This window comes from Starkeya sp. ORNL1 (assembly GCF_012971745.1).
In the GTDB taxonomy this organism is placed as follows: domain Bacteria; phylum Pseudomonadota; class Alphaproteobacteria; order Rhizobiales; family Xanthobacteraceae; genus Ancylobacter.
In genome coordinates this window covers 4755383-4813053 of the sequence record NZ_CP048834.1, presented here as the reverse complement: position 1 = coordinate 4813053, position 57671 = coordinate 4755383, and the positions used below count along the sequence as shown (strand labels likewise).

The 57671-nt window shown below is 66.9% G+C and carries 48 protein-coding genes (1 of these 48 cut by a window edge); 25 read left to right on the top strand and 23 right to left on the bottom strand.

Annotated features, from left to right (window positions below; genetic code table 11):
• Together G3545_RS22735 and G3545_RS22730 are read left to right on the top strand one after the other, a co-directional pair.
• A protein-coding gene (locus tag G3545_RS22735) for a lipopolysaccharide biosynthesis protein (RefSeq protein WP_206151328.1) crosses the window boundary here: on the top strand, window positions 1-534 show its 3' end. It extends 861 nt beyond the left edge of the window; 534 of the gene's 1395 nt are visible here — the last part of the coding sequence; the start codon falls outside the window, past its left edge; its stop codon occupies window positions 532-534.
• Window positions 535-541: 7 nt separating this feature from the next.
• Window positions 542-1687, top strand: coding sequence for a GNAT family N-acetyltransferase (locus G3545_RS22730; protein ID WP_170015966.1), 1146 nt, complete (start codon window positions 542-544; stop codon window positions 1685-1687).
• A 128-nt stretch (window positions 1688-1815) separates the two neighbouring features.
• On the opposite strand, the gene G3545_RS22725 is transcribed toward G3545_RS22730, so the two are convergent.
• The 5 genes from G3545_RS22725 to G3545_RS22705 form a co-directional block, all read right to left on the bottom strand.
• Window positions 1816-2433 (bottom strand): CAP domain-containing protein, encoded by a 618-nt coding sequence (locus tag G3545_RS22725; protein WP_170015964.1) that lies wholly within the window; start codon window positions 2431-2433, stop codon window positions 1816-1818.
• An 80-nt stretch (window positions 2434-2513) separates the two neighbouring features.
• Window positions 2514-5153 carry a DUF3772 domain-containing protein gene (locus tag G3545_RS22720; RefSeq protein ID WP_246702533.1) on the bottom strand — a complete coding sequence of 880 codons (2640 nt, stop codon included), beginning with the start codon at window positions 5151-5153 and terminating at the stop codon, window positions 2514-2516.
• A 146-nt stretch (window positions 5154-5299) separates the two neighbouring features.
• Entirely contained in the window at window positions 5300-5938 is a 639-nt protein-coding gene (locus G3545_RS29520; RefSeq protein WP_206151326.1) for a hypothetical protein, read from the bottom strand.
• Window positions 5939-6044: 106 nt separating this feature from the next.
• Entirely contained in the window at window positions 6045-6653 is a 609-nt protein-coding gene (locus G3545_RS22710) for a GNAT family N-acetyltransferase (RefSeq protein ID WP_170015962.1), read from the bottom strand.
• A gap of 310 nt (window positions 6654-6963) precedes the next feature.
• Window positions 6964-7677, bottom strand: a complete 714-nt coding sequence (locus G3545_RS22705) for a serine protease (RefSeq protein WP_246702532.1) — start codon at window positions 7675-7677, stop codon at window positions 6964-6966.
• Window positions 7678-8067: 390 nt separating this feature from the next.
• Here G3545_RS22705 and zapE point away from each other — a divergent pair, with 390 nt between their 5' ends.
• From zapE to odhB, 5 genes are all read left to right on the top strand, one after another.
• The gene (gene zapE / locus G3545_RS22700) at window positions 8068-9282 is read left to right on the top strand and encodes a cell division protein ZapE (RefSeq protein ID WP_170015958.1); all 1215 of its coding nucleotides are present in this window, start codon (window positions 8068-8070) and stop codon (window positions 9280-9282) included.
• A gap of 139 nt (window positions 9283-9421) precedes the next feature.
• Entirely contained in the window at window positions 9422-10141 is a 720-nt protein-coding gene (locus tag G3545_RS22695; protein ID WP_170015956.1) for a DUF1003 domain-containing protein, read from the top strand.
• Between the two features lie 194 nt (window positions 10142-10335).
• Window positions 10336-11301: a malate dehydrogenase gene (gene mdh / locus G3545_RS22690; protein WP_170015954.1), complete on the top strand. Its 966-nt coding sequence runs from the start codon at window positions 10336-10338 to the stop codon at window positions 11299-11301.
• 379 nt (window positions 11302-11680) lie between these two features.
• Entirely contained in the window at window positions 11681-14647 is a 2967-nt protein-coding gene (locus tag G3545_RS22685; protein ID WP_170015951.1) for a 2-oxoglutarate dehydrogenase E1 component, read from the top strand.
• 46 nt (window positions 14648-14693) lie between these two features.
• Entirely contained in the window at window positions 14694-15953 is a 1260-nt protein-coding gene (odhB, locus tag G3545_RS22680) for a 2-oxoglutarate dehydrogenase complex dihydrolipoyllysine-residue succinyltransferase (protein ID WP_170015948.1), read from the top strand.
• A gap of 172 nt (window positions 15954-16125) precedes the next feature.
• Here the strand turns inward: odhB and G3545_RS22675 are convergent, their stop codons facing one another.
• Entirely contained in the window at window positions 16126-17793 is a 1668-nt protein-coding gene (locus G3545_RS22675) for an L-lactate permease (RefSeq protein ID WP_170015946.1), read from the bottom strand.
• A 289-nt stretch (window positions 17794-18082) separates the two neighbouring features.
• Between G3545_RS22675 and lpdA the strand changes: the two genes are divergently transcribed.
• Entirely contained in the window at window positions 18083-19483 is a 1401-nt protein-coding gene (gene lpdA, locus G3545_RS22670) for a dihydrolipoyl dehydrogenase (protein WP_170015944.1), read from the top strand.
• A gap of 90 nt (window positions 19484-19573) precedes the next feature.
• Here the strand turns inward: lpdA and G3545_RS29935 are convergent, their stop codons facing one another.
• From G3545_RS29935 to G3545_RS22660, 3 genes are all read right to left on the bottom strand, one after another.
• A complete protein-coding gene (locus G3545_RS29935) occupies window positions 19574-19702 on the bottom strand; it encodes a hypothetical protein (RefSeq protein WP_281411687.1) in 129 nt (42 codons plus the stop codon).
• 111 nt (window positions 19703-19813) lie between these two features.
• On the bottom strand, window positions 19814-20251 hold the full coding sequence (locus G3545_RS22665) for a VOC family protein (protein WP_246702531.1): 438 nt from the start codon (window positions 20249-20251) through the stop codon (window positions 19814-19816).
• A complete protein-coding gene (locus G3545_RS22660; protein WP_170015942.1) occupies window positions 20248-21237 on the bottom strand; it encodes a tyrosine recombinase XerC in 990 nt (329 codons plus the stop codon). Before G3545_RS22660 ends, G3545_RS22665 begins: the two co-directional genes overlap by 4 nt.
• 200 nt (window positions 21238-21437) lie before the next feature.
• On the opposite strand from G3545_RS22660, the gene G3545_RS22655 reads away from it, so the two are divergent.
• Window positions 21438-23639 (top strand): primosomal protein N', encoded by a 2202-nt coding sequence (locus G3545_RS22655; protein WP_170015940.1) that lies wholly within the window; start codon window positions 21438-21440, stop codon window positions 23637-23639.
• A 153-nt stretch (window positions 23640-23792) separates the two neighbouring features.
• On the opposite strand, the gene G3545_RS22650 is transcribed toward G3545_RS22655, so the two are convergent.
• Entirely contained in the window at window positions 23793-24311 is a 519-nt protein-coding gene (locus tag G3545_RS22650; protein WP_170015938.1) for a hypothetical protein, read from the bottom strand.
• Window positions 24312-24620: 309 nt separating this feature from the next.
• Here G3545_RS22650 and G3545_RS22645 point away from each other — a divergent pair, with 309 nt between their 5' ends.
• Together G3545_RS22645 and G3545_RS22640 are read left to right on the top strand one after the other, a co-directional pair.
• Window positions 24621-24914 carry a hypothetical protein gene (locus tag G3545_RS22645; RefSeq protein WP_170015936.1) on the top strand — a complete coding sequence of 98 codons (294 nt, stop codon included), beginning with the start codon at window positions 24621-24623 and terminating at the stop codon, window positions 24912-24914.
• Window positions 24915-25084: 170 nt separating this feature from the next.
• Window positions 25085-26029 (top strand): AEC family transporter, encoded by a 945-nt coding sequence (locus G3545_RS22640; protein WP_170015934.1) that lies wholly within the window; start codon window positions 25085-25087, stop codon window positions 26027-26029.
• A 125-nt stretch (window positions 26030-26154) separates the two neighbouring features.
• On the opposite strand, the gene G3545_RS22635 is transcribed toward G3545_RS22640, so the two are convergent.
• The 6 genes from G3545_RS22635 to sdhC form a co-directional block, all read right to left on the bottom strand.
• On the bottom strand, window positions 26155-27396 hold the full coding sequence (locus G3545_RS22635) for a glycerophosphodiester phosphodiesterase family protein (RefSeq protein WP_170015932.1): 1242 nt from the start codon (window positions 27394-27396) through the stop codon (window positions 26155-26157).
• A gap of 97 nt (window positions 27397-27493) precedes the next feature.
• Entirely contained in the window at window positions 27494-28354 is an 861-nt protein-coding gene (gene gluQRS / locus G3545_RS22630) for a tRNA glutamyl-Q(34) synthetase GluQRS (RefSeq protein ID WP_170015930.1), read from the bottom strand.
• A gap of 176 nt (window positions 28355-28530) precedes the next feature.
• Complete coding sequence (locus G3545_RS22625; protein WP_170015928.1) at window positions 28531-29313, bottom strand: succinate dehydrogenase iron-sulfur subunit; 783 nt, start codon at window positions 29311-29313, stop codon at window positions 28531-28533.
• 21 nt (window positions 29314-29334) lie between these two features.
• On the bottom strand, window positions 29335-31158 hold the full coding sequence (sdhA, locus tag G3545_RS22620) for a succinate dehydrogenase flavoprotein subunit (protein ID WP_170015926.1): 1824 nt from the start codon (window positions 31156-31158) through the stop codon (window positions 29335-29337).
• Between the two features lie 4 nt (window positions 31159-31162).
• Window positions 31163-31561 carry a succinate dehydrogenase, hydrophobic membrane anchor protein gene (gene sdhD, locus G3545_RS22615; RefSeq protein ID WP_170015924.1) on the bottom strand — a complete coding sequence of 133 codons (399 nt, stop codon included), beginning with the start codon at window positions 31559-31561 and terminating at the stop codon, window positions 31163-31165.
• A 3-nt stretch (window positions 31562-31564) separates the two neighbouring features.
• The gene (gene sdhC, locus G3545_RS22610) at window positions 31565-31957 is read right to left on the bottom strand and encodes a succinate dehydrogenase, cytochrome b556 subunit (RefSeq protein WP_170015922.1); all 393 of its coding nucleotides are present in this window, start codon (window positions 31955-31957) and stop codon (window positions 31565-31567) included.
• 309 nt (window positions 31958-32266) lie between these two features.
• Between sdhC and G3545_RS22605 the strand changes: the two genes are divergently transcribed.
• The 5 genes from G3545_RS22605 (at window position 32267) to G3545_RS22585 (ending at window position 37753) form a co-directional block, all read left to right on the top strand.
• A complete protein-coding gene (locus tag G3545_RS22605; RefSeq protein ID WP_246702530.1) occupies window positions 32267-33325 on the top strand; it encodes a PHB depolymerase family esterase in 1059 nt (352 codons plus the stop codon).
• Window positions 33326-33587: 262 nt separating this feature from the next.
• Window positions 33588-35582, top strand: a complete 1995-nt coding sequence (locus G3545_RS22600; RefSeq protein WP_246702529.1) for a M23 family metallopeptidase — start codon at window positions 33588-33590, stop codon at window positions 35580-35582.
• A gap of 31 nt (window positions 35583-35613) precedes the next feature.
• Window positions 35614-36264, top strand: a complete 651-nt coding sequence (locus G3545_RS22595; protein ID WP_246702528.1) for a DNA-3-methyladenine glycosylase 2 family protein — start codon at window positions 35614-35616, stop codon at window positions 36262-36264.
• A gap of 161 nt (window positions 36265-36425) precedes the next feature.
• Window positions 36426-37085, top strand: coding sequence for a dienelactone hydrolase family protein (locus G3545_RS22590; RefSeq protein ID WP_170015914.1), 660 nt, complete (start codon window positions 36426-36428; stop codon window positions 37083-37085).
• Window positions 37086-37195: 110 nt separating this feature from the next.
• Window positions 37196-37753, top strand: a complete 558-nt coding sequence (locus tag G3545_RS22585; protein ID WP_170015912.1) for an HNH endonuclease — start codon at window positions 37196-37198, stop codon at window positions 37751-37753.
• Here G3545_RS22585 and G3545_RS22580 read toward each other — a convergent pair.
• On the bottom strand, window positions 37726-38259 hold the full coding sequence (locus G3545_RS22580) for a disulfide bond formation protein B (RefSeq protein ID WP_170015910.1): 534 nt from the start codon (window positions 38257-38259) through the stop codon (window positions 37726-37728). The genes G3545_RS22585 and G3545_RS22580 overlap by 28 nt on opposite strands.
• Before the next feature lie 95 nt (window positions 38260-38354).
• Between G3545_RS22580 and G3545_RS22575 the strand changes: the two genes are divergently transcribed.
• Window positions 38355-39359, top strand: a complete 1005-nt coding sequence (locus tag G3545_RS22575; protein WP_170015908.1) for an esterase-like activity of phytase family protein — start codon at window positions 38355-38357, stop codon at window positions 39357-39359.
• Window positions 39360-39365: 6 nt separating this feature from the next.
• On the opposite strand, the gene G3545_RS22570 is transcribed toward G3545_RS22575, so the two are convergent.
• Both G3545_RS22570 and rpmB read right to left on the bottom strand, forming a co-directional pair.
• Window positions 39366-39926, bottom strand: a complete 561-nt coding sequence (locus G3545_RS22570) for a queuosine precursor transporter (protein WP_246702931.1) — start codon at window positions 39924-39926, stop codon at window positions 39366-39368.
• A gap of 104 nt (window positions 39927-40030) precedes the next feature.
• Window positions 40031-40318, bottom strand: coding sequence for a 50S ribosomal protein L28 (gene rpmB / locus G3545_RS22565; protein WP_170015904.1), 288 nt, complete (start codon window positions 40316-40318; stop codon window positions 40031-40033).
• Between the two features lie 247 nt (window positions 40319-40565).
• On the opposite strand from rpmB, the gene G3545_RS22560 reads away from it, so the two are divergent.
• From G3545_RS22560 to G3545_RS22535, 6 genes are all read left to right on the top strand, one after another.
• Window positions 40566-41411 (top strand): DUF3108 domain-containing protein, encoded by an 846-nt coding sequence (locus G3545_RS22560; RefSeq protein WP_170015902.1) that lies wholly within the window; start codon window positions 40566-40568, stop codon window positions 41409-41411.
• A 278-nt stretch (window positions 41412-41689) separates the two neighbouring features.
• Window positions 41690-45175, top strand: coding sequence for a helicase-related protein (locus G3545_RS22555; RefSeq protein WP_170015900.1), 3486 nt, complete (start codon window positions 41690-41692; stop codon window positions 45173-45175).
• A gap of 12 nt (window positions 45176-45187) precedes the next feature.
• Window positions 45188-45454, top strand: coding sequence for a S4 domain-containing protein (locus tag G3545_RS22550; protein WP_170018231.1), 267 nt, complete (start codon window positions 45188-45190; stop codon window positions 45452-45454).
• Between the two features lie 103 nt (window positions 45455-45557).
• Complete coding sequence (gene fdxA, locus G3545_RS22545) at window positions 45558-45893, top strand: ferredoxin FdxA (RefSeq protein WP_170015898.1); 336 nt, start codon at window positions 45558-45560, stop codon at window positions 45891-45893.
• Between the two features lie 385 nt (window positions 45894-46278).
• A complete protein-coding gene (locus tag G3545_RS22540) occupies window positions 46279-46866 on the top strand; it encodes a CarD family transcriptional regulator (protein WP_170015895.1) in 588 nt (195 codons plus the stop codon).
• A 185-nt stretch (window positions 46867-47051) separates the two neighbouring features.
• Entirely contained in the window at window positions 47052-47924 is an 873-nt protein-coding gene (locus G3545_RS22535; protein WP_170015893.1) for an RNA polymerase factor sigma-32, read from the top strand.
• 138 nt (window positions 47925-48062) lie between these two features.
• Here the strand turns inward: G3545_RS22535 and G3545_RS22530 are convergent, their stop codons facing one another.
• Both G3545_RS22530 and G3545_RS22525 read right to left on the bottom strand, forming a co-directional pair.
• On the bottom strand, window positions 48063-49541 hold the full coding sequence (locus G3545_RS22530; protein WP_170015891.1) for a M48 family metalloprotease: 1479 nt from the start codon (window positions 49539-49541) through the stop codon (window positions 48063-48065).
• Between the two features lie 33 nt (window positions 49542-49574).
• Window positions 49575-50318, bottom strand: coding sequence for a thermonuclease family protein (locus G3545_RS22525; RefSeq protein ID WP_170015889.1), 744 nt, complete (start codon window positions 50316-50318; stop codon window positions 49575-49577).
• Between the two features lie 197 nt (window positions 50319-50515).
• Between G3545_RS22525 and G3545_RS22520 the strand changes: the two genes are divergently transcribed.
• Window positions 50516-52123: an alpha-amylase family glycosyl hydrolase gene (locus G3545_RS22520; protein ID WP_246702527.1), complete on the top strand. Its 1608-nt coding sequence runs from the start codon at window positions 50516-50518 to the stop codon at window positions 52121-52123.
• Between the two features lie 116 nt (window positions 52124-52239).
• Window positions 52240-53274 (top strand): DNA topoisomerase IB, encoded by a 1035-nt coding sequence (locus tag G3545_RS22515; protein WP_170015887.1) that lies wholly within the window; start codon window positions 52240-52242, stop codon window positions 53272-53274.
• A gap of 18 nt (window positions 53275-53292) precedes the next feature.
• Here the strand turns inward: G3545_RS22515 and G3545_RS22510 are convergent, their stop codons facing one another.
• Both G3545_RS22510 and G3545_RS22505 read right to left on the bottom strand, forming a co-directional pair.
• Window positions 53293-55857, bottom strand: a complete 2565-nt coding sequence (locus G3545_RS22510) for an HWE histidine kinase domain-containing protein (protein WP_170015885.1) — start codon at window positions 55855-55857, stop codon at window positions 53293-53295.
• A gap of 384 nt (window positions 55858-56241) precedes the next feature.
• Window positions 56242-57402 carry a YcaO-like family protein gene (locus G3545_RS22505; protein WP_170015882.1) on the bottom strand — a complete coding sequence of 387 codons (1161 nt, stop codon included), beginning with the start codon at window positions 57400-57402 and terminating at the stop codon, window positions 56242-56244.
• Window positions 57403-57671: the final 269 nt, after the last annotated feature.

The following is a 57671-nucleotide window of genomic DNA, read 5'->3' as shown; positions in this document are numbered from 1 at the left end:
GTCTATTATGCCGCCACCAAGACGCTGGCGCCGGTCGCCTTCATCTATTTCTCGGTGGCGGCTGCGGTGACGCACAAATTCACCGCGTTCCATGTCGCCGGCGAGCGCGACAAGCTCGAACGCTTCCTGTCCGACACCATCCACTGGACCTTCTGGCCCTCGCTCATCGCTGCCATCGGCCTGTTGCTCGTCGGCCGCTTCATCCTCTCGATGTTCGGCGCCGGCTTCGAGGAAGGCTATCCGCTGATGTTCGTGCTGAGCATCGGCCTGTTGGTGCGGGCTGCTGTCGGGCCGGTGGAACGGCTGCTGATCATGGTCGGCGAGCAGACCGCCTGCGCGGTGATCTATGCCATCGCCTTCATTATCAATTTCGCGCTCTGCTTGCTGCTGATCCCGCATTTCGGGCTGATGGGTGCCGCCTGGGCGCCGACCATCGCCTATGTGGTCGAATCCATCATGCTGTTCGTCGTCACCAAGCGACGGCTCGGCCTGCACGTCTTCGTGCTGCGCCGGCCCAAACCGGCGCTGGATTGACACCGTCATGGCGGAGCCCGTCACGACGACATGGCTGACGGGAGAGCAACTGGCGGATCGCGCCGGGGAGTGGCGTGCGCTCGCTGAGAATGCCGTGGAGCCGAATGTCTTCGCCGGCCCGGAATGCTTCATCCCGGCGCTGCGCCATCTTGATGGCGAGCGCACGAGCTTCCTCGTTGCCGAGTGCGATGGTGGCCTCGCCGGCATATTGCCGCTGCGCTTCTCCCGCGCCCGCTGGGGCGTGCCACTGGCGTGCGCCATCCACCAACTGCCCTACGCCCCGCACGGCACGCCGCTGATCGCGCGGAGCAATGCCACAAGCATTGTCACGGCGTTGCTGGATGCATTGCTCAAGCATCGCTTGAGCCCAACCAGCCTTTTGCTGCAGCACATGCCTGCCGCCGGCCCGCTCGCCGAGGCGTGGGAGGAGGCGCTGGCGGCGAGCGGGCGCACCGCGTTACGCTTCGCGCCCTTCGAGCGGCCGGCGATGCGCAAGAACGGGACCGACTATCTCGCCGCGCGCATGTCGAAGCACCGCCGCCGCCGGCTCGAACAGCAACGCCGCAAGCTGCATGAACACGCCGGTGAGACGCGGGTCACGGTGGCCGCGGAGCCGGCTATGATCTTGGCCGGGCTGGAGCGCTTCTTCGCGCTGGAGGCTTCCGGCTGGAAGGGAAGACGCGGCACCGCGGCTGGACAGGAAGCGGCGCGCGCCGCCTTCTTCCGTGAGAACACCATGGCACTTGCGGAGCGTGGCGAGGCCCGCATCGTCGAGATCATGCGCGGCGCGGCGCCTATCGCCGCAGCGCTGCTGTTCATCGCGCAGGATCGCGCCTGGTTCTTCAAGACCGCCTATGACGAGACGCTGGCGCGTTATTCGCCCGGCGTGTTGCTGGATGTGGCCGTCACCGAGGCGCTCGATCGCGACCCGCGCATCGCGCTCGGCGACAGTCTCATGGTGACGGCGGACGTGGGATTCCAGGCGCTCTGGCAGGATCGCCTGCCAATGGCCGACTGGCTGGTCGAAGTGGAACGCGGAAGCTCAAGGCGCTTCGCGCTCTCGGCACGATTGGAGGCGCTGCGGCGCGGCGCTCGCGCCAGCGCCAAGCAGGCCGTCGCCTATGTCAGGACCAAGCGCGGCCTGAAGGCCTAAAGGCGTCATCCCGGCCGCAGCCCGCAGGGCGGAGAGCCGGGATGACGTCCCGATAGAAGAGCGTTTTCGCGATCCCGGATGCGGCCTCGTGGCCGTTCCGGCATGACACGAGAAAAAGAGCAGCGTGGCTATTGGCCCACCGGCATGCCGTTGATGGTGACGCTGGTCTGGCCCGGCGCCAGCGCGGGACCGCCGGCCGGGGCCGGCGCATCGGCGCTGACCTTCGGATCCGGCACGCCGAGCACCAGCGCCCAATAGACCTTGTACTTGCTGTTCGGCGACGGCGCCGCGGCGATGCCCATCTGGGTCATGCCGGGCGCCAGCATGTTCTTGTTGTGCGAGGGCGAATCCCGCCAGCCGGAGAACGCCTCGGCCAGCGTGTGATAGCCGGCGCCGACATTCTCCACCGCGCGCAGCCCGTCGAATCCGGCGGCCTTCAGGCGCGCCGTGAGCGTGCGCCCGCCAACGGTGTGCGAGAGCGAATCCGCCGCCGCCATCGCCTTGGCCTGGCGCTGCGCCACTTGCGTCAGCACCGGATCGACCGACACCGTCGAGAGCCCCTTGCCCTTGCGATAATCCGACAGCATCGCCGCCGCGGCTGCGGGATCGACCGAGCCGCCCTTGGAGAGATTGTCGTAGAAGGACGGGTTCTTGCCCGCCTCGACCGTATCGGTGGTGCCGCAGCCGGCCAGCAGCAGGGCAGCGAACAGGACGGCGGCGTAGCATCGTGTATCGGGCGCGCGCATGAAGGGCTCGTCTGGAGGGAAGCGGAGGTGCAGCCTATAGATCGACGGTGAGCGGGACAACACGGGCGCGTGAAACGCGTTCAGGCCGGTTCTCCCGCCGGCGGTGCCGCATCGATGTGCTTGCCGCGATAGATCGCCCAGGGCGTGAAGGGGATGCCGATATTGGCGGCCTTCAATCGGTCGAACACCGCGTAATGCAGATCGCTCTTCACGGTGAGCGCGTAATCGACATTGGCCACCACGCAGCGCAATTCGAACTGCAGCGCGGCGTCGCCGAACTTCATCAGGAACACCCGCGGCGGCGGGCTGCGCAGCACCTGCGGATGGTCGCAGGCACAATCGACCAGCAGGTCGCGCACCTGCTCGGGATCGGCGTCGTAGTGCACATTGACGCTCACGATCACCCGGCCCGTGGTGTTGGCGTGGGTGAAGTTCTTCACCATGCCGGTGATGAGGTCGGAATTCGGGATCAGCACCATGGCGCGATCGAACGTCTCGATCTCGGTGGCGCGCACGCTGATGCGCCGCACATAGCCCTCCTCGCCCTTGACGAGGATCATGTCGCCGACCCGGATCGGCCGCTCGGCCAGCAGGATCAGCCCCGAGACGAAGTTCGAGACGATGGATTGCAGGCCGAAACCGATACCGACCGAGAGCGCACCGGCGACGAGGGCGACATTCTCGAGATTGAGCCCGAGTTGGCCCATGGCAGCAGCAATGACAGCGATGGAGCAGACATAGCCGATGATGGTCGAGATCGAATTCTGCAGGCTGGGATCGAGACGTGTGCGCGGCAGGATCGAGGCTCCCACCCAGCGCTGGATGGTACGGGCGACGACGATCCCGATGATGAGGAAGACGATCGCACTGATGATGTCGGCAAGCGTGACCGTCGAGTTGCCGATGGTGAAGCCGAAGGTGATGCGGCTGACGAGATCGCGCAGGTCCGCCGTCGAAGCGCCCCAGGTTCCGATCACCAGGAACAGCATGAGCAGAACGGCCAGCACCTTGAGCAGGCCGGCCACCAGCACCGCGAGCAGTTCAAGCGTGTTCTTGCCGACGCCCAGTGTCTTCGCGATGTGCCGCGCCCGCGGACCGCTGGCGACATGGTCGATGAAGAACGCGTTGTTCAGTGCGATCAGCACATAGAGCGCGCCTGCCATGACCACCGCGGTCAAGGTGCGGGTCGACAGGAAGCTGGCAAAGCTCACATAGCCGGCGACCAGCGCCGCCAGCGTGCCAACCACCATCAGCCAGATCGGCAAGCGCAGCCACGGCACCGAGCCGGATGCCGCAGCATCGCTCGAAGCCCCGTCCATCGCACCGACGGCGGATCCGGGCACGCCCTCCTTCTCCTCATCGTCGGCGCCCGCGCCGAGCACGCGAATGGCGCGCACGGCGATGAGCACCAGCAGCAGCGACAGCAGCGCGCTGGTCGCCACAGTGAGTTGGACCGGGACCACCAACGCCCGATGCAGTGCCTGGAGAAAGGCGGCGATCGCCAGGACCCACACGCTGGTGACGATGTGGCGATAAAGCACGCGCGCCGTCTCGTCGGAGAGCACCTGCGTGCTGTCGCCACCGGTCGAGAAACCACCGACCCCGACGACGCGACGGCGGGGCGCTCCCGGTGCCAGCGCGGCAAGCGGCAGCGCCCGACCGACAGCAAGGACGATGATGGCGATCAACATGCCCTGCCAGATCTCGTCGATGCGCGGCGGGATAAGATCGAACGCCTTGGCCAGTGTCATCGCCGCAAAGGCGGCGAGCGGTGCGGTGGCCGAACCGACAAGGGCAAGCAGAGTCGACAACCACGCCGCCCGCAGCCGCGACACCGGCTCATCCGGAGGCTCCTGATCGAAGTGCCGCAACGGGCGCAGCAGCACGTTCGCAAGTGCCAATACAAGCGCGATAATGGCGACCATGCCGATGATGACGGCCAGTTGCCCCGGCCACGCCATGCGCGAAGAAGCATAGGCCTGCCAGTCGCCGAGCAGATACGAGATACCCCGCAGCTCCACCGGAATGGCGGCGGCGGCCGACACCCAGAGGCCAGGATCGAGCACGCTGTAGGCACGCGCGAACAGCGTGTCCGTAAACAGCTCCCGCCGCTTGCTGGTGATGCGGTCGGAAATCTGGTCGGTGCGCACTTTCAGGAGCTTGGCCTGCTTGATCAGCCCGTCGAGCTCGGTGGCGCGCGCGTTGAGCTGGTCGCGCTCCTGCGTGACCGAGGCCTCTTCCGGCGGCGCGTCGGCAGCCGGCTTCGCGCCGATCTCCTTGATCCTGTGCTGGAGGTCGGCGAGCCGCGGATCGAGCAGCGCAATCGCCGCGTCGAGATCGGTACGGACCGGCTCGAGCCGAGCACGCAGCTCGTCGAGATCGGTGGAGCGCAGGGTCTCACGCTGCAATCCGCCCTCGACGCCGTCGACGATGGCGCGCTGGCCTTCCAGCTTGTCGCGCACCGCCTGCTGATCGGCGGCGACCGGCGTCTGCGCGGCAAGCGGGCCAGCAGCCACCACCGACACGATAAGCGCGGCGAGCAGGATGAGGAGAGGGGCGAGGAAGCGCAAACGCCGCAGCATGCCGAACGCCGCAGTGGCATCCGGGCGCATCGGCGATGGGGAGGAAGCTCGGCCCGACCGGACCGGCATGCGGGCCAATTCGGCCCGATCAAGCAGCGTCATCATCAACGAATTCCAGATGCCGGCAAAGGCAGGCATCCTGTCTCCGTTCCGAACGCGGCCATGTCAAGGCGACGCCCCAAAGCGACGCCGATGCATTGCGCCTACCGTCGAGGCGGCACTCACACAAAACAGCACTCACACCTGCGCGCCCCGTCGGGACGGAGCGCGCAGCGGTGGATGAGCTATTTCTTCTTGCCGGCGCCCTTGGCAGGCTTGGCAGGCTTGGCAGCCTTGGCTTCCGCCTTTGGCTTGGCTTCCTTTGCGGCAGGCTTCGGCGCCTTCTCAGACGTCTTGGCCGGCGCCTTGGCAGCCGTCTTGGCAGCAGCCTTGGCAGGCTTAGCCGCGGCCGGTGCCTTCGCCGGAGCGGGCGCCTTGGCCGCAGCCGGGGCCTTCGCCGCAGCAGCCTTGGCCGGCTTCGCGGCGGCAGGCTTTGCTGCAGGTTTGGCCGCAGCAGGCTTAGCCACAGCAGGCTTGGCCGCCTTGGGAGCCTTCGCCGGCTTGGCAGCCGCTTCGGTCCCCTTCTTGTCGGCGACCTGCGTCAGGGCAGAAGCCGCCAATTTCCTGATGTCGTCCGGGGAGACGCTGGACGGATCCCTCATCGCCTTTGCAGCAATCTTCGCGACCGCTGCACTCGTGGTTTCACTTTTCGCCATCACAGCCTCCGAATCAAAGCAAACGGCGAGGCATTTAACATCGCGAATCAACGGAAATGCCAAGAAAAAATAGATACTGCCGTCGAAAAGCTTGGGACGGTTAAGTCTTCGTATGAGTTGTGCGGCGCGGCAGAGGCCTTCCACGGCATCGGACGCGGTCGCAATCAACCTATTAACGCATTGATATATAAAGGTTTATAAGTAATCGCAGGATACCGCGACGCGACAATCCGGCGGCCCGGTGCGGGAGCCTCGCGCCTCCACGACAGCTCCGTCATTTTTCACTCGGACGCGGCAAAAACAGCCGACGCGGCATCGTCGAAGCGGCGCGCGCTGCTGCACCGACGCCACGCGCGGCCTCCCGCGCCCAGGTGAAGGGCGTCGCCGCCCTTGGCTGCAAGCTGCCGATCACCTCGTCAGCATCGTTCGTCAGTTGCACATCGCGCTCGATCGCCATGCGCTTCATGCGCCCGTTACTGGCGAGGAACATGAGCTGCAGATCCTCGAAGCCGTGCGCCCGCGCATAGGCGATGATGCGGTCCATCAGGCTGGAACCGATGCCGCGCCCCTGCCACGGGCGCTCGACGCTGAACGCGATCTCGGCGCCGCGCGGGCGCCCCGCACGAACCGGGAGCGGGTGCAGTTCGGCGACGCCGCGCAGTTCGCCATCGGCAAAATATCCGAGCACGACGGCACGCTCGTCGGCAACGCGCGCAGCGTGACGGCGCACGGCGGAGTCTGTGACATAGCCCGCAAAGCGCATGAAGCGGCTGAGCGGATCGAGCCGCAGCAGATGGGCGGCGTAATCCGCATTCTCGCTCGGCAGCAGGAGACGAATGCTCTCCTCCGCGGGCAGCGCGAACTCATCCCGGTCCTGTTCCATCTGCGTCATCGGTGGCCCAACATCCACGCCGCTTTGTTGCGACGCAACATAACTGGGTTCTCAACGTTCCCCAGGCAAGTTTTGCCAAGCGCATGGGACGCATGCGGAAAGCAGGATACAGCAGTCTCGACGATGACGCGCGCCCCGAGAGGCTGACGACTTAATCCGTTGAAGGCGCCACCTTTCCACCCTCATCCCCGGACTTGATCCGGGGATCGAGACTTCGACCGGATGCATGAGGATGGGCTGGATCCCCGTATCAAGTCCGGGGATGAGGGCCGATTGGAGTTTTCGGTCAGGCCTCGCGGGCTCAGCGGCTGGCGCTGAGCGGCTGGGTGCGCGCGGCGGTCTCGTTGATGGCCTTGCGCAGCGCGCCCTCGGCAGTCACGCCGAAATTATAGTGGGTCATCGAGAACGGCCCGGGTGTGCCGGGATGCGCCGAGCGGAAGCCGACATAGACGCCGGCGAAGGCGCCATTCTCGGTGAGCAAGGCGGCGCCCGATGTGCCGCCCTCGGCATCGCAGTCGATCGCGATCTCGCGCACGCCGCTGGGGCTGCCACCCGTCACCTTGCGAGCCGTGCACATTTCGAGCGAGTGGTTCTCCACCCCGCCCGAGCGGGCCGCCGCGGCGAGCACGATGGTGGACGGCACCGCGATCGGGCCGGCGAGCGGATAGGGCCGCACCCCGGCCACCGGACGCTCCAGCGGTGCCACCGCCCAGTCGCGGACGGCCGGATTGGCATAGGGCTCGGTCGCGCCGCAGATCACCTGCTGGGTGAGGATCGCCATCACCTGATGGCGGCCGCCGACCACGATGTCGAAAGTGCAGCTGCCGGCCCCGCCGCGGGACTGGCCGCCGGGCTCGAACAGCACGTGGGATGCCGTCACCAGCACGCCGGACGAGCCGACCAGCTGGCCGGTGCCGACCGCGCCGCCGCAGCGTACGACGCCGGTGGCACCATAGCGCGCGGCCACCACGGTCGGCGGCAGATGATGGAAAGCGGCATACTCGCTGGGGCTCAATCGGTCGTCCCGGTCGATCAGGATCGCCGACGGCGAGAGCGAGGAAGAGGTGCCAGCCCGGGGCCGCGATTGCGACTGTGACTGCGGATCGAAAGCCAACGCCGGAAGGGCCGTCGACGCCAGAACAAGGCCTACGCAGAGCGCACGGCGGGAGCCGCCCGCAACAAGCCGATTGGACGACGTCATCATGCCACGCCCGGTTGAGGAGAAAAGAACGTTGCGGGGGCAAAATGTCGCCGTCAAGTCCGGAAAGCGGCAGCGAGGTGATCACTTCAGCGTCACGACCGCGCGGACCCTGCGGAGCCTATATCAGCGCGCTCAGGTGTCGACACGCTTGCGAGAGCGCCTCGCCGACGCTAAGCGTGCACCGCAATATGGAGGCAGGCCGTTATGGAGCTTGTGGCGGAAGCCGGCGGCTCGGTGCTCGCTGCGCGCTATGTCGCGCGCATGGCAGCCGGCGACATCGTGCCCGATCCGGGGCAGGCCAAGGTGGTGGCTGCGCTTTCGCAGCTGGAGCAGCGCCTCGCCATTCGCCGTCTCGCCCGCAAGACCTCGGCGCTCGGCTGGCTGTTCGCCCGCCGCGACGACGCCATCCCGAAAGTCCGCGGCCTCTACATCCACGGCGCGGTCGGCCGCGGCAAGACCATGCTGGTCGACCTGTTCTTTGAATCCGTAGCGGTGAGGAAGCGCAAGCGCCGCGCCCATTTCCACGAATTCATGGCCGACGTGCACCAGCGCATCTTCACCGTGCGCAACGACATGAAGCAGGGCCGCATCAAGGATGGCGACCCCATCGCCATCGTCGCGAACGCCCTGAACGAGCAGGCCTGGCTGCTGTGCTTCGACGAGTTCCACGTCACCGACATCGCCGACGCCATGATCCTCGGCCGGCTGTTCGAAAAGCTGTTCGAGCTCGGCGTCGTGGTGGTCGCGACTTCGAACGTGGCGCCGGAGGACCTCTATAAAGGCGGCCTCAACCGCGCGCTGTTCCTGCCCTTCATCGCCATGCTGGAAAAGCACATGGAGGTGGTGCGGATCGAGTCCCCGACCGACTACCGCATGGAGAAGCTCGACGGCGTGCGCAGCTGGTACGTGCCGAACGGCCACGAGGACCAGGCCGATATCGACCGCACCGTCGACAAGGTCTGGCGCCGCGTCGCCGGGCAGGATGGCGGCGCGCCGACTAGCATCGAATCCGGCGGCCGGCGGATCCGCGTGCCGCTGGCCGGCGCCGGCGCCGCGCGCTTCTCCTTTGCCGACCTCTGCGAGGCCCCGCTCGGTGCCTCGGACTATCTGCGCCTCGCCCGCAGCTTCCACACGCTGGTCATCGAGCACATACCGGTGATGGAGCAGGACCGGCGCAACGAGGCGAAGCGCTTCATCACTTTGATCGACGAGCTCTACGACAAGGGCGTGAAGCTGGTGGCTTCCGCCGCCGAGGAGCCGGAGCGCCTCTATATCGGCACAGAAGGGGCAGAAGCCTTCGAGTGGGCGCGCACCGTCTCGCGCCTGCACGACATGCGTTCGAGTGACTATATCGCTCGGCCGCACGGACGCGGCGACAGCGAGGCGAGCGGCGATACCACCGGGCTGGTCGAGACCTGACCGCCCAGAGCCCTTTCCGTTCGGATGGAACCATCCGAACGACAAGAAAGTGCTCTAGATTCAAAACACTGGAGCATGTTCTCGTCGCAAAAGTCATTCACTTTTGCGGAACATGCTCTAGCCGGGCAAGGTGAAGGCGATGAAGCAAGGCCCCAATTCCAAGCGCGAACACGTCCACGTCTGCGCGCTCACCGGCCGGCAGGTCACCGATCATGACGGCATGCGGCTCGACATGGTGCGCCCCGGGCTCGCCAGGAGCATTCGTGCCGCCCATCCCGGCATTGCCGACGACGCCTTCATCTCGCGCGAAGCGCTGGCGCAGGAGCGCGCCCGCTATATGACCGAGACGCTCCAGGCCGAACGCGGCGACCTGACCCAGATCGAGCGCGACGTCATCGAGAGCCTCGCCGCCAATGCGACCATCTCGGAGAATGTCGAGGCGGAGATCGACGAACGCCGCAGCTTCGGCGAGCGCGCCTCCGACCTGATCGCCAGCTTCGGCGGCAGCTGGACCTTCATCATCTCCTTCATGGTCTTCATCCTCATCTGGATGGCGCTGAACGTCTGGGTCGCCGCCGCCGGCAACTTCGACCCCTACCCTTTCATCCTCCTGAACCTGGTGCTGTCATGCGTCGCTGCGCTCCAGGCGCCGGTCATCATGATGAGCCAGAAGCGGCAGGAGGCGAAGGATCGGCTGCGCTCGGAGAACGACTACAAGGTCAATCTCAAGGCCGAACTGGAGATCCGTCATCTCCATGAGAAGATCGATCATATACTTACACGGCAATGGGAGCGGCTGGCGGAAATCCAGTCGATCCAGATCGAGCTGATGGAAGATCTGGCACGCCGCCGGAGCTGAAATCGGCTGGGCCCGCGAATGGTATTTCGTATACCAATACATTCACGGAAAGTCGCAGTCTCAATCGCTTAGCATTGCCTGTCTTTGCTTGAACCATCTGGCGAGACGGGCTATCGGAAGCCGGCGCGGCGGTCCGCCGCACCTCTCCCAGCCAGCCCGGAACGCAAGCCCGGAACGAAGGATCAGGAACACTCATGGCTCGAGCAAAGATTGCACTGATCGGAGCCGGTCAGATCGGCGGCACCCTCGCCCTGCTCGCGGGTCTGAAGGAACTCGGCGACGTCGTGCTGTTCGACGTGGTGGAAGGCGTGCCGCAGGGCAAGAGCCTGGACATCGCCGAAGCCTCCCCCGTGCTCGGCTTCGATGCCAAGTTCGCCGGTACCAACAGCTATGAGTCGATCGAAGGCGCCGACGTCGTCATCGTCACCGCCGGCGTGCCGCGCAAGCCCGGCATGAGCCGCTCCGACCTGCTCGGCATCAATCTCAAGGTCATGGAACAGGTCGGCGCCGGCATCCGCAAATATGCGCCGGACGCCTTCGTGATCTGCATCACCAATCCGCTCGACGCCATGGTCTGGGCGCTGCAGAAGGCCTCCGGCCTGCCCACCCAGAAGGTGGTCGGCATGGCCGGCGTGCTGGATTCGGCGCGCTTCCGCTATTTCCTCGCCGACGAGTTCGACGTCTCGGTCGAGGACGTGATCGCCTTCGTGCTCGGCGGCCATGGCGACGACATGGTGCCGCTGGTGTCTTATTCCGGCGTCGCCGGCATCCCGCTGCCCGACCTCATCAAGATGAAGTGGACCACGCAGGAGCGCGTCGACGCCATCGTCGAGCGCACCCGCAAGGGCGGCGGCGAGATCGTCAACCTGCTCAAGACCGGTTCGGCCTTCTATGCCCCGGCCGCCTCGGCGATCGAGATGGCGACCTCCTATCTGCGCGACAAGAAGCGCCTGCTGCCGGCAGCCGCGCATTTGTCGGGCGAATATGGCGTGAAGGATCTCTATCTCGGCGTGCCGGTGATCATCGGCGCCAAGGGGGTCGAGCGTATCGTCGAGATCGAGCTCGACAAGTCCGAGCGCGTGATGCTCGACAAGTCGATCGCCTCGGTCCAGGAGCTGGTCTCCGAGTGTCAGAAGATCGCGCCCGACCTCGGCGCGTGAGGGGAGGCGTGGAGCGCGCGGATTAACGAAGCGGAAACCTTGCCGGCAATGCAGTGCCGGTAACGGTTGAGCCATTGATCCGCACGAGCCAAGGATATCGGCCCTTCCGGCGCCTGCGCCGGAAGGCAAGGCGCTGTGGAGTGCGACAGTACCGTTCCGGTGGTGCCGTTCTTGCTTCGTAGCGGAACGATCGACATTTCTGCAATTCTGCGCCGCGTTCTCGCGGCTTTCATGAAGTGAACACGAGACCTAGATAGACGCTGGTACGAGCTTCGCCCCAACCTCGGGGTGCCGGACCGTCGGCTGCATCCGCCCCGCAGCCGGCGACGGCTCGGAAGCGCCTCCACCGGACCGGGAAGCGGTCCTTAGGGAGCACGATATGTCGCGCGCGGACGTGAACGAGACTTTCCTGAACACCTCCTTCCTCTACGGCGCCAATGCCGCCTGGATCGAAGACCTCTATGCCCGCTACGAGATCGATCCATCGTCGGTCGACGCGGAATGGCAGGCCTTCTTCGGTGCGCTGAAGGACAACGCCGCCGACGTCACCAAGAGCGCCCGCGGCGCCTCCTGGAAGAATGAAGGCTGGCCGATCCATGCCAATGGCGAGCTGGTCTCGGCCATGGACGGGCACTGGATCGAGGTCGAGAAGGCGCTCAAGGACAAGGTCCAGGCCAAGGCACAGAAGACCGGCGTCGAGATCTCTTCCGCCGACGTGCAGCAGGCGACGCGCGATTCCGTCAAGGCGCTGATGATGATCCGCGCCTACCGCATGCGCGGCCATTTCCACGCCAAGCTCGACCCGCTCGGTCTCGAGCCGGTGCGCTCGGCGCCCGAGCTCGACCCCGTCTCCTATGGCTTCCGCGAAGCCGACCTCGACCGGCCGATCTTCATCGACCATGTGCTCGGGCTGGAATTTGCTACCGTCCGGCAGATGGTGGCGATCCTGCGCCGCACCTATTGCGAGACGCTCGGCGTCGAGTTCATGCACATCTCCGCACCCGAGGAGAAGGCCTGGATCCAGGAGCGCATCGAGGGGCCGGACAAGGAGATCTCCTTCACCCGCGAGGGCAAGCGCGCCATCCTCAACAAGCTGGTTGAGGCCGAGGGCTTCGAGAAGTTCCTCGATGTCCGCTACACCGGCACCAAGCGCTTCGGCCTCGACGGCGGCGAGAGCCTGATCCCCGCGCTCGAGCAGATCATCAAGCGCGGCGGCAATCTCGGCGTGCAGGAGATCGTGCTGGGCATGGCCCATCGCGGCCGCCTCAATGTGCTGACCCAGGTGATGGGCAAGCCGCACCGCGCCATCTTCCACGAGTTCAAGGGCGGCTCCTGGGCGCCCGACGAAGTCGAGGGCTCCGGCGACGTGAAGTACCATCTCGGTGCTTCCTCGGACCGCGAGTTCGACGGCAACCAGGTGCATCTGTCGCTCACGGCCAACCCGTCGCACCTCGAGATCGTCAATCCCGTGGTGCTCGGCAAGGTGCGCGCCAAGCAGGACCTCATCGGCGACATCGACCGCACCCAGGTGATGCCGCTGCTGCTGCACGGCGACGCCGCCTTCGCCGGCCAGGGCGTGGTGGCGGAATGCTTCGGCCTGTCCGGGCTGAAGGGCCATCGCACCGGCGGCTCGCTGCATTTCATCATCAACAACCAGATCGGCTTCACCACCAACCCGCGCTTCTCGCGCTCCTCGCCGTATCCGTCGGACGTCGCCAAGATCATCGAGGCGCCGATCTTCCACGTGAACGGCGACGACCCCGAGGCGGTGACATTCGCGGCGAAGATCGCCACCGAGTTCCGCCAGCGCTTCCGTAAGCCGGTCGTCATCGACATGTTCTGCTACCGGCGCTTCGGCCACAATGAGGGCGACGAGCCGGCCTTCACCCAGCCGCTGATGTACAAGATCATCCGGCAGCATCCGTCGACGCTGGAGATCTATTCGAAGAAGCTGCAGGACGAAGGCGTCGTCGATGCCGCCGAGTTCGAGCAGATGAAGGCCGACTGGCGCGCCAAGCTCGACGCCGAGTACGAGTCCGGCCAGGCCTACAAGCCGAACAAGGCGGACTGGCTCGATGGCCGCTGGGCCGGCCTGAAGACCGCCGAGGACGAGGACGATCCGCGCCGCCGCGGCGACACCGGCGTCGATCTCGGTATGCTGCGCGACATCGGCAAGAAGATCACCACCCCGCCGGAGGGCTTCCACCTCCACCGCACCATCCAGCGCTTCCTCGACGCCCGCGCCAAGTCGATCGAGGACGGCGCCGGCATCGACTGGTCGACCGGCGAGGCTTTGGCCTATTGCTCGCTGCTGCTGGAAGGCCACCCGGTGCGCCTCTCCGGCCAGGATTCCGAGCGCGGCACCTTCACCCAGCGCCATTCGGTGCTGACCGACCAGGAAACCGAGGAGCGCTTCACCCCCTTCAACTATCTGAAGGAGGGCCAGGCGCGCTACGAGGTCATCAATTCGATGCTCTCGGAAGAGGCCGTGCTCGGCTTCGAGTATGGCTATTCGCTCTCCGAGCCGAATGCGCTGACGCTGTGGGAGGCCCAGTTCGGCGACTTCGCCAACGGCGCGCAGGTCATCTTCGACCAGTTCCTGTCGTCCGGCGAACGCAAGTGGCTGCGCATGTCCGGCCTCGTCTGCCTGCTGCCGCACGGCTATGAGGGCCAGGGGCCGGAGCACTCTTCCGCGCGCCTCGAGCGCTTCCTGCAGATGTGCGCCGAAGACAATATGCAGGTCGCCAACTGCTCGACCCCGGCGAACCTGTTCCACATCCTTCGCCGGCAATTGAAGCGTGACTTCCGCAAGCCGCTGATCCTGATGACGCCGAAGAGCCTGCTGCGCCACAAGCGCGCCGTCTCGACGCTGGCTGAGATGGGTCCCGGCACCTCGTTCCATCGCCTGCTTTGGGACGATGCCGAGAAGCGCAATGGCGAGCGCGCCGCCGAGGCGATCACGCTCAAGCCCGACGCCGAGATCCGCCGCGTCGTGCTGTGCACCGGCAAGGTCTATTACGACCTGTTCGAGGAGCGCGAGCGTCGCGGCACCGACGACATCTATCTGATGCGCGTCGAGCAGCTCTTCCCCTTCCCGCTGAAATCGATGGTGCAGGAGCTCTCGCGCTTCAAGCAGGCCGAGATCGTCTGGTGCCAGGAAGAGCCGAAGAACCAGGGTGCCTGGGCCTTCATCCAGCCCTATCTCGAATGGGTGCTGGAACAGACCGGTTCGCCCACGCCGCGTCCGCGCTATGCCGGTCGCCCGGCCTCTGCGGCGACCGCGACGGGTCTCATGTCCAAGCATCTGGCGCAGCTCAAGGCGTTCCTCCAGGACGCCCTCGGATAAATACTGTACGGGGCGCCCGGCGCCCGCAAAATGAGGACGGAAGAGCATGGGCACCGAGATCCGCGTTCCGACGCTGGGCGAATCGGTCACGGAAGCGACCATCGGCAAATGGTTCAAGAAGGCGGGCGACAGCGTCACCGCCGACGAGCCGATCGTCGAACTCGAGACCGACAAGGTCACGATCGAGGTGCCGGCACCCGCCGCCGGCGTGCTCTCCGAAATCCTGGTGAAGGACGGCGAGACGGTGGGCGTCGGTGCGCTGCTCGGCTCGATCGGCGAAGGCGGCGCGGCAGCCAAGGCTGCGCCGGCTGCCGCCGCTCCGGCACCCGCCAAGACTGAAGCACCGAAGGCTGAAGCTCCCAAGGCCGAGGCTCTCAAGCCCGCACCCGCCGCGCCGGCCGGCGCCAACGGCCCGGCGGTGGCCAAGCTCGCCGCCGAGAGCGGTGTCGATCCCGCGACGCTTGCCGGCTCCGGCAAGGAAGGCCGCGTCACCAAGGGCGACATGCTCGCGGCTATCGCCGCCGGTGTGACCGCGCCCGCTCCGGCGGCCCAGGCGCCTGCGCCGGCTCCGGTGGTCGCCCGCGCGCCGTCGAGCGTCGAGGACGTCCCGCGCGAAGAGCGCGTGAAGATGACCAAGCTGCGCCAGACCATCGCCCGCCGCCTGAAGGACGCGCAGAACAGCGCCGCCATGCTGACGACGTTCAACGACGTCGACATGAGCGCGGTGATGAATCTGCGCGCGCAGTACAAGGACGTGTTCGAGAAGAAGCATGGCGTGAAGCTGGGCTTCATGGGCTTCTTCACCAAGGCGGTCATCCAGGCGCTGAAGGATGTGCCGGAGGTGAATGCCGAGATCGACGGGCAGGACCTCGTCTACAAGAACTATTACCACATCGGCATCGCGGTCGGCACCGACAAGGGCCTGGTGGTTCCTGTAGTGCGTGACGCCGACCAGCTCTCCATTGCCGGCGTGGAGAAGGCCATTGCCGGCCTCGGCCGCAAGGCGCGCGACGGCAAGCTCGGCATCGAGGACCTGCAGGGCGGCACCTTCACCATCACCAATGGCGGCATCTACGGCTCGCTGATGTCGACGCCGATCCTCAACGCCCCGCAGTCCGGCATTCTCGGCATGCACCGCATCGAGGAGCGCCCGGTCGTGGTGAAGGGCCAGATCTTGGCGCGGCCGATGATGTACCTCGCGCTGAGCTACGACCACCGCATCGTCGACGGCAAGGGCGCCGTCACCTTCCTCGTGCGGGTGAAGGAAGCGCTGGAAGATCCGACCCGGCTGGTGCTGGATCTCTGATCCGAAGCCTCCTTCGAGCAACATCCAATTCCAAACCACCGTCATCCCCGGCCTTGTGCCGGGGATCTCGATTCAAGGGCGGTGCATCCTGAATCGAGATGGCCGGCACAAGGCCGGCCATGACGTCGCGCTGATGAAGCCGCCGCGGTCACCCGACCGCGGCGGCTTTGTCTTACGGGTGGATGACCATCAGCGTGAAGGGATGGACATAGGCCTGCAGCATCACCAGCCCGCCGACCAGCGAGGCCAGCACGATGGAGTGCCAGAACACGAAGCGCAGGATGGTGCCTTCATGGCCGAACCAGTTGGTGGCGGTGGAGGCAACAACGATCGATTGGGCGTCGATCATCTTGCCCATCACGCCACCGGACGAGTTCGCCGCGCCCATCAGGATGGGCGACAGGCCGAGCTGCTCGGAGGTGATCTTCTGCAGGCCGCCGAACAGCACGTTGGAGGCGGTGTCCGAACCGGTCAGCGCCACGCCGAGCCAGCCGAGCAGCGTGCCGAAGAAGGGGTAGAGCACACCGGTCGCGGCGAAGGCGAGGCCGAGCGTGGCATCGAGGCCGGAAAAGCGGGTCAGCGTGCCGATGGCGAGCATCGCCGCGATGGTGAGCAGCGAATAGCGCAGGATCCAGATGGTCTTGCCGTATTCCTGGATCAGTCGCCACGGCGAGAAGCGGATCACCGCGCCATAGATCAACGCCGCCAGCAGCATGGCGGTGCCGGTGTAGGACAGGTAGGTGAAGGCGAACACCGCGCTCTCGGTCGCCGGCTTGGCCACCACCGGCGGCACCTTCTGCACCATGTTATGCAGGCCGTCGACGACATAGTTCCAGGTGAAGATCGGGTTCACCAGGGCCTTAAACCAGCCCGAGCCCCAGATCAGCAGCATGACGCAGACGATGATCCAGGGCAGCATCGCGCTCCACACCTGCTCGCGCTCCGGCATGACCGCCGGCTCGGTGGAGACCGGGGGCATGGTGGCGGCGGATTCATCACGGGTACGCAGCGCCGGCGAGAGCCAGAGCGTCTTGGGCTGCCACACCCGGAGGAAGCCGATCAGTGCCGCCATCGAGATCAGCGAGGCGCCGATATCGACGATCCACGGATTGATGAAGTTCGAGATGACATATTGCGGGATCGCGAAGCTGAGCGCGCAGACCAGGATGGCCGGCCACACCGCCAGCATGCCGCGCCACCCGGCGAAGGCGCACACCACCCAGAATGGCACGATCAACGAGAAGAACGGCAATTGCCGCCCGACCATGGCGCCGAGCAGATAGGGATCGAGCCCGGTAACGCTGGCGAGCCCGGCGATCGGGGTGCCCAGCGCGCCATAGGCGACCGGCGCGGTATTGGCGATGAGCGAGAGCCCCGAGGCGGCGAGCGGCGAGAAGCCGAGCCCCATCAATATGGCACCGGTGACCGCCACCGGCGTGCCGAATCCGGAGGCGCCCTCGAAGAAGGCGCCGAACGAAAAGGCGATCAAGAGCAGTTGCAACCGCCGGTCGGGGGTCACCCCGCCAATGGCCTGCTCGAGAATCTTGAATCGCCCCGTCGCCACGGTGAGTCGATAGAGGAAGATGACGTTGAGGACGATCCATCCGATCGGGAACATGCCGGTCACGATGCCCAGCACAGCGGCACGGATGGCGAGACCTGCCGGCATGGTGAACACCACCACCGAGACCAGGATAGCAATGATGAGGGCGATGACCGCCGCCAGATGCGCCTTGACCTTGCCTGAGGCGATCAATACGAGAAGCGTTACCACCGGTATTGCTGCAGCAATGGTCGATAATACCATGCTGTCGAACGGATTATAGATCTGACTCCACATTGCGGTTCCTTCCCTTTGGTAATCTATATTGTTGGTGTTTACTTAAGGGTGACCGGCATTTACCAAGTTGCAACGTAGACCAAAGTCGATAAACCTTACGCTGCGTCAGTCAGAGCAAAAATCAGGGTTGTGCCAGGGGTGAAATCGCCGCCCTGCCCCGCGCTCTACGCGCGTGACTCTGCGTGACCCGCCATGTAGGTTTCGCGCCGCAATCCGGCCTTCCCGCCCCACCTCGCCGCGCGTACCGCCTTTGAGATCGCGTCGCGCGGGAAACTCACGAGAAATGAGCATGTCCTACGATCTGATCGTCATCGGAACCGGTCCGGGCGGTTATGTGTGCGCCATCCGTGCGGCGCAGCTCGGGCTCAAGGTTGCGGTGATTGAGAAGCGCGCGACCTTTGGCGGCACATGCCTGAACATCGGCTGCATCCCCTCCAAGTCGCTGCTGCACGCCACCGAGCTGTTCGAGGAAGCCGCGCATTCCTTTGCCGGCATGGGGATCGGCGTCGATGCGCCGAAGCTCGATCTCAAGGCGATGATGGCGTTCAAGGACAAGGGCGTCGAAGGCAATACCAAGGGCGTCGAGTTCCTCATCAAGAAGAACAAGATCGATCCGTATCGCGGCACCGGCACCATCACCGCGCCCGGCAAGGTCGTGGTCACTGCTGATGATGGCACCAAGCAGGCGCTGGAGACCAAGGCGATCGTCATCGCCACTGGATCCGACGTGGCGAAGCTGCCCGGCATCGATATCGATGAGACCCGCGTGGTCTCTTCCACCGGCGCGCTGACGCTTGAGAAAGTGCCCGGCAAGCTGCTGGTGGTCGGCGCCGGCGTGATCGGGCTGGAGCTCGGCAGCGTGTGGCGCCGCCTCGGCGCCGAGGTGACGGTGGTCGAGTTCCTCGACCGCATATTGCCCGGCATGGACCTCGATGTTGCGAAGTCGTTCCAGCGCATCCTGCAGAAGCAGGGCTTCGCCTTCAAGCTGAGCTCCAAGGTCACCGGTGTCGACACCTCCGGCGCGACGCTGAAGGTCTCGGTCGAGCCCGCCGCCGGCGGTGCCACGGAGACGCTGGAAGCCGACGTGGTGCTGGTCGCCATCGGCCGCGTGCCCTTCACCGAGGGGCTGGGGCTGGAGGCACTCGGCGTTGAGAAGGACAAGCGCGGCCGCGTCGTTACCGATGTGCACTACCGCACCAATGTGCCCGGCGTGTTCGCCATCGGCGACGCCATTGCCGGACCGATGCTGGCACACAAGGCCGAGGACGAAGGCATCGCCATCGCCGAGCTGCTGGCGGGCCAGGCCGGCCATGTGAATTATGGCGTGATCCCCTCGGTGGTCTACACCTCGCCGGAAGTGGCGCAGGTCGGGCAGACCGAGGAGGAACTGAAGGCCGAAGGCATCGCCTACAAGGTCGGCAAGTTCCCCTTCCTCGCCAATGGCCGCGCCAAGGCCAACAACCAGACCGAGGGCTTCGTGAAGGTGCTGGCGGATGCCACTACCGACAAGGTGCTCGGCGTCCACATCGTCGGCGTCGAGGCCGGCGAGATGATCCACGAGGCGGCGGTGCTGATGGAGTTCGGCGGCTCGTCCGAGGATCTCGCCCGCACCTGCCACGCCCACCCGACCCGCTCGGAAGCGGTGAAGGAAGCCGCCATGGCGGTGGAGAAGCGCGCCATCCACATGTGACGCGCCGTCCTATCGGCAAGAAACAGAACGGCCCGGCACTCGGTGCCGGGCCGCTTCATTTGTGGGTCCAATCGAAAGAGAGGGGAGTGGTCAGGTCCCCTTGGTGTCCGTCGTCGTGGTCGGCGTCGAGGAGGCGTGGCCGGGGCAATCGGCAAACGCGGCGCTGCCGACGGCGACGGTCAAGGACAGTGCGCAGAGGGCAGTGACGAAACGCTTCATGGGTTTGTCTCCTGTCTGACATCGAGCAGTCGCCAGCTTGACCGCGCCACTTCCGCTTGGGAAGCCCAAAGGCCACGCAAATGACCTTGCGGCAGGCAAACACTACCGATCTCACGCAGCCGTGTAGGTCGCCGCCTCGATCCGCCAGCCGTCCGTATCGATCAGGAAGGCGGCATAATACCCTTTGCCATAATGCGGTCGCGGCCCCGGCGCGCCATTGTCCCGTCCGCCATGCGCGAGGCCGGCTTCATGGAAGCGGTGCACGGCTTCGACATCCGGCGCTGCAAAGCAGACATGGAAGCCCGGCGGGCAGATGATCGTCGCGCCGGCGCGCTGCTCCACCCAGAACGGCGCCGCGCCCGGCACGCCTTCCGGCGCCGGGATCTCGCCCGGCGGACCCCAGCAGGCCGAAGGGCCACCCGGCTCATTGAATTCCAGCACGCGCACCAGCCCGAGCGGCGCCAGCACCGCATCATAGAAGCGGATGGCGCGGCCGATATCGACGACGCCGATCGACATATGCTCGATGACCGGACGGACGGCCTTCACAGGCGCGCCCGCGGATGCGCCGAGCGCCACGCCGCCATCAAGGCCGCGGAATCCACCGCGGCATAGATCTGCGTCGTCGCCAGCGAGGCATGGCCGAGCAATTCCTGGATCGAGCGCAGGTCGCCGCCGCGCGCCAAGAGATGCGTCGCGAAGGAGTGGCGCAGCGCGTGCGGCGTCGCGCTGTCCGGCAGGCCGAGCGCGCCGCGCATGCGCTCGACCGCCGCCTGCACGATGCGCGGCGAGAGCGGACCGCCCTTGGTGCCGCGGAACAGGGGGCCGTCCGGCGGCAGGTTCCATGGGCTGAGCCGCACATAGTCCGCCACCGCCTCGGCAACGGTGCGCAGCACCGGCACCATGCGGGTCTTGCCGCCCTTCCCCGTCACCACGATCTGGTCGCCGGCGCCCGGCGCCGGCATCTCGCGCATCTTCAATCCGAGCGCCTCGGAGATGCGCAGGCCCGAGCCGTACAGCAGCGCGATCACCGCGGCGTCGCGCGCCAGCACCCAGGGCTCGCGATCCTCGCCCGCCCGCGTCGCCGGATCGGCGAGCGCGCGGGCGTCCTGCACCGAGACCGGGCGCGGCAGGGTCTTGGCCAGCTTCGGCGCCCGGACGGCAGCAAGCGCGCCGACCTTGCCGATCCCCTCGCGCTCGAGGTGCTTGCCGAAGGAGCGGGCGGCGGCGAGGAAGCGCACCAGCGTGCGCGGCTCGATGCCGTCCGCGCGGCGTGCCGCGATCACGGCGCGGACATCGCGCGGATGCAGGCCGGCGAGCGCGGCGAGGTTCGGGGGCCCGCCGAGATGCTGGGTGAGCAGCAGCAGGAAAGTGGTGAGGTCGCGCGCATAGGCGTCGCGGGTCTTGGGCGAGAGCCGCCGCTCATGGGCAAGCTGCGCCAGCCAGCCCTCAATCGCGACGCCGACCTCCGGCACGGCGACGGCGATGAGCGCCTTCTCCGCCCGTGCGGCCTTCTCGGCATCGGTGCTCGCCATTCGCGGTCTCCTTGACAGGGCTGCTATCCTGCCCGCCGATCCTTAAATTTCACCAACCTTCATTGTCATCCCGGAACCGCCGCAGGCGGTATGCGGGATCGCGCAAACATCGGAGAGCAATCCTGGCTCTACGCTGCGCTTCGGCCGGGATGACGATATGAAGGGCACCGAAGTTCGAAGCGAGGCTACCGATTCCCGACATGGAGCTTTTTTCCCCGAGCGAGCGTCAAAGGGACCGCATCGTCGATGTGCTGCTGCCTCTCGCCATCGGCTCGGCCTATTCCTACCGCGTGCCGGAAGCGCTGGAACTGGCGATCGGCGATATCGTCGTGGTGCCGCTCGGCACCAGGCTGATGCTAGGCTGCGTCTGGCCGTCCAATGACGACACGCGCGCCGTCGACCCGGCGAAGCTGAAGGCCATCGTGCGCAAATACGAGGTGGTGCCGCTGCGCCCCGACCTCGTCGCGCTGATCAAATGGATCGCCGACTACACCGTCACCCCGCCCGGCATGGTGCTGCGCCTGGCGCTGCGCCATGACGAGAGCCCCCATGTCGGGCGCGAGCGCACCGGCGTCCGTCTTACCGATAAACGCCCCGAGCGCCTGACCGCCGCGCGCACCCGGCTGATCGAGGCGCTGGCCGATGGGCTCATCCGCGCCAAGGCGGAAGCGGCGCGCGAGGCCGGCGTCTCCGCATCGGTGATCGACGGGCTGGTCGATGACGGCGTGCTGAAAACCGTCGTGCTGCCGCCGGAGCCGGCCGCCGAGACGCCGGACCCGAACCATGCCAGGCCCGACCTTTCACCCGCTCAGGAGCAGGCGGCGGCCGAACTTGTCGCCGCGGTCGAGGCGCGCGCCTTCAAGGTGCATCTGCTCGACGGCGTCACCGGCTCCGGCAAGACCGAGGCCTATTTCGAGGCGGTGTCCGCTGCGATCCGCGCCGGGCGGCAGACGCTGATCCTGATGCCGGAGATCGCGCTGACGCAGGCCTTTCTCGACCGCTTCGCCAAGCGCTTCGGTGTACGCCCGGCGCAATGGCACTCGGCGGTGTCCTCGCCGCGGCGCGGCCGCACCTTTCGCGGCGTGGCGGCGGGCGAAGTCAGCGTCGTCGCCGGCGCCCGCTCGGCGCTGTTCCTGCCCTTCGCCGACCTCGGCCTCGTCATCGTCGATGAGGAGCACGACCCCGCCTACAAGCAGGAAGATGGCGTGCACTATCATGCCCGCGACATGGCGGTGGTGCGGGCGCGGCTCAATGCCTGTCCGGTCATCCTGGCCTCGGCGACGCCCTCGATCGAGACCGAAGTGAATGCCCGGCGCGGCCGCTATGCCCGGCTGCATCTGCCGGAGCGCTTCAGCGGCACGCGGGTGCCGCGGCTGGAGCCGATCGATCTGCGCCGCGAGGGCCCGCCCAAGGGCAAATGGATCGCCCCGCGTCTCGCCGAGGAAATGGGCCGCACCGTCGAGGCCGGCGGCCAGGCGCTGCTGTTCCTCAACCGCCGCGGCTATGCCCCGCTCACCCTGTGCCGCGCCTGCGGCCATCGCATCAAGTGCCCGTCCTGCTCGTCCTGGCTGGTGGAGCACCGCTTCCGCCGCCGGCTCGAATGCCACCAGTGCGGCTATGCCATGCCGGTGCCGGCCGAATGCCCGCATTGCCACGCGCCGGACAGCATGGTGCCGTGCGGCCCGGGCGTGGAGCGCCTTCAGGAGGAGGTGGCGGCGCTGATGCCGGGCGCGCGCACGCAAGTGCTGTCGTCCGATCTCGCCGGCGGCGTCGAGCGGCTGCGCGCCGAACTCGATGCGGTGGCGCGCGGCGAGGTGGATGTCGTCATCGGCACCCAGTTGGTCGCCAAGGGGCACAATTTCCCCGGCCTGGCGCTGGTCGGCGCGGTCGATGCCGATGTCGGATTAGGTTACGGAGACCCCCGCGCGGCGGAGCGCACCTTCCAGCTGCTGCACCAGGTTGCCGGCCGCGCCGGGCGGGCTCATATCGAAGGCCGCGCCTTGCTGCAGACCTATATGCCCGAGCATCCGGTGATGCAGGCGCTGGTCGCCGGCGACCGCGACGCCTTCTATGACCGTGAGATCGCCGCCCGCGAGGAGGCGCTGCTGCCGCCCTTCGGCCGCTTCGCCGCGCTGGTCGTCTCCGGCACCGACGCCCACGCCGTGCAGTCCCACGCGCGTGCGCTGGCGGCTGCCTCGCCGCGTGCGGAAGATGTGCGGGTGCTCGGCCCGGCCGAGGCGCCGCTCGCACTGGTGCGCGGCCGCCACCGCTGGCGGCTGCTGGCACGCACCCCACGCGGCTTCGACCTCTCGGCCTATGTCCGGCAATGGATGGAAAGCGCGCCGAGGGCGCGCGGCAACCTGCGGGTCGACATCGATATCGACCCGCAGAGCTTTCTGTAGACCTCGACCCCATAACGACCGTCATCCCCGGCCTTGTGCCGGGGATGACGATTCCTGACAGTGCATCAGAGGCCGAGATGGCCGGGACAAGCCCGGCCATGACAGCTTGGAGAGCTTACGCCCCAGGCCGGGATGACGTCGTCAAACGGGACGTCACTCCTTCGCGCAGATCAGCACCATCAGCGGTGCCCGGGCGGCGTCGGCCGGCTTCGGCGTGAAGTGCACTTCGCGCTCGTTGACAATGGTCGCTTCGCCCTCGTGCGGGGTGAGATAGGCGTTCACCACCACCTGGTCCGGCTCGCAGCCCATGTGGCAGCCTTCCGGCGAGAAGCATTCGCGCTTGGTGTAGACGCGCACGGTGCCGGGCGCGTCGGCCTTCTCGCCGGCCTCACCCTTCTCGCCAGCCTTGCCCGCCTCACCGGCCGGACCAGCGGCGCCGGCAGCACCCGCAACACCAGCCGGACCCGCGGGGCCTGCCGGACCGGCGACGCCGGCCTCGCCCTTGGGGCCGGCAGGACCGGCCGGGCCAGCGGGGCCGGCAGGACCAGCGGGGCCCGCCGGACCGGCGGCACCCTGCGCGCCGGCGGGACCAGCGGGGCCGGGCGTGGGTTGGCCGCACGAGGCGACGAACAGTGCGGAAGCGAGGACAAGGCTGACGGAAAGCAATTTCATCGGTTTCTTCCCCGGAGCTGAATGGAGCGGATAATTCTTCAATCACCTTCTTGGCCGCTCAGGCGGAACGGAGCGTGCCGTCCGGCGAACCTATCGTCAATGGAAATACCGTCGCTCCAATACATTCACACGACCATTGACGATGGATGTGCGCCGGGCTTATGTGACAGCGTCATGGAACGTGGGAACGCGCACAGCGCGGGCTTCATCATTCGGCGAATTCGCCGCCCGGCCGATCAGTTCGGCCGGGACGATTGAACGCACGCCTGCAGAACGTATTTGCTCTCTCCGCTTTCCGGAATTTCCGCCATGACTGCTGGTCTCCCCCGTCATCGCCTCGTCGTCGAGGCCGATGCCCATCCCAATCTGATGCTCCGCCTGCTGGAGCCCTTCGCCATCCATGAGGTGCTGCCGACCCGCGTGCGCATCGATGGGCCGGCCGACGGCGAGATGAACCCCGCCGCGCTCGGCCATCTGCGCGCCGAGATCGCCTTCACCGCTTCCACCGAGCTTGCCGAGCGGCTATGGGCCCGCATCGACGTGATGGTGCCGGTGCGCACCTCGCATCTGGTATCGACGGCTTCGGCCGGGGCCGCGGCGTAATAACCACGTCATCCTGAGGTGCGAGCGCATGCGAGCCTCGAAGGATATTGAAGCAGAAGACGTTGCACGGGACGGGCATCCTTCGAGGCTCGGGCCTTGCCCGAGCACCTCAGGATGACGTTGTTCCAGTCCGTGCCCTGAGTTCTTGGTAATCTCGTCAAGGAGACAAGATGCTTGCCCAACTCGGCGCCATCGCCCTCATCGTGGCGCCGGTGTTCGGTCTCATCGGTCTCGGCTTCATCGCCAGCGTCTCGGGGCACCTGCGCGAGCGCGCCGCCGACGGCCTGTCCGAGTATGTGTTCGGGCTCGCCGTTCCGGTGCTGATCTTCAAGACGCTGGCCGAGGCGGCGCTGCCCGAAGGCGGCCAGCCCTGGGGCTACTGGATCGCCTATTTCGCCGGCGCCTTCATCGTGTTCGCGCTCGGCATGCTGGCCGCGCAGCGCATCTTCCACCGCACCCACACCGAGGCGGTGATGCACGGCTTCGCCTCCGGCCAGGCCAACACCGTGTTCGTCGGCGTGCCACTGATCCTGCAGGCCTTCGGGCCGGAGGGCGCGGTGCCGCTGTTCCTGCTGATCGCGGTGCATCTGCCGGTGATGATGGTGGTGGCCACCGTCGCCGCCGAGGGTGCCGGCAAGGGCCTCTCCGGCGCCGGCCTGAAGAAGCTCGGCCGCTCGCTGGCCTTCAATCCGATCCTCATCGGCATCTATGCCGGCGGCATCGCCAAGCTCACCGGCTATGTGCCAGGTGGCTTTCTGAAGCAGATCTTCGACATGCTGGCGGCCTCCGCCGTGCCCTGCGCGCTGGTCTCGCTCGGCCTCGCGCTGCACCGCTACCCGATGCGCGGCGACTTCGCGCCGGCCGCCCTCATCACCACGCTGAAGCTGGTGGTGCATCCCGCGCTGGTGTTCGCGCTGGTACAGGTTTTGCCCATGCCGAAAGTGTGGGCCGACGTCGCAGTGGTGTTCGCCGCCATGCCAAGCGGCATCAACGCTTACTTGCTCGCGCAGCGCTACAAGGTCGGGGTCGCGGCCTCCGCCGGCGCGGTGTCGCTCTCCACCGTGGTGAGCCTGTTCACGGTGACGGTGTGGTTTCTGGTGCTGGGGGTAGGTTAGCCATTCCGCCAGTCGTCATCCCGGACGGCCGTAAGGCCGATCCGGGATCGCGCAATCATCGGAGAGCGATCCCGGCTCTACGCTAAGCTTCGGCCGGGATGACACCTAGTGGCAAGACCTCAGCCTCACTTCAACCCGGCGCAGTTCGCGTAGAAGGTCGTCGTCGCCGGCCAGTCGGAGAACACGCCGATCACGCCGACCTGCTTGGCCAGCACATCGAGCAGCACCAGCATGTCGCCGTCGCGCTTGGTGATGTCCTTGATCGACTGGTAATAATAGCCGCCGCCGTCCTTCAGCGGGCCGGAGCGCTCCAGCGACCACGAGATCAGCCCGAGACCGGCCTTCTTCGCCTCCTCGGCATAGACCGAGGGAACGATGCTGCCGTCCTTGCCGACGCTGACCAGCATCCACAGCGGCGGGGCGAGGATCTTCACGCCCTGGTCCGCCAGTTCCTTCATGCCCGGCTTCCAGCTCTCAGGCTTGGTGATGTCGAAGCCCTTGTCGGTCTCGTCGCGATCGTCGAGGAACACCGCCTGCTTGCCGAACTCCGGATCAGCCTTGATCCAGTAGAGTATGTCCTCGAGCTCGAAGGACTGCGGAAAGACGTCCTTCGCCGCGACGCCAGCGGCCTTGTAGTCGTCGATCATCTGCTGGGCGTAGCGCTCCTGGGTGTAGTCGCCCTGGAACGGCATGGCCACTTCGGGCTTCTTCAGCTCGGGGGTGAATTTCAGCCCCAGCGACTTCACCAGCGCGATGAACTCCTTGTGCGTCACCAGCGTGGCATTGTCGACATAGAGGTCGGTGCGCCAGCGCGGCGTGCTGTTCATGTAGTCCTTGACGTTGGTGGCGTCGGGGTTGCCGGCGTCCATCTTCGGGCGCAGCGACTTGAACTCGGCGAGCGTCAGGTCGCTGGTGCAGCACTTGGCGCTGGCCTTGCGGCCGGTGACGGGATCGGCCGGTTCGAAGCCCTTGCTGCACTTCGCCGCCAGTTCCGGGCGGGCGAGGATGTCGGTGGTGGTGTGCAGGTCGCACTGGGCGTGGCGGCACACCAGCTCGCGGTCCTTGGTGAAGGCGACGTCGCATTCCAGCACGCCGGCACCCATGCGCGCGGCGGCGATGTAGCCTTCGCGGGTGTGCTCGGGGAATTGCAGCGGAGCGCCGCGATGCGAGATCGAGAATTGCTTGGTGTAGAACGGCTTGCCTTCACACTGCTTGAGCGCGTCCTTGAGCGGGCCGTCCTTCATGGTGTCGACGAGATAGAAGGGGCGGACCCCGACCTGGGCCAGCGGGCGATTGTCCTGCGCCGAAGCGCCGGAAGAGATGAGGGTCGAGACGGCAAAAGCGAGGAGGAGTATGCGAGACGTCATGGCGGGCTCCGTCTTCCTGAGGGTGACGTGGGCGAGCCATGGCTAGCGCCGGGCAGTGACAGCGGTGTTACGCAAGGCCAGGCAGTTGCAAAGCCGGCTACGCGCCATCCAGCGCCAACCGCCGCGCCTCCGCCGGCGTCATCCCCTGCGCGCGCAGCGCCACAAGACTGGGCGAACCAAGGCTTTTCGAGAGCTTGCGGCCCTCGGCGTCGAGCACCAGCCCATGGTGACGATAGATCGGCGCCGGGAGGCCGAGCAGATGCTGCAGCAGCCGGTGCACCGAGGTCGATGGCTTGAGGTCCACGCCGCGAATCACATGGGTGATGCCCTGCAGCGCATCGTCGACCACGACGGCGAGGTGGTAGCTGGTCGGCACCTCCTTGCGGGCGATGACGACATCGCCCCACGCCGCGGGATCGGCGGGGATCATGCCCTCGCCTTCCTCGTGCCAGAAGAGCTTCTGGCCCGCCCGCGCCAGCGCCGCGCGCATGTCGAGCCGCAATGCGTAGGGCTCACCGGCGAGGCGGCGACGTTCGCGCTCAGCGTCGACCATTGAGGTGCGTGCGAACGGGAACAGCGGCGCGCCGTCCGGATCGCGCGGCCAATCGGGGCGTGCCTCCACTGCGCGGCGGATCTCCGCCCGGCTCTCGAAGCTCGGATAGACGAGGCCTTTTCCCTCCAGCCTGTCCAGCGCCGCGGCATAGTCAGCCATATGCCCGGACTGCCGGCGCACCGGCCGCTCCCAGTCGAGGCCGAGCCAGGAGAGATCCTCGAAGATCGCCGCCTCGAATTCCGGGCGACAGCGGGTGGCGTCGATGTCCTCGATGCGGATGAGGAAGCGCCCGCCGGCAGCGCGGGCGGCCTCGAAATTGAGGATCGCGGAGCGCGCATGGCCGAGATGCAGCGGCCCGTTCGGGGTCGGCGCGAAGCGGAAGGTGGGGGTTGGGGCGTCGGGCATCGCCCGAAGTCTTACGTCATCCTGGCCGGACGAGGCGAGAGGCGCTTGGCTTGAGCATCCTTCGAGGCTCGCTGCACTCGCACCTCAGGATGACGTGGTTCTTGAAAGCAACCTCATCCTGAGGTGCCCGGCAAAGCCGGGCCTCGAAGGATGCAGAAGCAGAACAACAGCGCCGCTCAGAACTGCCGCGCCACCATCATCTTCTTGATCTCGGCGATCGCCTTGGCCGGGTTCAGGCCCTTGGGGCATGCCTTGGAGCAGTTCATGATGGTGTGGCAGCGATAGAGCCGGAACGGGTCTTCGAGATTGTCCAGCCGCTCGCCGGTCGCCTCGTCGCGGCTGTCGATCAGCCAGCGATAGGCCTGCAGCAACACCGCGGGGCCGAGATAGCGGTCGCCATTCCACCAATAGCTCGGGCACGAGGTCGAGCAGCAGGCGCAGAGGATGCACTCATAGAGCCCGTCGAGCTTCTCGCGGTCGTCGCGCGACTGCGGCCATTCATGCTCCGGCGCCGGCGTCTCGGTGTGCAGCCACGGCTCGATCGAGGCATGCTGGGCATAGAACTGGGTGAGGTCCGGCACCAGGTCCTTCACCACCGGCATGTGCGGCAGCGGATAGATCTTCACCGAGGAGGCCCGCACGTCGTCCATGCTCTTGAGGCAGGCCAGCGTGTTGGTGCCGTCGATGTTCATCGCGCAGGAGCCGCAAATGCCCTCGCGGCAGGAGCGGCGGAAGGTCAGCGTCGGATCGACCTTGTTCTTGATCCAGATCAGCCCGTCCAGCACCATCGGCCCGCAATCGTCGCGGTCGACATAATAGGTGTCGACGTGCGGGTTCTTCCCGTCGTCCGGATTCCAGCGATAGATCTTGTATTCGGTGAGATTGTTGGTGCCGGCCGGCTTCGGCCACACCATGCCCTCGATGAGCTGGGAATTCTTCGGAAGCGTCAGCTGGACCATGGCGTCTAATCGTTTCCCGGCTCAATAAACCCGCTTGCGCGGCTCGATATACTGAACGTCGTTGGTCATGGTGTAGGTGTGCACCGGCCGATCGTCGAGGCGTACGCCCCGGGTCTCGAAGTCCACGAAGGCCAGCGTGTGCTTCATCCAGCTCGCATCGTCGCGGTCCGGGTAGTCCTCGCGGGCGTGGGCGCCGCGGCTCTCGGTGCGGTTGGCGGCGCCTTCCATGGTCACCGCGGCGAGACAGATCAGGTTGTCGTATTCCAGCGTCTCGATGAGATCGGAATTCCACACCAGCGAGCGGTCGGTGACGCGGATGTCGTCGGTACCGGCGAACACTTCGGCGATGAGCTTGCGGCCCTCTTCCAGCACTTCGCCGGTGCGATACACCGCGCAATTGTTCTGCATCACCTTCTGCATGGAGAGCCGCAGATCCGCCGTCGGCGTGCCGCCAGTGGCATAGCGGAAGCGGTCGAACCGGGCCAGCGCGGCCTCGGTCGCGCCCGGCGGCAGGTCGCGCTGCTTCTCGCCGGGGGTGAGGATCTCGCCACAGCGCAGGGCGGCGGCGCGCCCGAACACCACGAGGTCGGTCAGCGAGTTGGAGCCGAGCCGGTTGGCGCCGTGGATCGACACGCAGGCGCATTCGCCGACCGCCATCAGGCCGGGCACCACATGGTCCGGATTGCCGCCCTTCTTGGTGACGACCTCGCCGTGGAAGTTCGTGGGGATGCCGCCCATGTTGTAATGCACGGTCGGCAGCACCGGGATCGGCTCCTTGGTGAGATCGACGCCGGCGAAGATGCGCGCGCTCTCGGAAATGCCGGGCAGCCGCTCGGCCAGGATCGCCGGATCCAGATGGTCGAGGTGCAGATAGATGTGGTCCTTGTTCTTGCCGACGCCGCGGCCCTCGCGGATCTCCATGGTCATGGAGCGCGAGACCACGTCGCGGGAGGCAAGGTCCTTGGCGGAGGGCGCATAGCGCTCCATGAAGCGCTCGCCCTCGGCATTGGTGAGGTAGCCGCCCTCGCCGCGCGCGCCCTCGGTGATCAGGCAGCCCGAGCCATAGATACCGGTCGGGTGGAACTGCACGAACTCCATGTCCTGCAGCGGCAGGCCGGCGCGCAGCACCATGGCGTTGCCGTCGCCGGTGCAGGTGTGGGCGCTGGTCGCGGAAAAATAGGCGCGGCCATAGCCGCCGGTGGCGAGGATGGTGGTCTGCGCGCGGAAGCGGTGCAGCGTGCCGTCGTCCATCTTCAGGGCGACGATGCCGCGGCAGCGGCCTTCCTCGTCCATGATCAGATCGAGCGCGAAATACTCGATATAGAACTCGGCATTGTGCTTCAGCGCCGCGCCATAGAGCGTGTGCAGGATGGCGTGGCCGGTGCGGTCGGCAGCGGCGCAGGTGCGCTGGGCGGTGCCCTTGCCGTAATCGGTGGTCATGCCGCCGAACGGGCGCTGATAGATCTTGCCGGCCTCGGTGCGCGAGAACGGCACGCCCCAGTGCTCCAGCTCATACACCGCATCCGGCGCGTGGCGGACCAGATATTCGATGGCGTCCTGGTCGCCCAGCCAGTCCGACCCCTTCACGGTGTCGTACATGTGGAAGCGCCAGTCGTCGGGGCTCATGTTTCCGAGCGCCGCGGCGATGCCACCCTGCGCCGCCACGGTGTGCGAGCGGGTCGGGAACACCTTGGTCACGCAGGCGGTGCGCAGGCCGGCTTCCGAGCAGCCCACCACGGCGCGCAGCCCCGCGCCGCCGGCGCCCACCACCACGACATCATAGGTGTGGTCGGTGATCGGATAGGCAGCTCCGTTGGCACCGTTCTTCGGGGTGGTGGCATCCATCGGCTCAGCCTCCGAAGCTGATCTTGAGTATGGCGAAGGCCGCCGCGCAGCCCACCGCGATGGTGAAGAAGGTGTTGGCCATCAGCGCCAGCACCTTGGCGCCCTCGCCCTGGACATAGTCCTCGATGATGACCTGCATGCCGATGCGCATATGGACAACGATGGAGAGCAGCGCCAGCAGCACCACGATGGCGACGATGGGCTGGCCGAGGATCGCAGTGACCTCCTCGCGCGTGCCGCCGGCGGCGTAGATGACGATGAAAAGGAAGGCCAGCACCAGCGGGACATTGGCGAGCGCGGTGAGGCGCTGCAGCCAGAAATGCCCGGTGCCGGAGCGCGCCGAGCCGAGGCCGGCAACGCGGCGGCGCGTGGTGCGCATGGTAGAGCCCGAATTCCCGCTCATCGCTCAGCCCTTCACGACCAAAATGCCGATCCACAGCAGCACGGTGAGCACCACCGAGCCGCCGATGGTCAGCTGCGCCAGCCGCTCGCGGGCCTCGGGGCCGAAGCCGTGGCCGGTGTCCCAGATGAAATGGCGGATGCCGCCGAGCATGTGGTGGATCAGCGCCCAGCTGAAGCCGAACAGCACGATCTTGCCGATGATGCTGCCGAGAATTGCGTTGGCGAAATCGAACGCGGAGGCAGATGTCGCCGCCGCGACCAGCCACCAGACCAACAGCAGCGTACCGAAGAACAGTGCCGAGCCGGTGATGCGGTGCACGATGGACATCATCATCGTGAGCATGGGCCGGTAGATCTGGAGATGCGGTGAAAGCGGACGTTCCGCGGTTCCCGGCATGTCGGACATTCCGTGGCCCTTCAATGGCATGGCCCTTCGACGCTTGGGCCTGCGTACCTGAAACGATAGTAGTTCGCAATCACGCTAATCGCGTTTTCTATCGCGCTGCTGTGCACCGCAGCGTGGTGACGATAGCGCATCGGAGGGTCTGAACGCATCCCCTCGCGCGGCGCGCGCAGCCGCTGTAGTGTCGCCCGCCCTTGATCCGCCCCAATCTCGCGATTCCAACACATTTCAATGCGGTCCCGCAGCTCGGCCCCAACCATGCGTCTTTCGAAGATCAGGCCTCCCGCAGGCGCATTGCTGCTGATGAGCTGTGTCGTCCTGACGACGGTATTGCTGTCGGCGCTGGCCTCGGCCCAGGAGCGCAGCATCGTCGTCGGCGGACTGAACCGCGAATACATCCTGCACACGCCGAAGAGCTCGGGGCCCGGGCCCTGGCCGCTGGTGATCGCGCTGCACGGTGCCTGGCAGCCGGCCACCGTGCTGCGCTCCTATCTCGACCTCGACGCCGTCGCCGACCGCGAGGGTTTCGCGGTGGCCTATCCCAAAGGCATCAACCTGCTCTGGAACGACGGGCGCGGGTCGGTCGCCGGCATCATGCCGATCATCCACAAGCGTGACGATGCCGGCTTCGTGCTGGCGGTGCTGGACACGCTGGTTGCCGAGGGCATCGCCGATCCCGGTCGCGCCTATCTGATGGGCTTTTCCAACGGCGCCTTCCTCACCGCCTTCATCGCCTGCCGCCACGCCGAACGCTTCGCCGCCTATGCGACGATGATGATGACGGCGCCGGTCGTCTATGCGGACTCCTGCCGGCCGTCGCGGCCGATCCCGATCCTGATGATGAACGGCACCTACGATCCCATCGTGCCGATGTTCGGCCGCCCGACGCCCGGCGCCCGGCTGATGTCGGCAACCGACAGCGCCAAGCTGTTCGCCCGCATCAATGGCTGCGGCGACCCGGTGCAGGAGCCGGCCAAGAACGCGCGCATCGTGCGCTGGAACGACTGCGCCGGTGGCTCGGCGGTCGCCTTCTATGAGGTCGAGGGCGGCCACCAGCCGCCCGCCTCCTCGGTCAGCGGCGTCGACATGCTGGCCTCGCTGCTGCTCGGCCCGCGACGGCGCGGGCTCGACGCCCCGCAGGAGATCTGGACCTTCTTCCGCCGCTTCGGCGCCTGGCCGCAGGAAAACGGCGTGAGCGTCGGGGAACCAGTGCCGATCGGCGCGGCAACACCACGCGGCGGCGGCGCCCTGGCCGGCGCCAATCCGGTGCCTGGTGCGCCCGCAGCCACCTCGTTCGCTCCCGTCGAAGTGCCGCTGCCGATCCCCTCGCCGCTGCGTCCGAAGCCGACCGCGACCCAATGATAAGTCAAACAGATTTGGCGTCCGCCATGCTTTCGCCGCGAGGGATGGCTTTACATCGCGCTTCCGGCTGAGCTGTCGACGCTTTTGATTCGCCTCGAAAGTCGGGCTTGGGTTGACGCCGTCTCGCCGGGACGGCATCGTCCCGCCGCCCCTGAAGGGGGAGCTTCGCTGTGCCTGCCGGTCCCGGTAGGCGCCAAGTCAAAGATGGTGCCAGGCCGCGCAAGCGGTTGAACCTCATGGCACCGCAATGCGGGGAAGGCTCTTGGAGCATCGGCGCGGACCGACCGGCGTACGACGACCCGACTTCGCCGCGGTCGATCTCGGTGACGAGCCTCCGCTGGGCGTGGACGGTGATGCCGAGGAGCCGATCAACCGCCGCCGCATCTCCATTCGCTGGCTGATGGCCACCCTGCTCACCGGCATTTGCGGCGCCGGACTGATGGGCGGCGCTGTCTATGCAGCACTCGACGGCGAGTATCGTTTCGCCCAGTTGCCCGAGACCGTGCGCTCCGCGCTGCGCGGCGCGCTCGCTGCCGGCGAGCGGCCGTCCAACGTCGCCCGCAAGGGCGACCGCATGTCGATCCTGACCGAGAGCTTCACCGCCAAGCAGACGCTGCGCCTCGCCACCAACACCAAGGTCGGGGACAAAGAGATCATCAAGGTGCGCGCGGTGACCAAGGTCTCCGCCAACCTTGCATTGTCGGTGACCTCCGCCTCGGTGGACGTACCGCGCTTCAATCCCGCCCAGCTGATCGCCGAGACCGCGGACAGCAAGGACGACGACGAGCCGCAGGCCGAGCCGACCGGCGAAGTGACCATCTCCACCCGCGATCTCGCCAGCCTGCCGCCGAGCACCAAGTTCGCTGCCGAACTGCCGATGGAAGACGTGCTGATGAAGGTCCGCGAGGTCGCCGAGTTCGGCGCGCCCGGGATCGAGGCCCATGCACCGATGCAGCCGGCCTTCGGTGGCGCGCTGGGCTTCGCGCCGATCGGCCGGGTCGACGAGAGCGGCGCTCTCGCCATCGCCCCGGAGAACGTCTCCTCCATCAACAAGACCGACGCCGACACCACTGGTGGCAATGACTGGTCGGAACGCGCCGTGGTCGCCAAGAAGGGCGACACCATCGTCTCGGTGCTGACCCAGCTCGGCGTGCCGCTGGCCTCGGCCCGCGGCGCCGCCGCCGCCTTCCCCGACCGCGGCCCCGATGGCCGGCTGGAGGAAGGTCTGCGGCTGAAGATCCTGCTCGATTCCGGTTCAGGCAGTGCCGTCATCCCGCTGCGTGTCGCCATCTTCAGCGACAGCGGCCACGTCGGCACCGTCGCGTTGTCCGATGTCGGCAAGTTCCTCCCCGTCCAGGAGCCGAACGATGTCCAGGTCGCGGATGTCGGGCCGGGCGGCAGCGACGACGGCAGTGATGACGATGCCGGCCAGAGCGGTGGCGTCACCCTCTATGACAGCCTCTACGAGACCGCGCTGCGCCACGAAGTGCCGCGCGAGGTCATCGAGAATCTGGTGAAGGTCTATTCCTTCGACATCGACTTCCAGCGCCGGGTACGCGCGGGCGACAGTTTCGAAGTGCTGTTCGAGCCGGATTCCAGCGGCGGCGCCGGCGGCGTGCTCTATGCCGGGCTCACCATCGGCGGCGAGGAGCGGCGCTATTATCGCTACCAGACGCCGGACGACAGCGTCGTCGACTTCTATGACGAGAGCGGCAAGAGCGCGAAGAAATTCCTGGTGCGCAAGCCGGTCTCCGGCGGCGTGCTGCGCTCCGGCTTCGGCATGCGCCGCCACCCGATCCTCGGCTATACCCGCCTGCATTCCGGCGTCGACTGGGCCGACCGGGTCGGCACGCCGATCTATGCCGCCGGCAACGGCGTCATCAAGAAAGCCGCCTGGACCTCCGGCTATGGCCGTCGCATCGAGATCCAGCACGCCAACGGCTATGTGACGACCTATTCGCACCAATCCGGCTTCGCCAAGGGCATCCGCGAAGGCGTGCGGGTCCGCCAGGGCCAGTTGATCGGCTATATCGGCTCGACCGGCCTCTCCACGGGTCCGCATCTGCACTATGAGGTGCTGGTGAACGGCCGCTTCGTCGATCCGATGCGCATCCGCCTGCCGCGCGGCCGCGCGCTCGACGGCAAGGTCTATGCCGACTTCTCCGATGAGCGCGACCGCATCGACCAGTTGCTGAACCACACGGCGGCGCCGAAGGTGGCCGGCAATGCGGTGCGCCTCGACGACGATGCCAATTGAGGCTCGCCTCCAGACCGCGCCCGCTGGAGCGGTGCTTGAAGAAACCCTCACCGACCAGCCGGCCTTCGACCGCGCGCTCGCCCGGCTGGTCGCACTCGACTCGCGGCTTTCCCCCCTCCTTGCTGTCTCCGGCGCGCCGGCGCTACGCCAGCGGCCCGGCGGCTTTGCCGGCCTGATCCGCATGGTGGTGGCCCAGCAGGTCTCGACCGCCAGCGCCCGCGCCATCTATGCCCGCTTCGAGGCACAGTTCGACGGCGCGCCGACGCCGGCCGCGGTGCTGGCGGCAGGGGTGGACGGCCTGCGTACTGCCGGCTTCTCGGCGCCCAAGATAAAGACGACGCTCGGCATTGCCGGCCTGCTCGATGCCGGCACCATCGATCTCGACGCGCTCGCCGCGCTCCCGTCGGACGAGGCGCGCGACATGCTGGTCCGCCTGCCCGGCATCGGCTTCTGGACCGCGGACGTCTATCTCCTGTTCGCGCTCGGCCGCTCCGATGCCTTCCCCGAAGGGGACCTCGCCTTGCAGATCGCCGCGGCCGAGGCACTGTGCTTCGGCGGGCGCTGCCATGCCCACGGCCTCAATGCCATCGCCGAGGATTGGCGCCCCTGGCGCGGCGTGGCGGCGCATGTGCTGTGGGCCTATTACGGCGCGCGCCGCGCCCGGCAGGGCGTGCCCGCCTAGATTCCCGCTGACATGGCGTCATCCCGGCCGATGCGAAGCGAAGAACCGGGATCGTCGGAAGGAAAAGGGCGCAAACCTCATACGATCCCGGATATTGCCTGCCCGGATATTGCCTGACGGCAATTCCGGGATGACGAAGAACCTGACGGAGAACCGACAAGATGCTCGACGGCCCCCGCCTCGCCCCACGCTCCGGCCGCCCTCCGAACGCCCTCGTCGTGCTGCTGCATGGCTATGGCGCCGATGGGCGCGATCTCATCGACCTCGGCAAGGTCTGGGCGCCGCTGCTGCCGGAGGCCGCCTTCGTTTCTCCGCACGCACCGGAGCCGTGCGCAGTAGCGCCGGTCGGGCGGCAATGGTTCGGCTATGTCGAGCGCGATGACCGCGAGCGCTGGATCGGCGTGCAGGCGGCGGAGGCCGCGTTGAGCGGCTTCCTCGATGCCGAACTCGCCCGCCTCGGCCTCTCCGATGACCGCATGGCATTGGTCGGCTTCAGCCAGGGCACGATGATGGCGCTGCATGTCGGGCTGCGCCGTCCACGCCGTTGCGCCGGCATACTCGGCTATTCCGGCATCCATGTGCGGCCCTCCGAACGCGAGCAGGAGGTGACGGCAGCGCGCATCGCCAGCCGCCCCCCGGTGCTGCTTATCCATGGCGACGAGGACGAGGTGGTCGCACCGGGTTATCTGCCGCGCGCCGTCGCGAGCCTTGCCGCCCAGGGGATCACGGCCGAATCATTTCTCTTGCCTGGTCTCGGCCACGGCATAGATCAGGCTGGCCTCGAGCGCGGCGGCGCCTTCCTGGCGAAGATTCTGGCTTGAAAACCCTACGATTTTAGGCGCTTCACAAAGCTGACACGCAACATGTAGAGTATCCGCGTGCGTCGCCCGGCGCCCGCCGGATCCGGCGCCCCTTGTTGAGGAGCGGTTGGTTGACGGCGGCGTTGTCTCCGGGTTCCTGGCCTGCCTTGGTGCTCAATGCGGATTATCGTCCCTTGAGCTACTACCCTCTCTCGGTCTGGGCCTGGCAGGATGCGATCAAGGCGGTGTTCCTCGATCGCGTGAATATCGTTGAATATTACGAGCGGCAGGTCTCCAGCGCCAATTTCCAGATGCGGCTGCCGAGCGTCGTCTCGCTCAAGACCTTCATCCGCCCGGCCCGCCAGCCCGCCTTCACCCGGTTCAACGTGTTCCTGCGCGATCGCTTCTCCTGTCAATATTGCGAGTCGCGCGACGACCTCACCTTCGACCACGTCATCCCCCGCTCGCGCGGCGGCCAGACGACGTGGGAGAACGTGGTCGCGGCCTGCTCGCCCTGCAATCTGCGCAAGGGCGGCATGATGCCGGCCGAGGCGCGCATGCTGCCGCGCCAGCCGCCGTTCCAGCCGACGGTGCATGACCTGCACCAGAATGGCCGGCATTTCCCGCCCAACTATCTGCACGATAGCTGGATGGACTATCTTTACTGGGATACTGAGCTCGATCCGTGAGCCGTCGCCGGACGATTGTCCGATTTGAACGCAGCGGTGAGAGCAATGAGCGCCAGCGCGGCTGCAATCAGCGCGTTGTAGCCGGCGAGCGAGATACCGGCGAGCCGCCATGGCGCCTCGTCGCACCGCACCACCCGCGCAGTACTGAGATCGGTCAGGAGATTGCCGCCCTGCACCGGCCCGGCGCCGGAGCACGTCGTAGGCCCTGCCCACCAGTGCCACTCGACGCCGGCATGATAGGCGGCGAGCACCGCGCCGGCAGCCATCAGCAGCCCGGCGAGCCCCAGCACGACGCGCGAGCCGCCGACGCTGCCGCGCGCCGCCAGCAGCACCGCGATCAGCGCCACCGGCACGCCGACATAATAGGGAATGCGCTGTTCCAGGCACAGCGGGCACGGCGCGAGGCCGACCACGAGCTGGAAGTACCATGCCCCCGCCAGCGTCGCGGCGCCGACAAGCGCGACGATGAGCCCGGCGGTAAATTGTGGTTTGGCGACAGTCGTCATCACTCTTGCACTCCGATGCGGCACGCAGGCTGCTAGACCGGTTTTGCGGCGAAATCCACGGCCACGATATTCACGAAGACGAGGGGAGTGAGGGGATGACACCAAAAAGGCCCGCGCTTGGTATCGGCCTCGGCGTGCTCCTCGCGCTCGCCGCTCCGGCCGGCGCCGAACCGTCCAGGGTGACCGTCGTCGCCACTCCGATCCGCGCATTGATGTCGGACGGCCGCGTGCGTGTCGGTCACCTCGAATATCGTGGCGGCCTTGTCCTCGCTGCCGACAACAAGGATTTCGGCGGCATTTCGGGACTCACCATCGATGCCAGAGGCGAGAATTTCCTCGCGCTGACCGATCGCGGCCACTGGTTGCGCGGCCGCATCGTCAGCAACGGCGATGCGCCGACCGGGCTCGCGGACGTCGTCATCGCGCCGATTCTGGGCTCGGACGGGCGCCCTCTCGCCGACCAGAGCCGCGGCGACACCGAGTCGCTGGCGAGGACGCCCGACGGCTACGCGATTGGCATCGAGCGCAAGCAGGAGATCTGGAGCTTCAAGGGTGACGACCCGCTTGATGTCAAAGGCCAGCGCATCGCCTCGGGCGGACCGCTGGCCAAGCTCGGCTACAATGAAGGCATCGAGGCGCTGGCCTGGCTGCCGGGCAAGGTCGGCGCCGCGAAGGGCGGCGTACTTGTCGCGGTCGCCGAGAAAAGCCCGAGCAACGAGAATGCGCTGCCCGGCTATATCGTCACCGGCGGCAAGCTGGCGCCCTTCACCATCGTCCGCCATCCGGATTTCGACGCCACCGATATCGCGCTGGCGCCGGACGGATCCGTCTATCTGCTGGAGCGTCGCTTCACCTGGGCGACCGGCGTCGGCATGCGGGTGCGCCGTTTCCCGGCGAGCGACATCAAGCCGGGCGCGAAGATCGACGGCGAGATCATCTTCACCGCCGACCGCACCGCGCAGATCGACAATATGGAAGCGCTCGCCATCCACGTGAACGCGGCCGGCGAGACCATCCTCACCGTGATCTCGGACGACAATTTCTCCAGCATCCAGCGCACGCTGCTGCTGCGCTTCGCCGTGGTTGGAGCGGAGAACTGAGAAGGGTCAGCGAGCGGCGGAAGCCGGTGCGTTCCAGGGCTTGAGCCAGCCCATCAGCGCGCCATAGGGCACCAGCGCGACCAGCGCGCAGCCGAGCTTCACCAGGAAATCGAAGAAGGCGAGGCCGACCCAGAGCGGTACGGTAACGGTGCCGAAATAGGTCGCCGGCCCCGACATGAAGGCGTCGCCGGCAAAGGCCAGCGAGAAGAAGATGGCGGTGTCGAGCGCCGAGCCGAGCACGCTGCCGGCCAGCGGCGCCTGCCACCAGTCCATGCGCCGCAACCGGTTGAACACGGTGATGTCGAGCAACTGGCCGACCAGGAAGGCGGTGCCAGAGGCCAGCGCGATGCGCGGCGTCGCCAGCCAGATCGACAGCAGCACCGCCAGCGCGAAGCCGACATAGACCACGCGCCGCGTCACCGCCGGGCCGAAGCGGCGATTGGTCAGGTCATTGACCAGGAAGGCGAGCGGATAGCTGAAGGCGCCATAGGTCAGCACTTCCTCGAGGCCGAGGAAGCCGACCGGATATTGCACCAGCACGTTCGAGGCCGCGACCACGCCGATCATGGCGGCGATGGGCAGCGCAAGCTGCGAGGGCGAGACCTCGGTGCCGGCGATCTTCATGGAAAGAGCCTTTGGGCTGAGCCTGCTTGAGGCTCAGGCAGCAGCGATCACGCTGCGGCCTGGGCCTTCTCGACCGCGCGCTTCAGCTCGGCAGCCTTCGGCGACAGCTCGTCGATGTGGGCCTTGACGAGGAAGGCGTCGAGGCCGCCGCGATGATCGACGGTCTTCAGCGCATTGGCGCTGACGCGCAGCTTCACCGAGCGCTTCAGCACATCGCTGGCGAGCGTGACGTTCACCAGGTTCGGCAGAAAGCGGCGGCGGGTCTTGCGGTTCGAATGGCTCACGCGATTGCCGGTCAGAACTGCCTTCCCGGTAAGTTCACACCGACGGGACATCGTGGACTTCCTTATACTTTAACAGCCGAGGCACCGGAGGCCACGCATGGCGGCCCCTTCCCAGCACCGGCGGCACTGATCCAGAGAGTGCGCTCGTATAAGGAAGCCCCTTTGCCGCGTCAAGACCGGCGCTGACCGATACGGTGCAGAAACGGGGGGTCACAGTTCCGCCGCCTTCCGCCGCCAGCAAATCCCGTTACAGTATTCTATCGGCCTTTTGCCGATCGCATGGATTCGGTTCTTCACGATGCTTCGGCTTGGTTTGACGGCGGGTGGGCTGGTTGCCGGGGCGATTCTCGCTTCCAGTCCGACCTATGCCGACGGCCGGCTTGAAGCACGCTACCGGATGTCGATCGCCGGGCTGGAGCTCGGCCGCGCCTCCTTCCTGCTCGAGATCGGCGGCAAGGGCTACACCGCCTCCGGCAGCGCCCGCGTCACCGGGGTGATGCAGGCAGTGTCCTCCGGCAAGGGGTCGGCCGGCTCGCGCGGCACCGTCGAGCGCGGCGCACTGTCGCCGCAGAGCTTCGCCATGGATGCGGAGAGCGACAAGAAGGCGGAAGCGATCCGCCTCGTGCTCACCGCCAATGCCGTCAAGAACGTGGTGGTGCAGCCGCCGACCACGCCCGCCAAGGACCGGGTGCCGGTCTCCGACGACGACAAGAAGGGCGTGCTCGATCCGATGACCGCGGCGCTGATCCTGGTGCCCGGCACCGCGGATCCGCTCTCCCCTGCCGCGTGCGATCGCACCCTCTCTATCTTCGATGGTCGCCAGCGCTATGACCTCACTTTGTCCTACGTGCGCACCGACAAGGTGAAGGCCGAGAAGGGCTATGACGGACCGGCCGTGGTGTGCCGCGTCGCCTACCGGCCGGTTTCCGGCCACCGGCCGAGCCGCGCCGGCGTGAAGTACATGATGGAGAACAAGGACGTCTATGTCTGGCTGGCGCCGGTGGCGGGCACCCGCGTGCTGGTGCCGTTCAAGGTCTCGGTCGCCACCATGATCGGCACGGCGGAGATGGAAGCGCTGAGCTTCGTCTCCGAGCCGACCGGCGCGCAGCCGGCCTCGGCGTCGGGGAAGAAGCCGCAGCCTTAGAGATCCATTCCACAGGTCGTCATCCCGGCCGGAGCCCGCAGGGCGCAGAGCCGGGATCGCTCCTCAGTGTTTTCGCGATCCCGGATCCGCCGTTCCGGCCGTCCGGGATGACGACGTGATTGAATGAACTGGCACCCCGCCGTCCCGCTTCCCATATGCCGCCCCGGAGGCCGCGCTATACTGCCGCTTCCTTCCCCACACCCGGTGGCGACTCTGCCGCGGGCTATGTGCTACAAGGGCCGCCCGCCTGCCGGCCCGATGGACGACATAACCGGCCCATGAACATTGCAACGCCGCTCTACGGCACCAAGCCGCTGCCGCCTTCGCTGCGAGCTCGCGGCGTCACCGCCGTCCTCGGCCCCACCAATACCGGCAAGACCCATCTCGCCATCGAGCGCATGCTGGGCCATTCCTCGGGATTGATCGGCCTGCCGCTGCGCCTGCTCGCCCGCGAGGTCTATCAGCGCCTCGTCGAGCGCGCCGGCGCCGACCAGGTCGCGCTGATCACCGGCGAGGAGCGCATCAAGCCGCACAACCCGCGCTATTGGGTCTCCACGGTGGAGGCGATGCCGCGCGACCTCGATGTGGCGTTCGTGGCGCTCGACGAGATCCAGATCGCCGCCGATCTCGATCGCGGCCACGTCTTCACCGACCGTATGCTGAACCGTCGCGGCCGCGAGGAGACGCTGCTGCTGGGCGCCGCCACCATGCGCCCGCTGGTGGAGCGGCTGCTGCCGGGCGTCAGCATCCTGGTCCGTCCACGCCTGTCGAACCTGACCTTCGCCGGCGAGAAGAAACTTTCGCGCCTGCCGCGCCGCTCGGCCATCGTCGCCTTCTCGGCGGAGGAGGTCTATGCCATCGCCGAACTGATCCGCCGCCAGCGCGGCGGCGCGGCAGTGGTGCTCGGCGCGCTGTCGCCGCGCACCCGTAACGCCCAGGTCGCGCTCTACCAATCCGGCGATGTCGATTATCTGGTCGCCACCGACGCCATCGGCATGGGGCTCAATCTCGACGTCGACCATGTCGCCTTCGCCGGCGACGTGAAGTTCGACGGCTGGCAGTTCCGCAGGCTCAATCCAGGAGAGCTCTCGCAGATCGCCGGCCGCGCCGGCCGCGCGCAGCGCGACGGCACGTTCGGCACGACGGGCCGCTGCGCGCCGTTCGACGCCGAACTGGTGGAACGGCTGGAGAGCCACAGCTTCGAGCCGCACCGCGTGCTGCAATGGCGCAACACGTCGCTCGATTTCCGCTCCATCGAAGCGCTGCATATGAGCCTCGCCGAGGTGCCCCGCGAGGAGGGGCTGACGCGGGCGCCGACCGCCGACGACGTGCGGGTGCTGGAGGTTGCGGCGCGACAGGAAGAGGTTCGCCGTTTCGCCACAGGCGCTTCTGAAATCGAGCGTTTGTGGGAGGCGTGCCAGCTTCCCGACTATCGCAAGGTTTCCCCCGCCTCGCACACCGATCTCGTCATCACCGTCTATGGCGACCTGATGCGCCGAGGCCGCATCGATACTGACTGGTTTGCACGCCAGGTGGCCTTGGCGGACCGAGCGGAAGGTGACATAGACACTCTGTCGGGGCGTATAGCGCAGATCCGTACCTGGACCTTCGCCGCGAACCGGCCGGACTGGCTCGAAGACCCGGAGCACTGGCGAGGTGTCACGCGCGGCGTGGAGGATAAGCTCTCCGACGCGCTGCACGAGAGACTGGCGCACCGTTTCGTGGACCGACGAACCAGCGTCCTGATGCGGCGCCTGCGAGAGAACACGATGCTCGACACTGAAATCACCAAGGGCGGCGACGTTGTCGTCGAGGGCCATGTGATTGGCCACCTTCTTGGGTTCCAATTTGCCGCCGACCCTTCCGCGGGCGGCCCCGAGGCCAAGGCACTCAGGGCAACCGCGCAGAAGGCGCTGGCCGGCGAGATCGAGAGCCGCGCCGCCAAGCTCTCCGAGAGCGGGGACGACGCCTTCGTGCTCAGCGCCGACGGCACGCTGCGCTGGGTCGGCGACCCCGTGGCGAAGCTGATCCCCGGCGAGGAAGTGCTCAGCCCCCGCCTCAAGATCATTGCCGACGAGCATCTGACCGGCCCGGCGCGCGACGGCGTGCAGGCGCGGCTCGATCTCTGGCTGAAGGCGCATATCGAGAAGCTGCTCGGCGCGCTGCTGGCACTCGGCCGTGCCGAGGACATCACCGGCATTGCACGCGGCATCGCCTTCCAGCTGGTCGAGGCGCTCGGCGTGCTGGAGCGCCACAAGGTGGCCGAGGAGATGAAGGCGCTGCCGCAAGATGCGCGGGCGCTGCTGCGTGGCCACGGCGTACGCTTCGGCGCCCACCACATCTATATCCCGGCGCTCCTGAAGCCGGCGCCGCGCACGCTGGCCGCCCAGCTCTGGGCGCTGAAGCATGGCGGCCTGCAGCAGAAGGGCCTCGACGAGCTGCCGCATCTGGCGGCTTCGGGGCGCACTTCGATCCCGGTCGACAACGAGATCCAGAAGGGACTCTACCGCGCCGTCGGCTTCCGCGTCGCCGGCTCGCGCGCGGTGCGCATCGATATTCTTGAGCGGCTTGCCGACTTGATCCGCCCGGCACTGGCCTGGCGTCCGAACGCTCCGGGCGAGAAGCCGGCCGGCGCCTTCGATGGTTCAGGCTTCGTCGCCACGGTGGCGATGACCTCCCTCGCCGGCTGCGCGGGCGAGGATTTCGCCTCGATCCTGCGCTCGCTCGGCTATCGCATGGAACGCCGCCCGGCCCCGTCGCCGGAGCCGGCGACCGAGGCGCCGGCCGAAATCGCCGACGCCCCCGCTGAGCAGGCCGTGACCGAAGCGCCAGCCTCTGATGTCACGGCGGAACCCGTCGCGGACGAGGCGACGGCCGCCGAAGCCGCGACGGTCGAGAGCGTGGCGGCGGAAACGCATGTCACGGAAGCCGTTGCCGAGGTGCAGCCGAGCGACGAGCCGGCCGCGGTCGAGGCGCCGGCCATTGAGACCGCGACGGTCGAGACCGTGGCGGCGGAAACGCATGTCGCGGAAGCCGTTGCCGAGGTGCAGCCGAGCGACGAGCCGGCCGCGGTCGAGGCCGCGCCAGTCGAGATCGCTCCGGAGCCGGCGTCGGCCGAGACGGCCGTGTCGGAAGCAGCGCCCGGATCCGAGGCCGTGCTTGAGACGGCACCCGTCGAGGAGGCCGCGGCCGTCGAGGCAGCGCCGCCCACCGAGCCGGCGATGATCGAGATCTGGCGTCCCGGCCGTCCGGCGGGCCAGCAGCGTCCGCAGCATCATGGCCGCGGCAAGCCTGCCCATGGTCAGAACACGCACGGCCAGAACGCGCATGGCCGCCCGAACCAGCGTCCGGCGAATGGCGAAGCGCAGGTCCAGGCAGACGCCGCGCCCGCCGCACAGGGTGAACGGCCGGAGCGCGGCGAGCGTCCCGAACGCACCGGTGGCCGCCCGGATCGACGCGAGGGCGACCGGCAAGGCCGCGAGCATCAGGGACAGAACCGTGGCCAGAACCAGGGCCAGGGCAAGGATCATTTCCGGCGCGACGGCCGCGATGGCGAAGCCCGCGGCGACCGCCCGCCGCGTGGCGACCGGCCGGATCGTCGCGAGCGTTCCGACCGCCCATCCAATGATCGCCCGCAACAGCCGCGCCAGGATCATCGCCAGGATCAGCGCCGCGAACGGCCGACGACGGTCGATCCCAACTCGCCCTTCGCCGCGCTGCTTGCCTTGAAGGCCCGCATGGAGGCCGACAAGGGAGGCAGCTGACGCCGCATGTCGCTGGAGCGCCCCCGGCTAGACGCCTGGCTTTGGCATGCGCGGGTGGTGCGCACCCGCAGCGCCGCAAGTGCGCTGGTGAAGGCCGGCCGGGTGCGGGTCAATGGCGCCAGGGTCACCACGCCGGCCCACGCCGCCAAACTCGGCGACGTCGTGACCATCGCCCTCGACTCCCGGGTCCGAATCCTGCGGATCTCCGGATTTTCCGAGCGCCGGGGCGATGCGCAAGCGGCAAGCGCCCTCTATATCGAGGTCACGGAGCCCGGCTGAGGCGGTGCAATCCTGCTCCGCGGAACAGCACCTTGCACGGTGACAGCGCGTGCGATAGGGGAAGCACGGGCCAAATTACATGCCCATGTCGGAGACTTGACGAATGCCCTACGTCGTCACGGAAAATTGCATCAAGTGCAAATACACGGACTGCGTTTCCGTGTGTCCGGTCGACTGTTTCTATGAGGGCGAAAACTTCCTCGTCATCCACCCCGACGAATGCATCGATTGCGGTGTCTGCGAGCCGGAATGCCCGGCCGAGGCGATCAAGCCCGACACCGAACCGGGTCTTGAAAAGTGGCTGGCGCTGAATGCCGACTATGCAAAGGTCTGGCCCAACATCACTGAGAAGAAAGAACCCCCGGCCGACGCCAAGGAATGGGATGGTGTGGCCGACAAGCTACAGTATCTCTCCACCGAACCGGGTAAGGACGCCTGACATTATGTGATTTGCGCGGCGTTGTTTGCAGCCGCGCCTTTGACCCTGCGTCACCCCGCGCCGGCGCGCTGCGGCGCGGCAGCGCTTTGATTTTCAGCACAATTGTGCTATATGAACAATTGTGCAGTCGATTGGGTTTGCAATGACGCGGCGCTCCAGGTGCGGAGCGACCCTCCCGGAACATGAAGCGGGTTCCCCTTTGCCATGCGTTTTTACGCTCGTGGCAGAGACATCCGAGATTTCCGTCATCGGCTGAAAGTGAAGCTCCGCAGGTTGCGGAGACGACGTCTTTTTGCCCGCGGACCTCTTGTCCGCAGGCCGCTGCCGCATCTTAACCGAGGTCGCGCGGCAGCGATCGGTCGGGACCCAGGAAACAGGACTCAGCATGTCGACGAAGAAGCCCTCAAACCTCCGCCAGGGTTTCAAGACGGGCGAGCATATCGTTTATCCGTCGCACGGCGTCGGGCGTATCACTTCCATCGAAGAGCAGGAAGTCGCCGGCTTCAAGCTTGAACTGTTCGTCATCCATTTTGAAAAAGACAAGATGACGCTGCGCGTTCCGGTGCCGAAGATCGTCTCCGTCGGCATGCGCAAGCTGTCCGAGCCCACGATCGTCAAGAAGGCTCTGGAGACGCTGAAGGGCCGCGCCCGCGTGAAGCGCACCATGTGGAGCCGCCGCGCGCAGGAATACGAGGCCAAGATCAATTCCGGCGACCTCGTCGCCATCTCCGAGGTGGTGCGTGATCTGTATCGCTCCGAAGCGCAGCCCGAGCAGTCCTACAGCGAGCGTCAGCTCTATGAGGCCGCGCTCGACCGCATGGCGCGCGAGCTCGCCGCCGTCGATAATCTGACCGAGACCGAGGCGATCAAGCTCATCGAGCAGAACCTGCTCAAGGGCCCGAAGCGCGGCGGCAAGGCCGATGCCGAGGAAGCGGAAGCCGAAGACACCGAGACCGAGGAAGAGGCGGCCTGATCGCCGGCTTTACGCCCTCCCGAATTCCAAAGGCCCGGCCATGCGCCGGGCCTTTTGCTTGATAGGCCTTCCGTCTTATTTCGATCGCGCGGTTCCGCGGGAACCAGTGCGACGCTGCAGCGTTGAGCCCCAGCGGCGCCCGGGTGAGCGTGTCCCGGGCCCCCATGCATTGGGGAGATGCTCAGATGTATGATCCGGCCGGAAACCGCTCCTTGCTTGCCAAGGCAGCGATGAGCGCTCCCCTCCTCGACCGCGCCGTGGAATATGAGCTCGCCGTGCGCTGGAGCCGCGAGCACGACGAAGCCGCCCTCCACGAGCTGATTCGCTCTCATATGCGCCTCGTGCTGGCGCTCGCCCGCCGCTTCCGCAATTACGGTCTGCCGATGGCCGACCTGGTGCAGGAAGGCCATGTCGGCCTCTTGGAAGCCTCCACCCGCTTCGAGCCGGATCGCGAGGTGCGCTTCTCCACCTACGCGACCTGGTGGATCCGCGCCGCCATCCAGGACTATGTGCTGCGCAACTGGTCGATCGTGCGCGGCGGCACGTCTTCCGGGCAGAAGGCGCTGTTCTTCAATCTGCGCCGCATCCGTGCCCGGCTTGAGCGCATCGGCGGCACGCCGCGCAGCATCGAGGAGGTCCACCAATCGGTTGCCGCCTCGCTCGGTGTCACGGTGGAGGAAGTGGCGCGCATGGATGCCCGGCTCGGCGGCGCCGACATCTCGCTGAACGCGCCGCTGGCCAGCGAGGATCCCGGCACCGCGGAGCGCATCGACCAGCTCGTCGCGCCCGATCCGCTGCCCGACGAGCAGGCGGCTCTGGAGATCGATACCGAGCGTCGCCGGCGCTGGCTGCGCTCGGCCTTGAAGCAATTGAGCGAGCGCGAGATGCGCATCATCGCGGCACGGCGCCTGACCGATGACGGCGCGACGCTGGAAGCGCTCGGCGCCCGGCTCGGCATCTCCAAGGAACGCGTGCGGCAGATCGAGAACCGCGCCATCGAGAAGTTGCGCACCGCGCTGACCCAGGGCGGCGCGGCGCCAAGCAACGCGTTTATCTGAAGCGTCGTGCTGCTTCAGCATCCTTCGAGGCTCGGACGATGCCCGAGCACCTCAGGATGAGGTGGTTCTCTTAAACGCGACCTCATCCTGAGGTGCCCGGAAAAGCTGGGCCTCGAAGGATGCTGAAGCCGAACACCCTCAATCCGCGACGATCTTCAATTCCTCGCCATAAGAAAGCTTGGCGGTGCGCTCGATGCCGTTGAGGATCAGGAAGCGCTCCATGTCGCGGTCCGGCACCTCCATCTTGCCTGCCAGCTTGTCGATATTGTCGGTCAGGCCGACATCGACGATGCGGATGCGCAGCGGCTTCACCTTGTCCGCCTCCTCGATGGAGACGCGCCGGAAGGTCTCGGCGGCGGCGCGGAACTGCTTGTCGAGATCGGGGGTCAGATCGCGCGCGGCGAAGATCAGCCGGTAGACGTCGCTGCCGAAGCGGATGGCGAACATGCGGAACGACCACTGGTCGCCGCGCGCCACCGCGGTGGCCGCCGGGAAGCCGTTCAGCACCAGGCTTTCGACCGAGGCGATCTCCACGCCTTCGATCCAGCCGGAGGAGAGATATTGCGACAGGCTCTGGTCGCCGCCGACCCGCACCGCATCGAGCCTCAAGGCCTCGCGCCCGGTCGACGTCGCGCCGAGTACGGCCTGCGAGGTGTTCTCCAGCGTGAAGGTCTCGGGCGCGGTGAAGGTGAAGCCGAGCTTGGGATGGAAGAAGCGCCGGCCGCGCACGAAGCCTTCCTTCGGGTCGTCGCCATAGATCATGCCGTCGAGCGCGGCGAGATAGAGCTTGCGGTCGCGCTCGCCCGGCTTGTCCGGCGAGGCATATTCGCGGGCATTGGCGATGGCGATGGAGATGCGCTCCGGCGTCGCCGGGTGGGTGGCGAGGAAGTCGGTGGCATCACCCGTCGTCGTGCTCTGGCCGATCGAGGAGGAGCGCAGCGCCGCCTGCTTGCCCATGGCGGTGAGGAAGCGCGAGGCGCCATAGGGGTCGAAGCCGGCACGCGCGCTGATGCCGACGCCGATGGCGTCCGCCTCCAGTTCCTGCGCCCGCGAGAAGCTGGCGAGCGACATGCGGCTCTTGGCCAGTGCCAGCGCGCCGAGATCGGAATCATTGACGACATCGGAGATGACGCGGCTGACCAGCACCGCCTGCTTCATCTGGTCCTCGCGGATCGCCGCATGATTGGCGATGACGTGCGCCATCTCGTGCGACAGCACGGAGGCGAGTTCCGAGGTGTCATTGGCGAGCGCGAGCAGCCCGCGCGTCACATAGAGCGAGCCGTTGGGCAGCGCGAAGGCATTGATCGCCGGCGAGTTGAGGATGGTGACGCGATATTTCAGGTCCGGCCGCTCGGAAGCCGCCACCAGTCGGGTCACCGTTTCCTGGATCAGCGTCTGGAGCTTGGGATCGTCATAGGCGCCGCCATAGGAGGCGACGAGTCGCTCATGCTCCTTGCGCTGCGTCGGGGTGAGCGTGTCCTCGAAGGAGGAGGCGCTCGCCTGTGCATCGGGGGCCGGCGTCGAGATGTCGAGCCCGGCACAGCCGGCCAGCAGCAGCGCCGCGCCGGCAATGAGCGCACAGAGCCGCGCGCGCCGGAACCAGGTTCCGCCGTGCATCTCCCCCACCCCTGCGACCCCGGATGCCACCCGCTACTTTCCCTCCAGTCGAACCTGCTCCGGCCAGCGTGCCTCAATGATCGGCCCGCCGGCCTCGAATATCACGCCGCGCACCAGGATGCGCCGCCCGTTGAGGCTCCCCGGCTCAAGGCCCGCCTCGACAAAGCGCGCACGGTCACGGCGCTGTATCCGGACCGTGACGTCTTCGCGCCAGACCCGGCCGAAATTCAGATAATCGCTATTTCGCCCGCTTCCGGCGGCGAAAATGCGGCCTTCGATCACTCCAAAACGGCCATTCCTGCGGCGAACCGCAGCAGCATCCCGCGCGTCGTCCGGCAATGTCGTCCACAGCCCGAGATCCGCTGCGCGGGCGGCATCCTCGGCCTCCATCAGGCCCGCAACGCAAGGCAGATAGCCCTCTTCCGGCCGGACCACGGCAAGGCCGAGTTCGACCAGCGCGCCCTGCAGGGAGTCCCCGTCTTCGACCCGGACCATGCCGGCAAGCCGTGCATGGCGGTCCGGCCGCGCTGCGGCGGAGGCGATCGCCACATTCCGGCCAAGAACGAGCTCACCGAGCGCGGTGCGCAACGCCTCGGCATGACCGGAATCGCCGAAATCGGTCGCGACGCTGGCGAGGCGCACCACCCGCCCGTCCGCGAGCCGCAAATCCCCGCCGCCTGCAAGGCCGGCGACCTGTCCACGCTCCATATGCGGCAGCGTGCAATCCTGCGCTCGAACCGGCGAAGACAGCACAACCAACAGCGCGAGCGCGAACAATGACGGCGCCCCGATCGTGGTAGACACGAAACTCATGCTGCTCGCTGCCGGCTCCGTCTTTCACCTCGCGCATTCTAGCCGATGCCGCGGCGTCCGCCCACCGCAAATGCCCGGCGGGACCTGTTCATGGGACCGTCATTCCGCGGTACCTCTTATGGCTTAAGGGTCTGCGGGAAGCCGGAAGGGGACATGCATCCGTGCCAGGAACCGGAGACCAAACGGATATCCCGCTGTCGTGGTGGCACGGCGCGACGATCTATCAGATCTATCCCCGCTCATTCCAGGACACCAATGGCGACGGCATCGGCGATCTCGAAGGGGTGCGCCGACGCCTGCCCTATCTCGCCGGGCTCGGCATCGACGCGGTGTGGATCTCGCCCTTCTACCCCTCGCCCATGGCCGACTTCGGCTATGACGTCGCGGATTATTGCGGCGTCGATCCGATCTTCGGCACGCTTGAGGATTTCGACGCTCTGGTCGGCGACGCCCATCGGCTCGGCCTCAGGATCATCCTCGACTTCGTGCCCAACCACACGTCCGCACGGCACCCCTGGTTCGCGGAAAGCCGGACCGGCCGAGCAAGCGCGAAGCGCGATTGGTACATCTGGCGCGAGCCGGCGCCGGATGGTGGCCCGCCGAACAATTGGCTCAGCCATTTCGGCGGCAGCGGCTGGGAACGGGACGCTGCATCCGGACAATATTATTACCACGCCTATCTGAAGGCGCAGCCCGACCTCAACTGGCGCAACCCGGCGGTGCGCGCCGCCATGATGGACGCACTGCGCTTCTGGCTGCAGCGCGGCGTCGACGGCTTCCGCGTCGACGTCATGTGGCACCTGATGAAGGACGCCGAATTCCGCGACGATCCGCCGAACCCCGCGTTTCAGCCCGGCCAGCCCGCCATCGAGCGCCATCTGCCGATCCATTCCACCGATCGGCCCGAGGTGCATCAGGTTGTCCGCGAGATGCGCGGGACACTCAGCGCCTATGGCGACAAGCTCTTGATCGGCGAGATCTATCTGCCGATGGAGCGCGTCGTCACCTATTATGGCGAGAGGCTTTCCGGCGCGCATCTGCCGTTCAATTTCCAGCTGATCGCCGCGCCCTGGGATGCCCGTCACCTTGCCAGTCTGATCGAGGCTTATGAGCGGGCGCTACCGCCCGGCGCCTGGCCGAACTGGGTGCTCGGCAATCATGACCGCAGCCGGGTGGCGAGCCGGGTCGGCGCGGCGCAGGCACGGGTCGCGAGCATGCTGCTGCTTACGCTGCGCGGTACGCCGACGCTCTATTATGGCGACGAGCTCGGCATGGTGGATGTGCCGGTTCCGCCCGAGGCGGCGCAGGATCCTTGGGAGAAGAACGAGCCGGGCATCGGTGTCGGCCGCGATCCGGTGCGCACGCCGATGCGCTGGACCGGCGCGCCGGACGCCGGCTTCACCACCGGCACGCCATGGCTGCCGATCGGCGGCGAGTTGGCGATGAATGTCGCGGATGAGAGCGCCGATCCCAAGTCCTTGCTTACGCTTTATCGCCGGCTGCTGGCACTGCGGCGCGCGACGCCGGCACTTTCGCTTGGCAGCTATGAAGGCATTCCGACAAGCGGCGACATCCTCGCCTTCCACCGTCGCCATCCGGATGGAGACGTCGTGGTGGCGCTCAATCTCGGCCACCAACCAGCAACGCTCGACGCATCGACCGGCGCACGCGCCATACTGCTCTCGACCCATCTTGACCGCGTGGGAGAGGTGCCTGCCGGGCCGCTCCATTTGCGGCCGGACGAGGGGATCATCTTCAGACTGGCCTGAACACGGGCATCGAGTGGCATTGCTCGATCTCGTGATCGAGCGGCCGGCGCACTGATGCGGAACGCAAACACCCTGCTCCGACTTGTCGGCGACAGACACGTCGGGACGGGATTGCAATGCGCAAGGAAACGCTGGTCCGCAGGCTGGCAGGCAAGTTCGATCTCACCATCGTCACACCCGACGCCCTCACCATACGCCGCGAGCCCGCGGACGACGGCTTCGCGTTTCGCGATGCGCGCGGCCGCCTCATCCGCAATGCGGACGAGATCGCGCGGCTGAAATCGCTGGCGGTGCCGCCGGCCTATGAGGATGTGCGCTACGCGGGGGACCCGTCCGCGCATTTGCAGGCGGTCGGTATCGATGCCGCCGGCCGGCTGCAATATCGCTACCATCCGGATTGGGCACGGGTGCGCGAGGAGCTGAAGGCCCGCCGGCTCGACACGCTCACCCACGCGCTGCCGACCATACGCCGTGCCGTGCGCCGCCGGCTCGCGGAGAAGGAGCCGACCCGCAGCCTCGCCATGGCCACCGTGGTGGAACTGGTGGCGCTCACCGCGCTGCGCGCCGGCGGCGAAGCCTACGCAAAGGAGAACGGCACACGCGGCGCCACCACCTTGCTCAAATCGAACGTCCGGATCGATGGCGAGCAGGTCACGCTGACCTTCAAGGGCAAGGGCGGCAAGCGCATCGTCAAGCACATCTGCCGCCCCACCTTCGCCGCCGCGCTCACGCGGCTGATGGCGTTGCCCGGCCGCCGATTGTTCCAGTACCGCAATGGCGATGGTGCGGTGCACGCGATACGCGCCGGCGGCGTCAATGCCTTCCTGCGCGAGCTCGCGGGCCGGCCGATTTCGCTGAAGGATTTCCGCACCCTGGTGGCCTCTTCCAGCGCGCTGGAGACGCTGGCGCTCGCCATCCCCGCGGCCTCGGCCCGGGCGCGCAAGGCGCAAGTGGTAAGCGCGCTGTCCTCGGTCGCCGAGACCCTGGCCAACACGCCGGCGGTCTGCCGCAAAAGCTATGTCCACGCCGCCGTCGTCACCGCCTTCGAGGACGGCAGCCTGGCGCGCTACGCCGACGAATTGCGGAGCACGCGAAGCCCGGAAGGGCGGGCGAAGATTCTGGCGCGCATCGTCTCGCGGCATGTCGACTGAGGCGAGGCCATCGCTCGTTCAGCGCAGGCCGAGCAGATCGCCAAGCGACCGAGCAAGATTTTCCAGCGTATAGGGCTTCTGCACCACCGGGCGGGCGCGATGCTCCATCGGCAGTTTCGCCTGCTCGCCATAGCCGGTCGCGAACAGGAACGGCACATTGCGGTCGAGCAGCCGGTCGGCAATCGGGAAACTGGTCTGGTCGCCGAGATTGATGTCCAGGATCGCGACCGACGGCGTACCGCCATCGAGACTGTCCAGCGCGGCCTCGATCGTCGAGACGGTCGTGACATTGGCCGCACCGAGCCGCGAGACGATATCCTCGGCATCGAGCGCGATGATCAGGCTGTCCTCGACGATCAGTACCGTCCTGCCTCTGAGGAGGTCCGGTGGCGGCGCGGGCTTGTGCAACTGGGTCGGGCCGGGGAGCTTGATTGCCGGCCCCGCGAACGAGCGTGGCTCGGAGACATGCCTCGCGGGGATGCGGAAATTCGCACGCACGCCGCCCTCGGCATACTCAATGGATGCGGTCCCACCCAGATCGTATGGCACCGAGCGGTCGATGATGGTGGTGCCGAAGCCGCGCCGGCTTGGTGGCGTAACGGGAGGCCCGCCGGCCTCCTGCCAATCGAGCATCAGGTCGCCAACATTGTTGCGGTGCCATTCGATAAGCACCCGCCCCCCGTCGGACAGACTGCCATATTTCGCGGAATTGGTGACGAGCTCGTGCAGCACGAGCGCCATCGTCGAATAGGCCTGCGGATTGAGAAGGACGGGGTCTCCGCTCGAAACGATGGAGTTCTGACGCTCCGCGGCGAAGGCCGCGGCCTCCGCGTCGATGAGCGCTTGCAGCGGAGCCGGCCCCCAGTGATCGTCGGTGATCTGGTTATGGGCGCGCGCCAGCGCATGGATACGCCCGTCCACCAGCTTCACGAACTCCTTCACCGCCTCCTCCTCCGGCTGCGACTGGCGGATCAGGCCGCGAATGACGCCCAGTATGTTGCGGACTCGATGGTTGAGTTCGGCGATCAGCAACTCCTGTCGCGCATTGGCCTGATGACGTTCGGCGGCAGCCTCGTCCGCAAGGCGCAACACCACCTCGATAAGCGTCGCGCGCAGCGTCTCCGCAACGCGCAATTCGGACGACGTGAAGGGCGCCGATCGTCCCTCGACCAGTTCCTTCCACTCCTGAAAGCTCTCGCGCGGCGTCAGGCGAGGTCCGTTCGGGCCATACTCGATCGGCTTGTGGGGATCGCCTGCCCAACGCACGGATCGGGTCAGCTCCGAGCGGAACAGCACGATGTAGTCGCGAGGCGAGCGCGAAATCGGAATGGCGAGCATGCCGGCGGCGAGCGAGGCAAACTCTTCCCCGCCGGGAACCAGGGCGGCGATGTGATCTGTCGCATACACCTTGCCGGCCGCCGTCCCGTTTAGGGCGCGGATCACCCGGCGAAAGCCATCGGTCGGTGGAGTCGTGCCCGAGAACGCATAATTCCCGTTGATCCAGACGCCGACACCATCGGCCGGAATCGCGTTGGTCAGGATATCGCCCAGCCAGTCCGGGTCATTGAGCAAAGTCTCGTCGGAGGCAACGGCCCCGAGCAACTGATCGGATATGTCGCGGGCTCGCCGCTCATACTCGACTATGGCCCGCCGCTCGCGGCTCTCCAGGCGCATGGAAAACATCTGCGCGAAGAGTTCGCTCACGGAGCGACGTTCGAACGTCGGGCACCGAGGCGCGTAATTGTGGCAGGCAAATAGCCCCCACAATTGATCCTCGACGATGATCGAGATGGACAGCGAGGCGCGCACGCCCATGTTCTTCAGATATTCGATGTGGATCGGCGAGACCGAGCGAAGCACAGACAGCGATAGGTCGAGTGGCCTGCCCTCTTCGTCGAGTTCCGGAACAATGCGCACGGCATCGGCATTCACGTCGCCGATGATGCGCAGTATATTGCGCCGGTAGAGCTGGCGTGCCTGCTGGGGAATGTCGCTCGCCGGATAATGCAGTCCGAAAAAGCTGCCTATGCCGGCCTTGCAAGCCTCGGCCACCACCTCGCCCGAGCCGTCTGCCGCGAATTTATAGACCATGACGCGGTCATAGCCGAGCAGCGCCCTGACCTGCCGGGCCCCCTCGCGATAGAAGCCACCAAGCTCGGTGGTCTGGTCGAGCCTCCCGACCATCGAGCGCACAATGCCCGTGGCGTCCCCATTCTCGGCCGAGCCGGGCTCGGCCTCGATTACGATCTGGCCGCCCGACAAATGGATTGCGATGTCGAAGGGCGGCGCACCCTCCACAAGGTGGCAACCGAACAGCCGTTCCACGGCGTCGGGGCCGCGCAATATGATCACGCGATTACGCAGATCGTGCACCGCGCGCGACGGTATGAACGCGGCCAGTGGTTGGCCGATCAGTTCGGCCGAGCTTCTCCCCAGGAACTTCCCGACATTCTCCGACACGCGGGCAATGATCCAGTCGGCACTGACGGCGATCAGGAAACCGATAGGCTGGATTGAACCTACGATGTGAATAGGCTCACGGTCACAATTCGTAAGGTCTACGCGCAAAGGTTGGTCCGCCATCGATCCTTGCGCCATTGGGGCGATTTACAGCTTTCAGGCGCAAACAACCGTGAAATCGAACATTGGTTCCCGCGATTGACACCGGACGCCCCCGCGGGCACGGCAGCGTTGCTAGCGGGCAACGCGGCCAGCGTCATCTGGAAATTTTGGACGGAGGAGTGACGGCACCCTGCCCTGCCCCCCGGGGGGCAGGGTGCCGTCTTGCCGGCCGAATGCCGTCTGACCGCGGTCCTCTCGGTGACGGGGCCGGCAACAATGAGGAGTGCTCGCTGCCCGCTGAATCCACGCGGGCATGGGGCGCATAGCGTCGGGCACACCTCGTTGTCTTGCGAGGAGGACCATCGCCAATCCGGCGTGAAACCAGCGTGAAAGCGGGCGTGGGTGTCAGATCAGCAGCGGCGTCGGGTTGAACGTGCCATCTCCCGGCAGCCAGGATCGCCACCCGAACTGCTCCGGCACGCCCGCGAGCCGGCCCGCCCCCTGCCGTCGGCGGAAATGCGCGAGGCCGGGCACGATAACCTTCACCACCGGAATGCCTAGCGCGGCGCGCGTGAGCTCCATTGCATAGGCGTCAAAGCCGCAGGCGGCGAGCCGCTCGAGCGGCGTTCCCATGCCGCGTGTCGGGAGATGTCCGGCGACGCCCTGCGGCGCCAGCCACGGCGCGTGTTCGGGATCGACCAGCTCATACCATCGTGCAAGTTCGGCATCCCCAGGCGAGGGCTCGCCTTCGTCGAGCCGCTGCAGCAGCGCTGCCAGCGCCAGCTCCGACTGCACCATTTCGAGGAAGGCACCCTCCATCGCATCAGCAAGGTGCGGGCGGCAGGCGACACCCAGCGCCGGGAGCGTACCGTCATCCTCGATCGAAATGGCGGCGACGACGGGAATTGCGATATCGGTCGTCAGATCAAGGAACCAGCATCGCCGCCCGGTCTCGTCGTCATGCGCCTCGAGGCCGTGCCGCAGACGAGCTGACGCAATGCCATGCGGATCGATGCCAGGGCGGGCGATGCCGCGCTGCCACCACAGGCCGGTCGCATCGCGCTCTATGGCCTCCAGCAAGGCGCCTTCCAGCGCCTCGTCCCGGCTCCGCCCGGCCGCACAGCCGCTATTGTCGAGGCCCGCCTCGGGGGCGGCCCGATCAGGGGCAATATAACGGCCGAAGCACAATGGGGCGGGGCACCAGGTCGAGAACGGCTCGGCGCCCGTCAGGCGCACGACGCGGCTCCAGCCGCGCGCCTGCAGCGCCGCCTCATCCTGGCGCGACCAGCCGACCCGGCAATCCAGCAGTTCCGCGACACCGGGCAGCCTCGGCTGAGGCGGTTCGAGCGCGACCCGCGCGCGATCCTGCGCGGGGTCGTATAGCCAGCTGTGGAACTCCGCCATCTCGCCGAGGCAACGGCGCACCGCATCGCCTGGATCGAAGCCCTTGCCGACAAAACTCACCTGTTCCCCGCCCTCCCCGACCGGCAGGTGCGCCGAGGTGAGCGCGATGGTGACGCCGGAGGCAGGCAGGACGTGAACCGTCAGGTCGAAACGGTCGAGCAACCGCAGCAGGCGGCGGTCGGATTCCCCACCATCGGCGCCGGCCCAGGCCACAGCGCCATCCCCCCGCGCCGGGCGCAGGAAACCCGCAGCAAGGAGATCCGCGACCTCTCCAACATCACAGTCGCGGCGCCCCGGATCTGCGTCCGGCGCCGCAGGCGCATCTGATTCGGCAATACGGCCATGGCGTTGGGACAAGATGAGCGGGCGCTGTCCATCAGCTTCGGTCATGCACGCTCCAGTATCCCGGCAAGGGTGCGGTGGCTTGATTA

Excerpts from the sequence above, each read along its gene's own strand:
- G3545_RS22725 (WP_170015964.1), bottom strand. The coding sequence starts at position 2,433 with ATGCGCGCGCCCGATACACGATGCTACGCCGCCGTCCTGTTCGCTGCC.
- G3545_RS22515 (WP_170015887.1), top strand. The coding sequence starts at position 52,240 with ATGCGCAAGGAAACGCTGGTCCGCAGGCTGGCAGGCAAGTTCGATCTC.
- G3545_RS22625 (WP_170015928.1), bottom strand. The coding sequence starts at position 29,313 with ATGGTCCAGCTGACGCTTCCGAAGAATTCCCAGCTCATCGAGGGCATG.
- G3545_RS22655 (WP_170015940.1), top strand. The coding sequence starts at position 21,438 with ATGGAGCTTTTTTCCCCGAGCGAGCGTCAAAGGGACCGCATCGTCGAT.
- G3545_RS22510 (WP_170015885.1), bottom strand. The coding sequence starts at position 55,857 with ATGGCGGACCAACCTTTGCGCGTAGACCTTACGAATTGTGACCGTGAG.
- G3545_RS22580 (WP_170015910.1), bottom strand. The coding sequence starts at position 38,259 with ATGACGACTGTCGCCAAACCACAATTTACCGCCGGGCTCATCGTCGCG.
- lpdA (WP_170015944.1), top strand. The coding sequence starts at position 18,083 with ATGTCCTACGATCTGATCGTCATCGGAACCGGTCCGGGCGGTTATGTG.
- rpmB (WP_170015904.1), bottom strand. The coding sequence starts at position 40,318 with ATGTCCCGTCGGTGTGAACTTACCGGGAAGGCAGTTCTGACCGGCAAT.
- gluQRS (WP_170015930.1), bottom strand. The coding sequence starts at position 28,354 with ATGCCCGACGCCCCAACCCCCACCTTCCGCTTCGCGCCGACCCCGAAC.
- sdhA (WP_170015926.1), bottom strand. The coding sequence starts at position 31,158 with ATGGATGCCACCACCCCGAAGAACGGTGCCAACGGAGCTGCCTATCCG.
- G3545_RS22570 (WP_246702931.1), bottom strand. The coding sequence starts at position 39,926 with ATGATCGGCGTGGTCGCGGCCTCGAACGTGCTGGTGCAATATCCGGTC.
- G3545_RS22530 (WP_170015891.1), bottom strand. The coding sequence starts at position 49,541 with ATGCACGGCGGAACCTGGTTCCGGCGCGCGCGGCTCTGTGCGCTCATT.
- G3545_RS22660 (WP_170015942.1), bottom strand. The coding sequence starts at position 21,237 with ATGGCGAGCACCGATGCCGAGAAGGCCGCACGGGCGGAGAAGGCGCTC.
- sdhC (WP_170015922.1), bottom strand. The coding sequence starts at position 31,957 with ATGCCGGGAACCGCGGAACGTCCGCTTTCACCGCATCTCCAGATCTAC.
- G3545_RS22645 (WP_170015936.1), top strand. The coding sequence starts at position 24,621 with ATGACTGCTGGTCTCCCCCGTCATCGCCTCGTCGTCGAGGCCGATGCC.
- G3545_RS22560 (WP_170015902.1), top strand. The coding sequence starts at position 40,566 with ATGCTTCGGCTTGGTTTGACGGCGGGTGGGCTGGTTGCCGGGGCGATT.
- G3545_RS22730 (WP_170015966.1), top strand. The coding sequence starts at position 542 with ATGGCGGAGCCCGTCACGACGACATGGCTGACGGGAGAGCAACTGGCG.
- fdxA (WP_170015898.1), top strand. The coding sequence starts at position 45,558 with ATGCCCTACGTCGTCACGGAAAATTGCATCAAGTGCAAATACACGGAC.
- G3545_RS22635 (WP_170015932.1), bottom strand. The coding sequence starts at position 27,396 with ATGACGTCTCGCATACTCCTCCTCGCTTTTGCCGTCTCGACCCTCATC.
- mdh (WP_170015954.1), top strand. The coding sequence starts at position 10,336 with ATGGCTCGAGCAAAGATTGCACTGATCGGAGCCGGTCAGATCGGCGGC.
- G3545_RS22720 (WP_246702533.1), bottom strand. The coding sequence starts at position 5,153 with ATGCCTGCCTTTGCCGGCATCTGGAATTCGTTGATGATGACGCTGCTT.
- G3545_RS29935 (WP_281411687.1), bottom strand. The coding sequence starts at position 19,702 with ATGAAGCGTTTCGTCACTGCCCTCTGCGCACTGTCCTTGACCGTCGCC.
- G3545_RS22675 (WP_170015946.1), bottom strand. The coding sequence starts at position 17,793 with ATGTGGAGTCAGATCTATAATCCGTTCGACAGCATGGTATTATCGACC.
- G3545_RS22710 (WP_170015962.1), bottom strand. The coding sequence starts at position 6,653 with ATGGAACAGGACCGGGATGAGTTCGCGCTGCCCGCGGAGGAGAGCATT.
- G3545_RS22695 (WP_170015956.1), top strand. The coding sequence starts at position 9,422 with ATGAAGCAAGGCCCCAATTCCAAGCGCGAACACGTCCACGTCTGCGCG.
- G3545_RS22575 (WP_170015908.1), top strand. The coding sequence starts at position 38,355 with ATGACACCAAAAAGGCCCGCGCTTGGTATCGGCCTCGGCGTGCTCCTC.
- G3545_RS22540 (WP_170015895.1), top strand. The coding sequence starts at position 46,279 with ATGTCGACGAAGAAGCCCTCAAACCTCCGCCAGGGTTTCAAGACGGGC.
- G3545_RS22535 (WP_170015893.1), top strand. The coding sequence starts at position 47,052 with ATGTATGATCCGGCCGGAAACCGCTCCTTGCTTGCCAAGGCAGCGATG.
- odhB (WP_170015948.1), top strand. The coding sequence starts at position 14,694 with ATGGGCACCGAGATCCGCGTTCCGACGCTGGGCGAATCGGTCACGGAA.
- zapE (WP_170015958.1), top strand. The coding sequence starts at position 8,068 with ATGGAGCTTGTGGCGGAAGCCGGCGGCTCGGTGCTCGCTGCGCGCTAT.
- G3545_RS22640 (WP_170015934.1), top strand. The coding sequence starts at position 25,085 with ATGCTTGCCCAACTCGGCGCCATCGCCCTCATCGTGGCGCCGGTGTTC.
- G3545_RS22650 (WP_170015938.1), bottom strand. The coding sequence starts at position 24,311 with ATGAAATTGCTTTCCGTCAGCCTTGTCCTCGCTTCCGCACTGTTCGTC.
- G3545_RS22685 (WP_170015951.1), top strand. The coding sequence starts at position 11,681 with ATGTCGCGCGCGGACGTGAACGAGACTTTCCTGAACACCTCCTTCCTC.
- G3545_RS22605 (WP_246702530.1), top strand. The coding sequence starts at position 32,267 with ATGAGCTGTGTCGTCCTGACGACGGTATTGCTGTCGGCGCTGGCCTCG.
- G3545_RS22555 (WP_170015900.1), top strand. The coding sequence starts at position 41,690 with ATGAACATTGCAACGCCGCTCTACGGCACCAAGCCGCTGCCGCCTTCG.
- G3545_RS22590 (WP_170015914.1), top strand. The coding sequence starts at position 36,426 with ATGCTCGACGGCCCCCGCCTCGCCCCACGCTCCGGCCGCCCTCCGAAC.
- sdhD (WP_170015924.1), bottom strand. The coding sequence starts at position 31,561 with ATGAGCGGGAATTCGGGCTCTACCATGCGCACCACGCGCCGCCGCGTT.